The organism is Acidovorax sp. (assembly GCF_046314175.1).
Lineage (GTDB): Bacteria > Pseudomonadota > Gammaproteobacteria > Burkholderiales > Burkholderiaceae_C > Acidovorax.
In genome coordinates, this window is the sequence record NZ_JBKBXG010000021.1 from 1 (window position 1) to 55,429 (window position 55,429).

The window sequence follows — 55,429 nt, forward strand, 5'->3', positions numbered from 1 at the left end:
GCGCGAAAGGGATTGGTTAAATTGAGGCTTAGAAGTAAGTGAGAACTATGAAGAGCATTTCCAACAAGCTGGCTTCTCTGCTGCTGATTGCCGGTGCATGGGTGGGCTCCGCAGCCCATGCTGTCCAGGACCTGCCTGGAGGCCCTGCAGTCAACCAGCTGAACCTGCATCCCCCGGTCACCAAAATCGCAGAAGAACAGCATTTTCTGCACTGGATGATGCTGATCATCTGCACGGTGATCTTTGTTGCAGTGTTCTCCGTGATGTTCTATTCCATCTGGAAGCATCGCCGCTCCAAGGGCGCCAAGTCGGCCAATTTTCATGAGTCCGTGACGGTCGAGGTAGTGTGGACCATCGTTCCGTTCATCATCGTGATCCTGATGGCACTGCCTGCCACCAAGGTGCTAGTGGCCCAGAAGGACACCACCAACGCTGACGTGACCATCAAGACCACCGGCTACCAGTGGAAGTGGGGTTACGACTACATCACCGGCGAAGGCGAAGGCATCGGCTTCATCTCCACGCTGGACAGCAGCCACCGTGTCATGTCCGACAGTGGCAACGTCAAAGATGCACCGGTCAACTATCTGCTGAAGGTTGACAACCCCATGGTTGTGCCAGTGGGCAAGAAGATCCGCATCATCACGACGGCCAATGACGTGATCCATGCCTTCATGGTGCCCGCCTTTGGTATCAAGCAAGATGCTATTCCCGGTTTTGTCCGCGACACCTGGTTCCGTGCCGAGAAGATCGGTGACTATTACGGCCAGTGTGCCGAGTTGTGCGGCAAAGAACACGCCTACATGCCCATCCACGTGAAGGTGGTGTCTGCAGAGGATTACACCGCCTGGGTCGGCGAGCAAAAGAAGATCGCCGCAGCCAAGCTGGACGACCCCAGCAAGGTTTGGGCTTTGGGTGACTTGGTGCAGCGTGGCGAAAAGGTCTACGCCGCCAATTGCGCCGCTTGTCACCAGGCCAATGGCAAGGGCGCGGGTCCTATCAAGGCACTGGACGGCTCGGCCGTGGTGGTTGACGCTGACCATGTCAAGCAGATCCAGATTCTGCTCAAGGGTGCGGCCAATGGTGCCATGCCTGCGTGGGCCCAGCTGAGCGATACCGACATCGCCGCCGTGGCAACCTATACCAAGAATTCGTGGTCTAACAAGACCGGTCAGCTGGTGCAGCCCGCTGAGATCGTGGCCCAGCGTGGCAAGTAATCATCGCCCCATCGTATTGAGGAATTCACAATGAGCGCAGTTCTCGACAATCACGGGCACGCTGGCGACCACGCGCACGACGACCATGGCCACCATGGTCCCACCGGCTGGCGCCGCTGGGTGTACGCCACCAACCATAAGGACATCGGTACGCTGTACCTGTTGTTCTCATTCACCATGTTGATGATTGGTGGCGTGCTTGCGCTGCTGATTCGCGCCGAGCTGTTCCAGCCCGGTCTGCAATTGGTGAACCCCGAGCTGTTCAACCAGCTCACCACCATGCACGGCCTGATCATGGTGTTCGGCGCCATCATGCCGGCCTTCGTGGGCTTCGCAAACTGGATGATCCCGCTGCAGATCGGCGCATCCGACATGGCCTTTGCGCGCATGAATAATTTCAGCTTCTGGCTGATGATTCCTGCTGCATTGATGCTGGTGGGTTCGTTCTTTATGCCCGGTGGCGCACCCGCTGCTGGATGGACGCTGTACGCGCCGCTCACACTGCAAATGGGCCCCTCCATGGACGCGGGCATTTTTGCCATGCACATCCTGGGTGCGAGCTCCATCATGGGCTCGATCAACATCATCGTGACCATCTTGAACATGCGCGCACCTGGCATGACGCTGATGAAGATGCCGATGTTTGCCTGGACATGGTTGATCACCGCATATCTGCTGATCGCCGTGATGCCTGTGCTGGCTGGCGCCATCACCATGACGCTGACAGACCGTCACTTCGGCACCAGTTTCTTCAATCCCGCAGGTGGCGGTGACCCGGTGATGTACCAGCACATCTTCTGGTTCTTCGGTCACCCCGAGGTGTATATCATGATCTTGCCGGCCTTCGGCATCATCAGCCAGATCGTGCCTGCCTTTGCACGTAAGAAGTTGTTCGGCTACGCCTCCATGGTGTACGCCACTTCGTCCATCGCCATCCTGTCGTTCATCGTGTGGGCTCACCACATGTTCACGACAGGCATGCCTGTGACCGGCCAATTGTTCTTCATGTACGCCACGATGCTGATCTCGGTGCCCACAGCAGTTAAGATCTTCAACTGGATCGCCACCATGTGGCGTGGCTCCATGACGTTTGAGACCCCCATGCTGTTTGCGGTGGGCTTCATCTTCGTGTTCACCATGGGCGGCTTCACAGGTCTGATCCTGGCCATGGCGCCTATCGATATCCAGCTGCAGGACACCTACTACGTGGTGGCCCACTTCCACTATGTGCTTGTGGCCGGCTCGTTGTTCTCCATGTTTGCTGGTGTGTACTATTGGCTGCCCAAGTGGACGGGTGTGATGTACTCTGAAACGCGTGGTCAGATTCACTTCTGGTCGTCGCTGATCTTCTTCAACATCACCTTCTTCCCGATGCACTTCCTGGGCCTGGCAGGCATGCCTCGCCGCTACGCCGATTACCCCATGCAGTTCGCCGACTTCAACGCCATCGCGTCGGTGGGCGCTTTCGGATTTGGTCTGGCCCAGGTGTATTTCTTTGTGGCCGTCATCATCCCCGCGATGCGCGGCAAGGGCGAAAAGGCCGCGGCCAAGCCTTGGGATGGCGCCGAAGGCCTGGAGTGGGAAGTCCCCTCCCCAGCACCTTTCCACACGTTTGAAACCCCCCCCAAGCTGGACGCTACTGCGACCCGTGTGATTGGTTGAACACCATGTCTATGACACCCGAGCAAAAAAAGAGCAACCTGCGGATGGCGCTGATCCTGGCGTCTGTGGCTGTGGTGTTCTTTGTCGGGTTCATGGTCAAGGTACTTGTGCTGTCCCGCTGAGCCACGCCTGCCATGAGCCTACACCGCGAAAACGTCAAGATGGTCGGCAAGCTGGTCGTGATTGCGGCTGGCATGTTTGCCTTTGGCTATGTGTTGATCCCTATCTACAAGCATATTTGTGAAATGACGGGCATCAACATTCTGTCGCTGTCCGAGCGTCAGGTGCCCGGCAATGGCGTGGCAGGCAAGGATGTGAAGGTGCCAGCGAACACGCAGGTGGACAGGTCTCGGACCATCACGGTAGAGTTTGACGCCAATGCGCGTGGGCCTTGGGACTTCAAGCCCGCGCAGCGTTCGGTGCAGGTCCACCCGGGTGAGTTGACGACGGTGATGTATGAGTTTCAGAACATCCAGAACCGTCGCATGGCAGCCCAGGCCATTCCCAGTTACGCACCTCGTCAGGCTGCAGCGCACTTCAACAAGCTGGAGTGCTTCTGCTTTAACCAGTATGTGCTGGAGCCGGGCGAGAAGAAGGAATGGCCCGTCGCGTTTGTGATCGACCCACGCCTTTCAAAGGACGTGACCACCATCACGCTGTCGTACACGTTTTTTGAGGTGGGTGGCAAGACGCCTCCGGCACCGGAGTCCACCGCTGCGGTTGATCTCAAGTTGCCTACCTCCCTGCCCCAAGCAGGGTCTGGTTCGTGAGCATGCCTCTGAATCGTCCTTTGGGCGACAAGCCCCACATGCGCAAGGGTTCGTTGTTGCGCACCGTGAGGGCGGTGGCTTGGTCGCTGATTGGCTTGCGTAAGGGCAGCGAATACGAGCAGGACGTTGAAAAACTCAACCCTCTGCATATCATCGTCGTAGGGCTGATTGCTGTGTTCTTGTTGGTGATCGGCCTCATCGGGCTGGTCAACTGGATAGTGTGAGTTGGTGGTACACGTACCGAATTAGTAGGACTTACGCAAATAGTGATCCTCAACGGCATGTTCCGTGTGGCAGGCGAATGGCCTGGGTCTGTTTTGCGTGAGTCATGACAAAGCTGAAAACAAAGATTTTGAGAGTCAGGAGCTGAAATGAGTGCATCAACCCACGGCGGAACCCCCTACTATTACGTGCCGGCCGAGTCACGTCATCCGGTCATGGCAGCGGCTGGCCTGTTCTTCGTCATTCTGGGCGCAGGCCAGTGGATCAATGGCCACGACTGGGGCATGTACTCGCTGGCCCTGGGGCTTGTCTGGTGGTTGTTCACGCTGTACCAGTGGTTCGGCGATGCGGTTCGCGAAAGCGAAGGCGGCTTGTACGGTCACAAGATCGACCTGTCGTACCGCTGGAGCATGAGCTGGTTCATCTTCTCCGAAGTGATGTTCTTCGGCGCGTTCTTCACGGCGTTGTGGTGGGCACGTTCGCACTCGGTGCCCGCTCTGGGAAGTCTGGACAACGCCCTGCTGTGGCCTGACTTCAAAGCCGTGTGGCCTAGCTTGGCAGCGGGCGTTACCGCCTCGCCTGCAGGCATTGTGGAGCCCTTCCAGACGGTTGGTCCCTTCTGGCTGCCCACCATCAATACGGCACTGCTGCTGACCTCGGGCGTAACGCTGACCATTGCACACCACGCGCTGCGCGAAAACCACCGTGGCAAAACCATTGCCTTCATGTGGGCGACCGTGTTGCTGGGCTTTGTCTTTTTGCTAGTGCAGGGCTACGAGTACTACCACCTGTACACCGACCTCAACCTGAAGCTCAACTCCGGCGTTTTCGGTTCTACATTCTTCATGCTGACTGGTTTCCACGGCTTTCACGTGTTCCTGGGCATGTTGATGCTGCTGGTGATTACCCTGCGATTGCAAAAGGGTCACTTCACTGCCGATAAGCACTTTGGATTTGAAGGCGCAGCCTGGTACTGGCACTTTGTAGACGTTGTGTGGCTGGGTCTGTACGTGTTGGTTTACTGGATGTAAGCCACCCTCAGGACACGCGTCAGCATTGCGCTGAAACAAAAAAAGCGCCTCGCGGCGCTTTTTTTGTTGGGTTTTGCGAGGTCGTAGCGGTTGGTGGAGAACTCAGTGCCTGGCAATCAATGTGTCGGTAGATTCAGCGGGTTGCTGGCAGGCCGGTAGGCTGTATGTAGCCAAGCTGCCAGGCAATCAAAATGCACAAAAACAGCACCACGGACAGCCCTACACGCACTGCAAGCGCCTTGGCCATGTGGATGCCTTTGGCCTTGTCGTTTTTGCCATTGCGCATCATGAAGAACAAGGCCGATGCCAGGCTGGCCAAAATGGCGATGAACGCCATCACAACGAGATATTTCATGGAGCGCATTATCCCGTGACACGCCGTCAACGCCCGGTTGGACTCCTTTTTTGGCTGATTGCGCTCGCTGCAGTGGTGGGGATGCTGGTGACCGCGTCGCTCGGGCGGTGGCAGCTCTCGCGGGCCGCCGAGAAAGAGGCGCTGCAAGCCACGCTGGACGCGCGCGGCAGTCTGCCTCCTGTCGATGGCAAGGCGCTGCTTGCCGCCTCTGCCGATGAGGGGGGCGACCCCACCAAGGCGCTGGTTCACCGCGCTGTGGTTTTGGAAGGGCGGTGGCTACCCACCCACACTATCTATCTGGACAACCGCCAGATGCAGGGCCGTCCGGGCTTTTTTGTGGTCACACCGTTGCAACTGGAAAGTCAAGACGGCGTAGTGCTGGTGCAGCGGGGTTGGGTGCCTCGCAATTTTCAGGACCGCACACAACTGCCGCAGGTGCAAACTCCCGAGGGCGTGGTGCGGGTGCAGGGCCGCGTGGCGTTGGCGCCGTCGCGTCTGTACGAGTTCCAGGGAGGCGATAGCGCGCAGGGGTCTTCCCGCATCCGGCAAAATCTCGACCTGGCAGCGTTTCGCACCGAAACCGGCCTGGCGTTTGCCGATCTCACGGTGCTGCAAACGGGCAAAACCGACGCCATGGGCGAAGGCCTGCAGCGGGACTGGCCCGTGGTAGGCGCAGGCGTCGACAAACACTACGGTTACGCATTTCAATGGTTCGGGCTTAGCGGCCTGATTGCAATTCTCTATGTCTGGTTCCAAATCGTCCGACGGTTCATTCGCCCGCGCAGCCAGTCTGCCCCCTGAGTCTGGCGGCGAGCACCCCCTTGGCCTTACGGTGCACACGCTGCCCGCGGCGGGTGATGCTGTGGCCACGGCGCAGCGGGCGCGCCACGGCCGCTGGAAGATGCTGGGCGTGCTGCTCATTTGCGCAGCGCCTGTGATCGCGTCGTACTTCACGTACTACGTAGTGCGCCCAGATGGGCGGCGCAACTACGGTGAGCTGATCCAGCCGCAGCGCATCATGCCCGACGTGACAGCGACCGCGCTCGACGGTACGCCGGTTCCGTTGGCCTCGCTCAAAGGCCAATGGTTGCTGGTCAGCGTGGCGGGCGGCGGTTGTGATGCGATGTGCCAAAAGCACCTGTACCTGCAGCGCCAGCTGCGCGAAAGCGTGGGCAAGGAGAAGGACCGGGTCGACTGGATCTGGCTGGTGACCGACGCAGCCAGTCCACCGCCCGAATTGGCCCCCGCGCTGCAAAAAGCCACCGTGCTGCGGATCGACGCTGCGGCACTCGCAGTCTGGCTGGCGCCAGACGCAGGTCATCAGCTGGCGGAGCACTTGTATGTGATTGACCCGATGGGCAACTGGATGATGCGGTTTCCGGCCGCCATGGACACGGCAGGCGCTGCCAAAGCCAAACGCGACCTGGAGCGCCTGTTGCGCGCATCCTCTTCCTGGGACGACGCGGGCCGCCCCGCCAAACCATGATGGACACCACACAACCTCTCTACGACTTGGCCCCGCTCGCTCGGCTCATGTTGCTGGGCGTGGTGATTGCGCTCGGGCCCCTGGCCTGGGTGTGGTTGCGTAATCGCCGCAGTTCGCCCGTGCGGCGGCTGCAGGCGTTGACGGTGCTGACGCTGTTCCTGACCTTTGACCTGGTGTTGTTCGGTGCCTTCACCCGCCTGACCGACTCTGGCCTTGGATGCCCCGATTGGCCAGGTTGTTACGGCAGCGCGAGCCCGGTGGGCGCGCACGCAGAAATTTCCGCTGCCCAGGAGGCCATGCCCACTGGCCCCGTGACCCATGGCAAAGCCTGGGTAGAGATGATTCACCGCTACCTTGCCACTGGTGTGGGGGTGCTCATCATCGTGCTCACCGTGTCATCGTGGGTGCAGCAGCGCCGGGCCCGCCGCGGTCTGGGTGAGGGGCCCCCCATCAGCCCGTGGTGGCCCACTTTCACCCTGTTCTGGGTGTGCCTGCAGGGCGCGTTTGGCGCGCTCACGGTGACCATGAAGCTCTTCCCCGCTATCGTTACCTTGCACCTTGTTGGCGGGCTGGTGTTGCTGGCCCTGCTGTGCGTGCAGGCCGTACGGCACGCCCATTGGGCGCAGGGTAAACCACCTGTGCGCATCTCGCCCGGGTTGCGCAGTGGCCTCATCTGGACCGGCGTACTGGTGGCCTTGCAAGTGGTTCTGGGTGGCTGGGTCAGTACCAACTACGCGGTGCTGGCGTGCACCACGTTTCCCACCTGCCAGGGCAGCTGGTGGCCAGCTATGGACTTCGCGCAGGGCTTCCAGGTTTGGCGCAAGCTGGGGATGCTCCAGGACGGCAGTCACATCAGTTTTGCAGGCCTTACCGCTATTCATTACGTGCACCGGCTGATGGCGTATGTGGTCCTTGCCGCTTTGTTGGCGCTGGTGTGGCGTCTGCGCAAGGCGGCTGTGCTGGCGGCGCCGGCATGGTGGCTGCTGGTGCTGGCGTTGGCACAGCTGGTCACCGGCTTGTCCAACGTGGTGCTGGGCTGGCCCCTGGTGGCCGCTGTGCTGCACACCGGCGGCGCTGCCGCACTGGTGGTGGTGTTGACCTGGGCCCTGGTGTCCAGCCGCTCGGCGTCCGCGCCCCAAGCGTTTTCCGCGCCATCCCGCGCATCGAGAGTGTCCGCATGAGTGTTGCCCCCGCCCTAGTTTTGCCACCCTCGCGCCTGATGCAGTTCTATGCGCTGACCAAGCCGCGGGTGGTGCAGCTCATTGTTTTCTGCGCGCTGATAGGAATGGTGCTGGCGGTACCGGGCCTGCCTTCGGGGCCGCAATTAGGTCTGATGGCCGTGGCCTGTGCAGGCGTGTGGCTCGTGGCCGGTGCCGCCGCTGCGTTCAACTGCATTGTGGAGCAGGGCATTGACGCCAAGATGAAGCGCACCGCGTGGCGCGCTACTGCCAAGGGTGAGCTGTCCAACGTGCAGACGCTGCTGTTCTCGGCGGTGCTTGGCGTGGCGGGGTCGGTGCTGCTGTACTTCTGGGTCAACCCACTCACGATGTGGCTCACGTTTGCCACATTTGTAGGCTATGCAGTGGTGTACACGGTCATCCTCAAGCCCCTCACTCCGCAGAACATCGTGATCGGCGGCGCGTCGGGCGCCATGCCGCCCGTACTGGGCTGGGCTGCCATGACGAACGACGTGGGCCCTGAGGCGCTGATACTGTTCCTCATCATTTTTCTGTGGACGCCGCCGCACTTCTGGGCCCTGGCGCTGTACCGGGTAGAGGACTACCGCAAGTCTGGCTTGCCCATGCTGCCGGTCACTCACGGCAATGAGTTCACCCGCCTTCAGGTGTTCCTCTACACCCTCATCCTCTTTGCGGGCTGCCTGATGCCTTTCATCTATGGCATGAGCTCATGGATCTATCTGGCCGCTGCAGTGGTGCTGAGCGCAGGCTTCTGTGGCTACGGCTTTGCGCTGTGGCGCAACTACTCTGATGCGCTGGCGCGCAAGACTTTTCGCTTCTCCCTCATCCACCTGAGCGTGTTGTTTGCCGCGCTGCTGGTGGATCACTACGTGCTGTAAAAACCATGCTTAAAAGAAACGCTCTTAAAACGATAGCTGTCAGCGCTTTATCTATAAGCGCTGCGGGCATATTTAGCGCATGTTCCGAGAAAAGGGCAGAGTTTCGCGGCGTGGATATCACGGGCGCCGAGTACGCGCGTGACCTGCCGCTGACCGACCACAACGGGCAGGAACGCCACATCAAGGACTTTGCGGGCAAGGTGGTGGTGGTGTTCTTCGGCTTCACGCAGTGCCCCGACGTGTGCCCCACCTCCATGCAGGAGCTGGCCGAGGTCAAAACCATGCTGGGCAAGGACGGCGACCGCCTGCAAGGTATTTTCGTCACCGTAGACCCCGAGCGCGATACGCCCGAAGTGCTCAAGGCCTACATGGCCAATTTCGACCCGAGCTTCCTGGCGTTGCGTGGTTCGCCCGAGCAGCTCGCCGCCGTCGCCAAAGACTTCAAGATCTACTACAAAAAGGTCGATGGCAAAACGCCCACCAGCTACACCATGGACCACTCCGCAGGCAGCTATGTGTACGACCCCGCAGGCCGCCTGCGCGTTTACAACCGGTATGGAAGCGGTGCGCAGGCGCTGGCGTCGGACGTGAAGGCTTTGCTCGCCGAGGCTGGCTGAGCGCCGTTTGATTCGAACAGATTGCCCGCCCCAGCACTGGGGCGGGTGAAGTAGGCCGCTGCTTACTCTGCCTTGATGCCGCGCATGGCGATCACGCCACCCAGCAGGTTGGTGTCGGCCTTGATGCGGTTGGCCAGTCCTTCAGGGGATGTTCCTGCCACTTGCCAGCCCTGCTGGAACAACTTGCCCCGCACGTCCTGGCTGCGGGCGATTTCACTGATCAGCGCGGCCAGCTTGGCCTGAATGGGCTTGGGCATGGTGGCCGGGGCTGCAAACGCGTTCCAGATTTCCAGATCGAACCCACGGATGCCTGCTTCGCTCAGGCTGGGGATGTCCGGCGCAAGCGGGCTGCGCCCGGCAGATGTCACGCCAATGGCGCGCAGCTTGCCCGCACGCACCTGAGCCTGGGCCAGCGCTGGCGGCATCAGTGCCATCTGCAACTGGCCACCCAGGATTGCATTGGCCACGGCTGGATACCCGGGGTAGGGCACATGCACAGGGTTGATGTTGCTGCGCGACTTGAGCAGTTCGGTACCGATATGGCCCACGGTGCCCACGCCCGGCGTGCCATAGCTCCACTTGTCGCCACCGTTGCGGGCAGCCACAAAAAACTCGCGCGCATCACTGTTCGCGGGCACGCCAGGCTGGCTGAGCGGGGCCGTGAGCACCAGCGGCGATGTGCCGATCAGGCTCAGCGGGGCCAGGTCCTTGAGCGGGTCGTAAGGCACGGCCGGGTTCAGCAGCTTGGCAATGGTCATGTTGCCGTTGATCATCAGACCGATGGTGTGGTCGTCACGTGCCTTGGCTACGGCGTCAGCACCGATGTTGCCGCCCGCGCCCACCTTGTTTTCCACGATGACAGGCTGGCCCAGCGCTTTCGACAGCGGCTCGGCAAAAGTGCGAGCCGTCAGGTCTGGCGAAGTGCCGGCAGGAAAGCCCACGATGATCTTGATCGGCTTGGTGGGCCAGGCCATAGGAGCCGCGGTGGCTGCGGGTTTGGCCGTCTGGGCCAGAGCCCACGGAGAGGCGGCGGCCAGGGCAATCAGCAAAGACGCACGGCGGGACAGGTTGCGAGGCATGGAACAGATCTCCTTGGGAATAGTTGGTTGGGGCCGTGAAAACGGTCCAAAACAAAATGGGGCCCCAGAACTGGGGCCCCATGGGGCAACTTCTGCAGAAGAGGGATATTAACGCGCCCCGTGTAAGCTCAAGCGCGTCCCCTGGCTCAGGCGTATTCGGCCAGCGCCTTCTTCATCTTCTTCATGGCCGCCACCTCGATCTGGCGGATGCGCTCTGCACTGACGCCGTAGACAGCAGCCAAGTCATGCAGCGTCATGCCGCCCGATCCGTCATCGTTGACCTTCAGCCAGCGCTCTTCCACGATGCGGCGGCTGCGGTCGTCCAGGCTGTCCAGAGCGGTAGCGATGCCATCGCTGGCCAACGCATCGCGCTGGCGCGATTCGATCATGGCTGTGGGTTCGTGCGACGCGTCTGCAAGATAGGCGATAGGGCCAAAGGCCTGTTCGCCGTCGTCTGATGGAGCCGGATCCAGCAGCACATCGCCGCCCGACATGCGGGTTTCCATCTCGATGACTTCCTCGCGCTTGACGTTGAGCTGCGCAGCCACGGCGTCGATCTCACGGTCCGAAAGCGTATCGCGGTGCGTGGCCGCGTCAGCCGCTGCGGCATCGGCCTTGAAGCCTTGTTTCATGGACCGCAGGTTGAAGAACAGCTTGCGTTGTGCCTTGGTGGTGGCCACCTTCACCATGCGCCAGTTCTTCAGGATGTATTCGTGGATTTCAGCCTTGATCCAGTGCATGGCGTAGCTCACCAGACGCACGCCCTGGTCGGGGTCAAAGCGCTTGACCGCCTTCATCAGGCCCACGTTGCCTTCCTGGATCAGGTCACCATGCGGAAGACCGTAGCCCAGGTACTGGCGTGCAATGGACACCACAAGGCGCAGGTGCGACATCACCAGCCGACCGGCGGCGTCCAGATCGTTCGAGTCCTTGAGCTGGCGTGCATAGGTCTGCTCCTCTTCGTGCGTGAGCAGGGGCAGGCGATTGACGGCCGAGATGTAGGCGTCCAGATTGCCCAAGGGGGGCACCAACGCCCATGGATTGGCGGGTGCCAAAGTCGTCGTAGCGGTTCCAGATTGAATGTTCATTCCGGGAATCCTTTCCTCTAAGCCGTGGATATTAGCACTCTCTGTGATTGAGTGCTAAGGCCGGAGTTCCCGTTGGGTTGTAGGACTTTGTAGACATATGAATCTAATGAAATCGGCGCTTGGCGCTTATCCATAAAGCGCCACCAGCTATCAAAATAATACTGTCGATGGGTGGCTTTTGGAGGCCGTTGCAATCCCAGCTTCGGCTGTCCGCGCAGTTGGCGGTAGGTGTCCACGCGCGCCGGCCGTGCCCGCACCCGAGCACTGGGGGCGTTCGGGTTCTTCGATCAGCTCACGCTGTCAGTAAAACAGACCAAAGCCCGACCTCGTAGTGCTGGTGCCCCTGGCGGTGTTGGCCGCTGTCTTTGGGGTTGGCCGTCAGACAGACGCAGACCGATGTCCGTCGGGAGCCTGCAGAGCCCTGCGTTCAAAGTCCTCCAGCGGCAAGGGCCGCCCAAACAGATAGCCTTGGAATGACCGGCAGCCATGTGCCAGCAAGAACTGCAGGTGCGCGCTGGTTTCCACGCCTTCTGCGATCACGTCCAGCCCCAGGCTCCCGGCCAGCGCGATGATGGACTGCGCAATGGCCGCATCGCTGGGGTCCAGCAGCACGTCCCGTACAAATCCCTGGTCAATCTTGATCTGGTCCAGCGGCAGGCGCTTGAGGTAGCTGAGGGACGAGTACCCGGTGCCAAAGTCGTCTAGCGAAAAGCCCAGGCCATGGCTCTTCAAGGCGAGCATGGTGGTGATGACGCTGTCCACATTGTCCAGCAGCAGGCTCTCGGTCAGCTCCAGCTTGATTCTGGCCGGGTCTGCCCCGGTGCGTTCCAGCAGCGCCAGCACCTGTGCCACGAAGTTGTCCTGCAGAAACTGCCGCGCACTAACGTTGATCGCCAGGCTCAGCTGCGCCAGTGCCGGGTCGAGCCGCCACCGGGCTTGCTGGCGCAGCGCAGTTTCCATCACCCATTGGCCCAGGGGCAGGATCAGCCCCGATTCTTCTGCCAGCGGGATGAACTCCGATGGCGGCACCATGCCTTGCTCAGGGTGCTGCCATCGCACCAACGCCTCAGCCCCAATAACGATGCCCTGGGCGTCGACTTGCGGCTGGTACAGCAACAAAAACTGCGACTGACGCAGACCGTTGTGCAACTGGGCCTCCAGCATTGCGCGGCGGTTTACCGCCTGCTGCATGTCGGGGTCAAAAAAGCGCAGGGTGTTGCGCCCTGCGTCCTTGGCGCGGTACATGGCCATGTCCGCCTGTTTGAGCACTTCATCCACCGTGTCGCTGTGGTCGCGCAGCAGGGTCACACCAATGCTGGCCGTGAGATGGTGCTCATGTCCGGCCAGGTCATAGGACTGGCGCAACTGGGCCAGGATCAGTTCGCCCAAGGTGCGCGCCTGTGCCGCGGCTTCGGGGGCGTCGCTGCTCAGGTTCTGCAGCACCAGCACAAACTCGTCGCCGCCCAGGCGTGCCACGGTGTCCTGCTCGCGCACACAGCCGCGCAGGCGCCCGGCCACTTCCTTAAGCAGCAGGTCGCCCACTTCATGGCCGCGGGTGTCGTTCAATGTCTTGAAATTGTCCAGGTCCACAAAAAGCACCGCGGTGGTCAGACCAGACCGTGCGCTGGCGGCCAGCACCTGCTGCAGCCGGTCGACCAGCAGGCGGCGGTTGGGCAGCTGCGTGAGCGCGTCATAAAAGGCCAGGTAGCGCGCTTCGTCCTCGGCCGCCTTGCGCCCCGAAATGTCGATGTCGATGCAGAACATCTCCGGCGGGTGGCCCGGCACCTGGATGTAGGCGTGGCTGGAGAATACATCCACGGGCGTGCCGTCCTTGCGCCGCAGCTGCAGCTCTCCGGCCGGCACCACCTCGCCCGTGGCGAACATGTGATTCACATGGGTGCGCACGGCGTCGCGCATGGTGGGCGGGATGATCAGATCCAGCAGATTGCTGCCCAGCGCCTCCTCTGCGGTGTAGCCATACAGTTGTTCGGACGCCTGGTTCCAGTAGCTCGTAGTGCCGTCTGCCAGATAGCCCTGGACCGAGATGGACGGGATGTTGCGCAGCAGCGACCGAAAACGCAGCTCGGACTCGCGCAACGCGCTTTCGGCCTGTTTGCGGTGGGTGGTGTCGCGGGCCAGAAAAACCACGGCGGGCTGGCCGCCCACCTTGACGCCCAGCGGTTGGGCGCGGCCTTCAAAGTAACTTAAGCCAGACCGTGTCTGAATTTCGTACTCGACGGTTTGCGTGTGGCCTGACTGCAGGGTGTCACGGATCAGCTCTATGAACTGGTCTGCCTGCGCGGGGGGCAGCACGTCATGCAGTCGTTTGCCAATCAGGTCTGACGCACTGCTGACCAACGCAGCGTCGTTCAGCGACAGCACTTCGACATAGCGACCGTTGGCGTCCAGCACCAGCAGCACATCCGGGATGGCGCGGGTGATGGCATGCAGCCGCGCGGCCGTGTCTTTGAGCGCGTGTTCGGTGGCCAGCCGCGCCTCCACATCGTGCAGCAGCACGCCCAACACCACGGTGGCGGGGGTAAAGGTAAGCAAAAACGGCAGGGCCAGCGTCTGGTTGATGCGCGCCGTCACCTCGGCAGGCAGTAGCTGGAACAAACCTATCACTGCGGTGTGCAGCAGCAGCCCAAACAGTGCCAGCGTGACTGGCTCTACACCAAGCCACCCGCGCGCCCGGCCTTCGCGGTAGACCAGGCCCATTGCCGTGCACAGCACGATCACCAGCAGACCGACCTCTGCCCCGGCGCCGCCCAGCCACAGCCGACCTGTCATCGCCATGGCCGCCGCAATGCAGGCCACCAGGGGCCCCCCAAACAAGCCGGCCATGCTGAGCACCACCGAGCGTGCGTCAAAGATCACGCCTGGCATCAGCACCAGCGGGGTGAGCATGCCCACGACGCAGATGCTGCCAAAAATCAGCCCCGAAAAAGCCTGCCCGACCCGTGGGCGCTGGCGCCACACACGAATATTGAACCCGTGCAGAAAACACAGCGCCAGCAGCAGCGCAACACCTTTGACCAGCTCAATGAACATGGATCTTCCGTGCCTTTGGAAAGGGGGAACACCCATCATGGATGAATTGTTGCGATCCGTAAATGCGCGAATGGCCCCTGAATGGGGCCATCGGATTGAACCTTGTACGGGACTCTGGCAACGGACGTCAGCACCTGTCGGCGCACCTCTCAGCTGAACTCAGCTGAACTCAGATCAGCTCAGATCAGCTCAGCTCAGCTCAGCTCAGCAGGGCCTGGGCAAACTCACGCGCGTTGAAGGTTTCCAGGTCTTCCAGCTTTTCGCCCACGCCGATGAAATACACCGGAATCGGGCGCTCCTGCGCAATGGCGGCCAACACGCCGCCCTTGGCGGTGCCGTCGAGCTTGGTCACGATCAGTCCGGTCAGCTGCAGCGCGTCGTCAAACGACCGCACCTGCGCCAGCGCGTTCTGGCCCGTGTTGCCGTCAATCACCAGCAGTACCTCGTGGGGTGCCGTGGCGTCGGCCTTGGTCACCACACGGCGGATTTTTCGCAGCTCTTCCATCAGGTGCAGCTGCGTGGGCAGGCGCCCGGCGGTGTCTACCAGCACCACGTCCTTGCCGCGCGCCTTGCCAGCGGTCACCGCATCAAAGCTCACTGCGGCGGGGTCGCCGCCTTCCTGGCTCACGATTTCGACCGTGTTGCGGTCTGCCCATACGCCCAGTTGCTCGCGCGCCGCTGCGCGGAAGGTGTCCGCAGCGGCCAGCAGCACGGCGGCGCCTTCGTCGGCAAGGTGCTTGGTCAGCTTGCCGATGGACGTGGTCTTGCCCGCGCCATTGACGCCCGCCACCATGATCACGGTGGGCGTGTGTTCGCCAATGACCAGGGCCTTTTCGAGCGGGCGCAGCAGGTCGGTCAGCGCGTCTGCCAGCAGGCCCTTGACGGCCGCCGGGTCGGTGGTTTTTGTGTCTTTCACCCGGCGTTTGAGGTCGGCCAGCAAGTGGTTGGTGGCCTTGACGCCGGTGTCCGCCATCAAAAGGGCTTCTTCCAGTTCTTCATACAGCGCATCGTCAATCTGTGTGCCGGTGAAGACGGTGGTGATGGAACTACCGGTTTTGCGCAGGCCGTTCTTGAGCCGGTCAAGCCAGCCCTTGCGTTCGACGGGCGCTGCGGGCGCGGCAGGTGCTACTGGTACGGCAACGGGCGCGGGCTGCACCACCACAGGAGCTTGGGGCGCAGGCGCAACAGCCGGTGCGGGCGGTGCTGCCTCCACCTCGGCTGTCTTGGGCGCAAACGGATTGCGCAGCCAGCCAAACGCGGCGGGAGCCGGGGCGGGCGCTGCGGCTGCGGGGGGCAGGGCCGGGACAGACGCCGGTGGTTGCTGCTCCGGTTGCACGACCTCCGGCGGCATTGGAGGCGGTGGGGCAGCGGGCAAAAGCACAGGTGTTGGCGCTGTAGCGTCTATCGACGGAACCTGTGGGGGCTCATCGGCAGGGGAGGGCTTTTTCTTGAAAAAACTGAACATTGGCGGGTTCTTAGAATCAGCCATTCTATGAAACGCGCTTTCACCCTACTGGGCCTGCTGGCCTGCCTCTCTGCTGGGGCTGCCTTTTCGGCAACGCCTCCGGCTTCTCAAACCCCTGCTACGCCTGCTAACGCAACGCCGTCCGCCACGGCCTCGGGTGCGCAGCAGTTCACGCTCAAGAACGGCATGCAGCTCATCGTGCAGCCCGACCGGCGTGCGCCCACGGCGGTGCACATGGTCTGGGTGCGGGTGGGTTCCATGGACGAGGTGGACGGCACCACGGGCGTGGCCCACGTGCTGGAGCACATGCTGTTCAAGGGCACCAAGACGCTGCCGCCGGGCGAGTTCTCGCGCCGCGTGGCGGCCCTCGGCGGGCGCGAAAACGCCTTCACCAGCCGCGACTACACCGGCTACTACCAGCAGATCCCGTCTAACCGGCTCGAAGACGTGATGAAGCTCGAATCCGACCGGTTTGCCAACAACCAATGGCCGGACGAAGAGTTCAAGAAAGAGCTGGAAGTCGTCAAGGAAGAACGCCGCCTGCGCACCGAAGACCAGCCGCGTGCCATGCTGGCCGAGCAGTTGTTTGCCGCCACCTTTACCGCGTCGCCCTACCGCCGCCCCATCGTGGGCTGGATGAGCGACCTGGACGCCATGACGCCCAACGACGCGCGGGATTTTTACCGCCTGTGGTACACGCCCACCAACGCCGCCGTGGTGGTGGCGGGTGATGTGGACGTGGCCAAGGTCCGCGCCCTGGCCGAGAAGTATTACGGCAGCCTGCCCACCCACGCGCTGCCCGCCCGCAAGCCCCGCACCGAGCCCGCGCAACAGGGCCTGCGGCGCATCGCCGTTAAGGCCCCGGCCGAGCAGGCCTATGTGGCGCTGGCTTTCCGCACCCCCAGCCTGGACCGCGTAGAGAACCTGACCGACACCGACCGTGATGCCCTGGCGCTTATGGTGCTGTCCGCCGTGTTCAGCGGCTACGACGGTGCCCGTCTGGACCGCGCACTGACGCAGGGCGAAAACCGCGTGGCCGACAGCGCCAGCAGCTCCGCCATGGTCACGGGCCGGGGCCCCAGCCTGTTCATGCTGACGGGCGTGCCCGCCGACGGCAAAACCGCTGCCCAGGTGGAGCAAGCGCTGCGCGCTGAGGTCACCCGCCTGGCCAAGGAGGGCGTGAGCGAGGCCGAGCTCACGCGCGTCAAGACGCAGTGGATCGCGTCCACCGTGTACGAGCGCGATTCGGTGATGAGCCAGGCACAAGAATTGGGCGGCAACTGGGTGCAGGGCTTTCCCCTGGACGCCAACGAGCGCCTGCTGGCACTGCTGCGCACCGTGACACCCGCCCAGGTGCAGGCCGTGGCTGCCAAGTACTTTGGCGACGACCAGCTCACTGTGGCCACCTTGTTGCCCCAGCCCCTCGATGCTCCCCGCGCCCGCCCCACGCTGCCGCCTGGCGTTGTGATCCGTTGAACCCGCACCGGGGCCTTTGCACATGATTACTATCAAAAATATAGCTGCTCGCGCTTTTCTGATAAGCGCTGGAGCCGTTTTTTATTCAAATTCTGCCTGGGCGCTGCTGCCCATCCAGCACTGGACCGAGCCCAGCGGCGCCAAGATCTATCTGGTCGAAAGCCCGGTCATCCCCATGGTGGACGTGCAGATCGACTTTGACGCGGGCAGCCGTCGCGACCCGGCAGGCCAATCGGGCCTGGCCAGTGCGGTGGCCGCCATGGCCAGCAAAGGCGTGAAGGCCATTGGCAACGAGCCCGCGCTGGACGAAAACGCGCTGGGCGAAGCCTGGGCCGACCTGGGCGCCAGCTTTGAGGCAGGCGCCGACAACGACGCGCTGCACTACTCGCTGCGTTCCTTGACCGACCCGCCGCTGCTTAACAAAGCCGCCCGCCTGGCCGCCCGCCAGATCGGCGAGCCCAGCTGGCCTGCCGACGTGTGGCCCCGCGACCGTGCCCGCTGGAGCGCCAGCATCAAGGAATCGCTCACACGTCCCTCCACCGTGGCGGCCCACGCCTTTGGCACCGCCGTGTACGGCAGCCACCCCTATGGCGTGCGCACGACGGCAGAGACCTTGGCCCGCATCAACATCGCCGACATGCAGGCGTTCCACACCCAGCACATTGGCGCCTGCCGCGCCAAGGTCAGCCTTGTGGGCGCCCTGTCACGCGCGCAGGCACAGACGCTGGTGGCCACGCTGCTGTCGCGCCTGCCTGCGGCGTCGGGCTGCGCACCGCTGCCGCCCGTGGGTGAGATCAGCGCGCTGACCGCCCCGGCCGAACAGAACATTCCGTTTGCATCGGCCCAGGCCCATGTGCTCATCGGCCAGCCCGGTTTCCAACGGCGCGACCCGGACTTTCTGGCGCTGCTGGTGGGCAACCATATCCTGGGCGGCGGCGGTTTTGTATCGCGCCTGACCAACGAGGTGCGCGAAAAGCGGGGCCTCAGCTACAGCGTTTACAGCTACTTTGCGGCGGGCCTGCACGCAGGCGCCTTCACCGTGGGCCTGCAGACGCGGCCCGATCAGGCGGCCCAGGCCGTGCAGGTGTCGCGTGACGTGATCGCCCGCTTCGTGGCAGATGGCCCCACCGAGGCTGAGCTGCGCGCTGCCAAGGACAACCTGATCGGCGGTTTTGCGCTGCGCATCGACAGCAACAAGAAGCTCTTGGGCAACGTGGCCAACATTGCCTGGAACGAGCTGCCGCTGGACTACCTGGACCAGTGGACGAAAAAAGTGGAAGCCCTGACCATCGCCGATGTACGCACCGCCATGGCCAAGAAGCTCCAACCCGACCGCATGGTGACCGTAGTGGTAGGGGGCAAGCAGTGAGCGTTGTGGCCGGCTTCATCTGCATCGGCTCCGGGGTCGGCGCCCGCATCGGGTACGCTGGCGCCACAACCACCCTCCATAACAAGAAAGTCAATCCATGAGCCGATCCACCCTGCGCCCCGAATCCTTGCCTGGCGGCCGCCTGGCCCGCGCTGCCTCGGCGGCGGTTGCGGCACCCGCGGCCAAACCCGCCAAAAAAACAGCGGCCCCCGCCGCTCCCAAAGGCTCGGGCGAAATCCGCATCATTGGCGGTCAATGGAAGCGCACCCGCCTGCCCGTGGCCCAGCGCCCCGGCCTTCGCCCCACGCCCGACCGCGTGCGCGAAACGCTCTTCAACTGGCTGGGTCAGGACCTGACCGGCTGGCGCTGTCTGGATGCGTTTGCGGGCACGGGCGCGCTGGGGCTGGAGGCGGCATCGCGCGGCGCAGCGGCCGTGCAACTGGTCGAAAGCGACCCTGCGCTGGTGGTGCAGCTGCACACCTTGCAGCAGCGGCTCAAGGCCACTGCGGTGCGTGTGCAGCGTGGCGACGGCATTGCAGCCCTGAAGCAGGCGGCCCCCGCCAGTGTGGACTTGGTGCTGATCGACCCGCCGTTTGACAGCGAGCTGTTCGCCCCCGCCCTGCAAGCCGCCGCCCGCGCGGTGTCGACCATCGGCTTCATCTATCTGGAGGCCCCGCGCCTGTGGACCGAAGAGGAGCTGGCCCCCAACGGCCTGGCGCTGTACCGGCACCTCAAGGCGGGCGCGGTACACGCGCATCTGTTGCGACTCATCGCCTGACCCGCGCTGGTAGGCACAACCGGCGCAAGTCGGGAGCGTAGGGCGTTCAGCGCAGCGAGCGTAGCTGGCTACAAGTTATGGATGAAATTGGCCTCTAGCGCTTGTCAGATAAGCGCTGGTAGCTATTATTTTTATATGCCGCAATAGCCCGGTGCCAGCAATGCCTGATCGCGCTGGTGGCCCGCCTGGTGCCGCTGGTGCCGCTGGTGCCGTGCAATGGCGTGTTGCGATGTTGCTGCGGTGGAGTGATCGCCCTTCGCGCAGCGGAACATGCGGGCGCTTTGCCCTCCAGGCTGCCACGGGCAGAACGACGCAAGGTCAACGCTCAATACAATCTTCTGGTGAGCAGTAAGCACCGAGCCCTTTACCTTTTGATTGCTGTGGTCTGGCAGGCATTGGCATGGCTGTCGCCGGTGTACTTTGATCACCAAAAGGAGGTGATCGCTCACATGGTTGTGCATGCACAGGAAGTTGACCACCACCATCACGCCGACCAGACCTTGCCCATGGAAGAGGATGGCAGTGAGCCGCCCCATCAGCATGCGCACCAGGCGGTGCAGTTGCCGGGCTTGCCGCCCGTGATGGCGCTGTTCGCTGGCGACCCCGTCCCCTCGGTGCTGGTGCCCCATGCGATTGCCGGGCACGCATCGGTCTTTCTTGACAGCCCCTTGCGCCCTCCACGGCGCAGCGCCGCTCTGGTCTGACTGGGCTGCACGACGGTCGCCTTGAGTCGTCGCTGTGCTGGTGCCTCATCAGCGTTTTCTGCAATTTTTGTTTCCTTGCCGTTTGCCCTGGCTACGTCGGCGACGACGCAGCCGCGCCCTGGATGCACGTCCGAGCGTGCTTGTTTACTACGGCGCCACAGCAGGCAAGGCTGTCCCCAACTCCCCCCACACACAGGGCTCTTGATCTATGAATCGAATCACTTTCCATCGCCTGGCGGCATTGCTGCTGCTGGGCTGCGTCCCATTGCTGGGCTTCGCGCACGGTATTTCTGAAGAGGACCGCCAACGCATGCTGGATGGTGGCTACCTGCAGTACATCGGCCTGGGCGCCAGCCACATGCTGACGGGCTACGACCACCTGCTGTTTCTGCTGGGGGTGGTGTTTTTCTTGACCACGTTCAAGCAGGTGGCCAAGTTTGTGACGGTCTTCACCGTGGGCCACTGCATCACCCTGGTGTTTGCAACGTACTTTCAGATCACCTGGAACTACTACCTGGTGGTCGCCATCATTGCCGCGAGCGTGATCTACAAGGGCTTTGACAACAACGGCGGATTTCAACGGGTATTCGACATGAAGTCGCCCAACCTTCTGGGTGCTGTGTTCATTTTCGGATTGCTGCATGGCTTTGGCCTGTCCACCCGGCTGCAGCAATTGCCGCTGGGTGACGATCCGGTGGCCATGCTTGGACGCATCCTGAGCTTTAACGTGGGGGTGGAGCTGGGCCAGATTGCGGCGTTGGCCGTCATGGTGGCGCTGCTGGCCGCCTGGCGGCATCGGCCCTCGTTCAAACGCTTCAGTTATGCAGCCAACCTGGCCCTGATCTATGCCGGTGTCTATCTGCTCTTCACCCAGCTGCACGGCTACCAGCACGATACGGCGCCGGACAGTTTTCGCTTCCCCACCGAAGAACACCGCCATGTGCACGACGACATGAACATCGAAAGCACCCAGGATGACAGCCGCAACACGCTGCGGTGAATGTGCCTTTTTGCCCTTTCCCCTTTTCCCTACTTCTCCCCATTCAACGCTTCAAGGATCGCACCATGAAAAACGCTCTCATCGCCACCATCGTTCTGTCTGCCGCTGCCTGGGCGCCTGCCGCCTACGCTGACAAGGGCGGCAGCTGCCACTTTCACGGCTCCAAGGCTGCCACCGAGTCTGTGGTGGCGGGCTGTGCCGACCAACGCAAGCAGGCGCTGGTCAAGGCGGGCAAACTCGATGCCACCTGGGCTGCGGTCGCGCCCGAGAAAGTGGAAACCGTCGATGGAAAGAAGGGCAAGGAATGGAAGTTGACCTTCAAGAACCCGGCGGTTGCGGATGCCAGCAAGCAGACGCTGTACATGTTTTACAGCCTGCCGGGTAATTTCATCGCTGCCAATTTCACGGGCCAGTAAGCCGTGTGGCGCTGGGCGTGATGCCCACGGGTTTACACCTCCGTGGTTACCCACACACTCTGGTAAAGCGCAACCCGTCCTCGCTTGCCTGGTGCGCAACATGGGCAATCGCACCCACGCCAATGAAAGGTGCCATGTTGCACTGCACGCATAATGCGCGCACGCGGCCTGGCGCCCCTGTGAAGAGCGTGAACCCGCTCTGCGGGCCTAGGCCAACGACCATTCAGCCAGACAGGAGACAACCAGCCATGGCCCAGAACGTGCTCGCCGTTTACCCCGGAACCTTTGACCCCATCACACTAGGCCATGAAGACGTGGTTCGCCGGGCCACCCAGCTGTTCGAACGTGTGATCGTAGCCGTGGCGGCGGGCCACCACAAGAAGACCCTGTTCTCGCTGGAAGAGCGCATCGAGATGGTGCGCGAGGCCGTCAAGAACTACCCGCAGGTGCAGGTCGAAAGTTTCTCGGGCCTGCTGCGGGACTTTGTGGTGTCGCGCGGTGGCAAGGCCATGGTGCGCGGCCTGCGCGCCGTGACCGACTTTGACTACGAGTTCCAGCTGGCGGGCATGAACCGCAGCCTGATGCCCCAGGTGGAAACCGTCTTCCTTACCCCCAGCGACAAGTACCAGTTCATCAGCAGCACCTTTGTGCGCGAGATCGCGGTGCTGGGCGGCGAGGTGACCAAGTTTGTGTCGCCGTCGGTCGAAGAGCGGCTAGCGGTCAAGGTGCGCAGCCTGACCCCTCCCTGAGCGGCTGTTATTTAAGCCAAATTGGCATCTAGGAGCCTGTCGGACTTGGAAATCGTCGGCTGCAAATTGGCCGCAGCGGTCCATTTTTCACCGTCTTCTTGCCCCATAGCTCGGCTATGGGGCTGCGAATCCGGCAAAAATTGTCCTCGCTGGGGCCAATTTTCGATTTCGACGCTCCAAGCTCGACAGGCTCCTAGCGCTTGATGGTAAAGCGCTAGCAGCTATTGATTTGATAGTTGCCGTGGCGATGGCTGCGCACGCACGCCTGCCGCTTCCAGCTCTGAAGTCACCTGTGCCGCTTGTTCCCGCAGCGCCTGCAGCATGGGCGCCACCTCGGGCAGCGGCGGGCGGTACAAGGGCAGCAGCGCCGTCACGCTGAACGGAATCGAAAACGCCAGGCGCCGCAGTACCAGCCGGTCGTTGGCGGCGGCCAGCGCCGTTACCGGGTTGACGATGGCCACACCCAGGCCCTGCTGCACCATGGCGCACACGGCGGCGGCGCTGTGGGTTTCCACCCGCAGGGTGCGCGCCACGCCCGCCTCGGCAAAGCGGGCGTCGATCAGGCGGCGGTAGGGGTCGTCGGCCGACAGGCTTACAAAAAACTCGCCCGCAAAATCGGTCAGATCCAGCACGGTCTTGTGCGTCAGCGGGTGGCCCGCAGGCAGCACCGCCACTTCATCCAGCGTCAGCAGCACCTCGGCGCGTGTTCCCGGTGGCGCAGCGGTCTGCTCGCACAGGCCCAGGTCAAAGCGCTGGGCGCTCATCCATTCCTCCAGCAGGGGCGATTCCTGCGGCGTGACCGACAGGCGCGCGTGCGGGCTGGCCTGCATCACCCGCGCCGCTGCGCCCGGCAGCAGCGCGTGCGCCAGGGCGGGCAGGCACAGCACCGACAGCTGCACCGCGTCCGACCTGCCCAGCGCCACGGCGCGGTCCACCACGCGCTCCAGCCCCTGCCACGACCGCTGCACCTCGTCCCACAGCGCCAGCGCCCGCGCGTTGGGGCGCAGGCGGCCTTGCACACGTTCAAACAGCGCATAGCCCAGCAGCGACTCCAGCCGCGCCAGTTCGCGGCTGACGGTGGGCTGCGAGCTGTGCAGCAGGTCGGCCGCACCGGTGGCGCTGCTGGTGGTCATCACGGCGCGGAACACCTCGATGTGCCGGTGGGTGATGCGGTGGGCCAGGGGGGTGTCGGTCGTTCCGGTCATGTGCAGAGCATATCCGTAGTGAATGGATGGCGTAAATCAAAGCATTCGACCAAATACATATGCCGGGGCATCATCTGGGCTGCCTTTCAGTCTTCTGCACCTTCGGAGCCCCCATGTCCAACCCCTTTTCGCCCGCCCAGTTGTGGTCCCTGGCCGACCAGTTCGGTACCCCTCTGTGGGTGTACGACGCCGCTACCATCCGCCAGCGCATCGCGCAGGTGTCCAACTTCGAGACCATCCGGTTTGCGCAAAAGGCCTGCTCCAACATCCACATCCTGAAGCTCATGCGCGAGCAGGGCGTGAAGGTGGATGCGGTTTCGCGCGGCGAGATCCTGCGGGCGCTGGCGGCCGGCTACACGGCCGGCGGAGAGCCGTCGGAGATCGTGTTCACCGCCGACCTGTTCGACGCCGCCACGCTCGACTGCGTGGTGGAACACAGCGTGCCCGTCAACGCAGGCTCCATCGACATGCTGCACCAGCTGGGCGCGCGCTCGCCCGGCCACGCCGTGTGGTTGCGCATCAACCCCGGCTTTGGCCATGGCCACAGCAACAAGACCAACACCGGCGGCGAGCACAGCAAGCACGGCATCTGGCACACCGACCTGCCTGCGGCACTGGCCGCGATCCAGCAGCATGGTCTGAAGCTGGTGGGCCTGCACATGCACATTGGCTCAGGCGTCGATTACAGCCACTTGCAAGAGGTTTGCGGCGCCATGGTCAACCTGGTGCGTACCGCCCACGCGGCGGGGCATGACCTCCACGCCATCTCGGCCGGTGGTGGCCTGTCCATCCCGTATCGCAGTGGCGACCCCGTGGTCGATACGCAGCACTACCACGGCCTGTGGGACGCCGCGCGCCAGCAGGCCGAGGCGGTGGTGGGCCACAAGCTCGGCCTGGAGATCGAGCCCGGCCGCTTCCTAGTGGCCGAATCCGGCGTGCTGCTGGGCCAGGTGCGTGCCACCAAGAACGCGGGCAACAACCACTTTGTGCTGGTCGATACGGGCTTTAACGAACTCATGCGCCCGTCGATGTACGGCAGCTACCACGCCATGAGCGTGCTGCGCCGCGATGGCACTACGGCAGCAGAACGCCCCACGGTGGTGGCAGGCCCGTTGTGCGAGTCGGGCGACGTGTTTACGCAGGGCGACGGCGGTGTGGTGCTGCCGCGTGATTTGCCTGCCGCCGAGGTGGGCGATCTGCTCGTGATCCACGACACCGGGGCGTATGGCGCGTCGATGTCGTCCAACTACAACTCGCGCCCGCTGATTGCCGAGGTGCTGGTCGATGGGGGTCAGTCCCGGTTGATTCGCCGCCGCCAAACGGTGGAGGAGCTGCTGGCGCTGGAACTGGGGCTTTGATGGGGGCCGGGCGCGGGCCCTGCGCCGACACCCGGTAGGTACGCGCCTACGGTCAGGCGCAGCACTGGCGCACACGGGCGTGAAAAGGGGGGCAATACAGTGGAATCACTTATCCCCTTCAACCTTTTTTCTGGAGATCACTATGCCCATCATTGCCTGGCTTCTCGGCGTCCCACTGTCTGTTGTTCTGCTGCTGATGCTGTTTGGTGTGTTTTAAACCCAGCTGCTGTCACAACTCAATGCAAAAAGCCGCGCAGGCCCTTCGGGGCGTGCGCGGCTTTTTCTTTTGGCAGGATGCGTTTTTGAAGAACCGTTGTCAGGCCAGTTCCTGTGCAGGCCCGCGGCCCATCAGCATTGCGACAGCAGTGTCGGGTTGAATCTCGCCGTCGAGCAGCGCCACGGCAGCACGGGTGATGGGCATGTCCACGCCCAGCAGCGCTGCACGCTGCGCCACAGTGCGGGCGCTGTACACGCCCTCTGCCACATGGCCCAGAGACTCCACCGCCTGCTGCAGGCTTTTGCCCTGCGCCAGCAACATGCCCACACGGCGGTTGCGTGACAGATCGCCCGTGGCGGTCAACACCAGGTCGCCCAGGCCTGAAAGCCCCATGAAGGTATCTGGCCGCGCACCCAGCGCCAGGCCCAGCCGCGTCATCTCGGCGAGGCCCCGGGTGATGAGCGCCGCCCGGGCATTGAGCCCCAGCGCCAAGCCATCACACAGCCCCGTGGCAATGGCCAGCACGTTCTTCACGGCACCGCCCACCTCCACACCCACGATGTCTTCGTTGGCGTACACCCGCACGCTGGGGCTGTGAAAGGCGCTCACCAGCGCATCACGCACCTGTGCATGGGGGCTGGCCGCCACCAGCGCCGTGGGTTGGCCGAGGGCTACCTCCTGCGCAAAGCTGGGTCCGCTGAAGACGCCTGCTATCAGTTCAGGAGCTACCTGTGTTTGTACCTCGTGCGCCAGCAGCCCGTACGCCCCTGATTGGTCGGCGGGCACCGCCTCAAACCCCTTGCAAAGCCAGGCCACGGGCGCCGTGCACCCGCGCAGTGCCTGCAGCATGTTGCGCAACGCTGCCATGGGAGTGGCCACGATGACCAGGTCTGCGCCACGCAGCAGCGCTGCAAAGTCGCCATCGGCCACGGTGAGGGAAGGAGGGAAGGCAATACCGGGCAGATAGCGCCGGTTTTGGCGTTCAGCGCGCATGTCGCTCGCCTGGGCAGCGTCACGCGCCCAGACCGTGACCGCATGGCCGGCAGGGTGCTGGGCTGCGCTCATGGCGAGCGCCGAACCCCAGGCACCTGCACCTAATACTATGATTTTCATAGCTATTAGCGCTTATCTATCAAGCGCTAGAGGCCAAAATGACCTCAAACTTCAAATGAATTATTGCGTCAGGATGGACGATGGCGCGCCAGCGGCCTGGGCCTGCTGCTGCTCGTACATCGCCTGGAAGTTGATTTCCGCCAGGTGTACCGGCGGAAAGCCAGCACGGTTGATCAGGTCGGCCACGTTGCCACGCAGGTAGGGGTACACGATCTGTGGGCAGGCAATGCTCATGATGGGACCCATCTGGTCTTCGGGCACATTGCGGATTTCAAAAATGCCAGCTTGCTTGACTTCGACCAGGAACACCGTCTTGTCCTGGATCTTGGTCTGCACCGTGGCAGTCACTGCCACTTCGAAAATGCCTTCGGCCACGGGCGTGGCTTCCACACCCAGCTGGATGTCCACGCTGGGCTGCTCTTGTTCCAGCAGGATGGCGGGCGAGTTGGGTTGCTCCAGCGACATGTCCTTGAGGTAGACACGTTGGATCTGGAACACGGGGTTTTCTTGGTCGGCCATGGTTGAAAAGTCTCTCTGCAAACTGGGTTTCAGCAAAACGAAACCCGCCGGGGAGCAGCTCCCGCAGCGGGCACATGGGGCTGCATTATGCAGCGCCCGGTGACGGGGTCAGGCCGCGCCCAGCAGGGGCATCAGCTCGCCGCGGCTGTCCAGGGCGACCAGGTCATCGTGCCCGCCCACATGGGTGTCGCCGATGTAGATCTGCGGCACGGTGCGGCGGCCGGTGGTCTCCATCATGTGGGTGCGTGCGACCGGGTCGGTGTCGATGCGGATCTCTTCGATCTGCTCCACGCCCTTGGACTTGAGGATCTGCTTGGCCCGGATGCAGTAGGGGCAGACGGCGGTGGTGTACATCTTCACGGGTTGCATGGCGATCCTCCTGGAAGCAACGGGGTCAAAAAAGGGCAAATTACCGGGTAGCCAAGGTATGTGGGGACGCTTTACGCTTTTTCCACTGGCAGGCTGGCTTCGCGCCAAGCCTTCAGGCCACCGGCCATGGCCTGGGCGTTGTCGTAGCCCAGCTTTTTGGCAATGCCCACGGCCCGGTTGGCACGGGCGCCACTGGCGCAGACCAGCACCAGCGGCAGGGCCTTGTTCTTGACCACGGACGGCAGGCGCTCTTCCAGCTGGCCCAGGGGTACGTTCTTGGCGCCACCCACGTGGCCGGCGGCGAATTCTTCGGTCTCGCAGACGTCGATGACCACGGCTTTTTCACGGTTGATGAGCTGCACGGCCCGTGCGGGGGTCAGCGATCCGCCACTGGCGCTCTTGAGGACCGGCCACAGCAACATGCTGCCCGAGGCCAGTGCAACGATGAACAGATACCAGTTGTCGATAATGAATTTCACAAAGATTCCTTGGGTTGGCGAACGGCGTAATTTTAGAATGGTGGATTTTGACCCGCCTTTCCTAGGGAAACCATGTACAAGCTCGTTTTGATTCGCCACGGCGAATCCACCTGGAACCTCGAAAACCGCTTCACCGGCTGGACCGATGTGGACCTTACGCCGACCGGAGTGTCCCAGGCCATGTCGGCGGGCAAGCTGCTCAAGGCCGAGGGCTACGAGTTTGACCTGGCATTCACCAGTGTGCTCAAGCGCGCCATCCATACCCTGTGGTACACCCTGGACGAAATGGATTCCACTTGGCTGCCCGTGGTCAAGGACTGGCGCCTGAACGAACGTCACTACGGCGCTTTGCAGGGCCTGAACAAGGCCGACATGGCCAAACAATATGGTGACGAGCAGGTGCTGGTATGGCGCCGCAGCTATGACACCCCGCCGCCCGCATTGGAAGCCACCGACGCCCGCAGCGAGCGCAGCGACCGCCGCTACGCCAGCCTGGCGGCCAGCGATGTGCCTCTGACCGAATGCCTCAAGGACACGGTCGCCCGTGTGCTGCCGTTCTGGAACGAGGCGATGGCCCCGGCCATCCGTTCGGGCAAGCGCGTGGTGGTGGCAGCCCATGGCAATTCGATCCGCGCGCTGGTCAAGTACCTCGACGGCATTTCCGAGGCGGACATCGTGGGTCTGAACATTCCCAACGGGATTCCACTGGTATACGAACTGGACGCAGACCTCAAGCCCATCCGCCACTACTATTTGGGCGATGCTGAAGCGGCTGCGAAAGCGGCAGCAGCCGTGGCATCGCAGGGCAAGGCGTAGTAAATAACGCGTAAAGACGGGTGAAAACCCGCCATATCCGCCCCCAAAATGAGAGCCCGCGCGGAACTGCGGCGGGTTCGGCCCTTCTAAGAGCCTGTCTGCCTCATTTCCTCGGGAAGAGTGCAGGCAGGCTCTCGGTGTATATTGATTCGAAGCGGTAAAGGTGTTGTATGGGCCACAAACTCAAAATTGCAGGGTGGGTATCGATTGGCGTGGTGGCCGGAGCGCTCACCACGGTTTCACTGCAAACGGTGGCGCGCGGCGCCATGACGCCCCTGCCGCTGGAAGAAATCCAGCAGCTGTCGGCGGTGTTTGGCTTGGTGAAGACAGACTATGTCGAACCGGTTGACGACAAAAAGCTCATCACTGATGCCATCACCGGCATGGTGGCCAGCCTCGATCCACATTCCCAGTATTTCGACAAGAAGTCCTTCAAAGAATTTCGTGAAGGAACATCGGGGCGTTTTGTGGGCGTGGGCATCGAGATCACGCAGGAAGATGGCCTCATCAAGGTCGTCTCCCCCATTGAAGGCTCGCCTGCGTTCCGTGCTGGCCTCAAGACCAACGATCTGATCACCAAGATCGACGAGACGGTGGTGAAGGGCCTCTCGCTCAACGACGCTGTCAAGCGCATGCGCGGCGAGCCCAACACCAAGGTCACGCTCACCATCTTCCGCAAGGACGAGAGCCGCACCTTCCCCGTCACCATCACGCGCGAAGAGATCAAGACCCAGTCCGTCAAGGGCAAGGTGATCGAACCCGGTTACGCCTGGATCCGCCTGTCGCAGTTCCAGGAGCGCACGGTCGATGACTTTGTGCGCAAGGTGGAAGAGGTGTACAAGCAGGAGCCCAATCTCAAAGGGTTGGTGCTGGACCTGCGCAACGACCCGGGTGGTTTGCTCGACGCCGCAGTGGCCGTTTCGGCAGCGTTTCTGCCAGCGAACGTGACCGTGGTGTCGACCAACGGCCAGTTGGCCGACAGCAAGGCAACCTACAAGGCCGCGCCCGATTACTACCAGCGCCGCGGCGGTGGTGACCCGCTGCGCCGCCTGCCTGCAGCCCTCAAGTCGGTACCTTTGGTGGTGCTGGTGAACGAAGGCTCGGCCTCCGCCAGCGAAATCGTCGCAGGTGCCTTGCAAGACCATAAGCGTGCCACAGTCATGGGCAGCCAGACATTTGGTAAGGGCTCGGTGCAGACTGTTCGCCCCCTGGGGCCAGACACGGGCATCAAGCTGACCACCGCGCGCTACTACACCCCCAGTGGCAAGTCGATCCAGGCCAAGGGCATCGTGCCTGATGTGATGATCGACGAGTCGGAAGAGGGCAACATCTTTGCCGCCCTGCGCATGCGAGAGGCCGATCTGGACAAGCACCTGGGCAGTGGCCAGGGCGAAGAAAAGAAGGACGAAGCTCGTGAAAAGGCCCGCGAAGAAGCCCGCAAGCGCATGGAAGAAGAAGCCAAGAAGCCCGCTGCCGACCGCAAGATGCCAGAGTTTGGTACGGACAAGGACTTCCAGCTGGCGCAGGCCCTGAACCAGCTCAAGGGCCGGCCGGTGCTGATCAGCAAGACGTTGACGGAACGCAAGGACGAAAAGAAAGAGAATTGAGCTTTCGCGCTCCCTGCTCATGAGGCCGGATTTCTCGCGAAGTCCGGCCTTTTTCATGCCTGCCGTGCGACCCCATTCGCCGCCCAATCCATCTCGCCACCACACCCCATGACCGACGACCAGCTCTTGCGTTATTCCCGCCACATCCTGCTTGATGAGATGGGCATTGAGGGGCAGGAGAAGGTGCTGGCCTCGCACGCGCTGATCATCGGTGCGGGCGGGTTGGGCTCGCCCGCCGCACTGTACCTCGCCTCGGCGGGGGTCGGGCATATCACGCTGGTGGACGACGATGTGGTGGACCTGACCAACCTGCAGCGTCAGATCGCCCACACCACCGCACGGGTAGGGGTGCCCAAGGTGGATTCAGCCGCAGAGGCCATGGCGGCCATCAACCCCGAGGTGCAGGTCACTGCGCTGAAAACGCGTGTGGATGCGGCGCAGCTGGATGCACTGGTGCAGTTTGCCACCGTGGTACTGGACTGCAGCGACAACTACGCAACGCGGCATGCGGTCAATGCAGCCTGCGTAAAACACGGTAGGCCGCTGGTGGCGGGTGCGGTGATCCGGTTTGACGCGCAGATCACGGTGGTGGACCCGCGCAACGCGCAGTCGCCTTGTTATGCGTGCATCTTTCCGCCAGATGCAGAGTTTGAGGAAGTGCGCTGCTCCACGATGGGCGTGTTTGCGCCTCTGGTCGGGGTGGTGGGTGCGATGCAGGCCGCCGAGGCGCTCAAGCTGATGGCGGGCATTGGATCATCGCTGGCGGGGCGGCTTTTGATGCTGGACGGAAGGTCCATGGAATGGAGCACGATGCAGGTGCAGCGAGCCCCCGAGTGTGCCGTGTGCGCACAGTGTTGTTAGGTAGGAATACTCCTACAGTCCCAGCGTGCAGCCGCTGGCAGAATTCAAACCTCTCAACGTCTAAATTTGAGGTTCGAACAGCGCACCCCTGCGACGTTCGCAAAAGTGGACCCGTCTGTGAAACTGCGCACCTACATTGTTGAAGACAACGCGACCATCCGTGAGAACCTGATCGGAACTCTGGAAGAGCTGGCGTCTGTGGAAGCGGTGGGTATGGCAGAGACCGAAGACGAAGGCAAGGCCTGGCTGTCTGCACACAGTGAGCATTGGGATTTGGCCATAGTCGATCTGTTCCTGCGCCAGGGCAGTGGCCTCGGCGTTCTGGCCGCTTGCCGTACACGCCGGCCCGGCCAGAAAATGGTGGTCCTCAGCAACTACGCGACACCGGATGTACGCATGCGCTGCGCGCAGCTCGGTGTGGATGCTGTCTTCGACAAATCCAACGAAATCGACGCGCTGGTGGATTACTGCATTCAACACAGCAGCAGCCCGGGTGCCATTGAGTCTGTCACTCAACCCGTATCAGCTCCCGGCCCTTTGTTGTGACGCGTCTCTCCGCGTGCGTGCGCAGCGGATGGGGCCCTTCAATTCCGTATACAGCCTGTTGTCCAACCTGCCCCAGCCTGGCACAACAGCCAGACTGAGGCAGCATCTGAATGTCAGTCAATCAGTCGGTTCTTGAGCGCGTAGTAGGTCAGATCGCTGTTGGACGACAGGCTCATCTTTTCCATCAGTCGCGTGCGGTACGTGCTCACGGTCTTGACGCTAAGCGACAGCGCCTTGGCAATGTCACCCGCCGTTTCGCCCTTGGCAAGTTTCAGGAACACCTGGAACTCGCGCTCCGACAACTGCTCATGCGGTGGCGCGTCGTCCTTGCGGTTCAGCTGCTGTGCCAGCAGCTCTGCGACCGCAGGGGTCAGGTAGCGTCGGCCCAGCGCAATGGTGCGAATGGCCTCCACAATTTCCGATGGCTCGCACTCCTTGTTCAGGTAGCCACTCGCGCCCTGGCGAATCAGGTTGATCGCATAGTGCTCTTCGGGGTAGCCGCTCAAAATGAGAATCCCCATGTCGGGGGCCTTGGCGCGCAGCATCGCAAGGGCGTCCAGGCCACTCTGGCCGGGCATCGACAGGTCCATCAGCAGGACATCGATTTCTTTGTTGCGCACCAGGTCAATGGCTTCGCGGCCATTGCCAGCTTCACCTTCGACTCGCAGGTCCACGTGCTCCGACAGGAACTGTCGCAGCCCGGAACGAACAATCGCGTGGTCATCCACAATGCCAATCTTGATCATTGATCTCTCTTTCAAGGGAGCGGCGTTGCCACTCCCGGTGCATGTTGATTTCAAAGTGGTCCTGCATGGCAATCCATGGTCGGTGCCACTTCCAGGTGATCGGCCATTATCCAGAATAAGCGTATGAACCTCAAAGAAAACACCCGTCGCTGGTTACCAAAAGTCCGCAAGATGGCGTTGAGCCTCCCCATGGCGCTGCTTGCAGCCATGATTTTGGTGGGGATCAATGAGACAGGTCACATGCGCTCGCAAGATGCCGTAGAGCGGATGACGCATGGGCAGAACACGCGCAGTGCGGTCAACACGCTGCTGCAGAGCATGCTCGATGCGGAGACCGGACAGCGGGGCTACCTGCTGACTGGTAACGAGACCTATCTTGAGCCCTACGACAATGCCGTGGCCACGGTGCAGACCAACCTAGACCGGTTGCGCAACCATTTCATGGACTCGCCGGACGACATGCAGGAGTTCGCACTGCTGTCGCGGCAGATATCCCGCAAGCTTGCTGAAATGGAGCTCAGCCTGCGCCTGCGCCGACAGGGCAACGAAGATGCCTGGAAGTTCATCCTGCACACGGACGTGGGCAAGGAACACATGCAAGCCATCCGCAAACACGCGCTGGAGCTGATTGCCCGCAGCGACCAGCGGGTAGAACTGGGTAAGCAGCAGATCGAGCAGTCGCTCATGCTGTCGCGGATCGGCATTGCCACGGTCACGGCCATTGGCTTGCTGGCCTTTTACATGTACCTTCGCCAAGCGCAGGCACTGCAGACTGTCAGCCAGCGTGAACAGGCGTTGCTCGAACGGGAGCGTGATCGCCTGGAAGGCCTGGTGCGAGAGCGCACCGCCACGCTGTCTGAACTGGCCAACCATCTGCAAGAGGTGCGAGAGGAGGAGCGTGGACACCTTGCCCGTGAGTTGCACGACGAACTGGGTGCCTTGCTCACGGCTGCAAAACTTGATGTGGCGCGGCTCAAGTCCAAGATTGACGCCACCGCGCCGGATATTGCAGAGCGCCTGAAGCACCTGACCGAAACGCTCAACAGCGGCATTGCACTCAAGCGCCGCATCATTGAGGACCTGCGCCCATCGTCGCTTTCCAACTTGGGCCTCACTGCCGCCATTGAAATCCTTACGCGCGAGTACGCCGAGCGCGCAGGTATCGAGGTAGAGACGAGCCTTGAAGCCGTGAAGCTGCCTGACGCAGCACAACTGACGGTGTACCGCATGGTGCAAGAGGCGCTCACCAACATTGGAAAGTACGCCAAGGCGCACAAGGTGCTGGTGTCCGTGCACTCTTATCCCACGCACGTGACGGTGCAGGTGCGTGACGATGGCGTAGGGTTTGATCCGACGGCTGTACGCTCCACATCGCACGGCTTGGCGGGCATGCGCCACCGGGTGGAGGCGGCAGGCGGGCGTCTTTCGCTGACGTCTAGCCCGGGCGACGGCACCTTGTTGTCAGCAGTGCTGCCAGTGCGACGCATGCCTGGTGAAGTGCCCGAGATCTCCGCGTAACGTGTTGGGCAGGGTCGGGGCAGTCGGCACCCTACCTGCAGATCACGCAGCAGCATGGGTCTGTTTTCAAGCTCGTGCCACGACGTCAACGACGCGCCATGTGTCGGGTCCTTTGCATGATTTTTGAAGGCTGTTGCAACGATGGCCTTGCTCCACCCTCGGGTGCGCCAGCGTGGCCCCTGGCCGAAGCTAAACACTGCAGCCCCTGAAGGCGGGCGCACATCTCTGCCTGGGCGAAAGCGCGCGACGGGAGCGTCCTGTCCTACATGCCCACCGCAGAGCCGCCGACACGGTAGCGCGCAAGCTACCGGCATCTCTGGCGAGGCTTGCTGCATACAGTAAACCCCAGGCGCAGAGATTTTCTCGCCACCCAATCAGCCGACACACCGGCCCCGACAAAAGGAGATGGAAATGTTGCATTACGCAGTGGTTTTTCTGGTTATCGCGCTGATCGCAGCCCTCTTCGGCTTCGGCGGCATTGCTGCCGGTGCCGTGGGCATCGCCAAGATCCTGTTCTTTGTGTTTGTGATCATGGCAGTGGTGACCTTTGTACTGGGTCTGCTCAAGCGGCGCTAATTACAAATACAAGCAGCGCTGATCCATCCGCATCACACATTCGCCGCACCGGCACTTGAATCCCACCTTCCCAGGAGTTACCCCATGAGCATCCAGACCGCCACCGACAAAGTTGCCAACAGCGCCCGCACCCTCGCTGACGATGTGCTGCAAAGCGCACAGGACGCCGTGCAGTCCACCCGCAGCGCTGCCAACAACACGCTGGAGCGCGCAGAAGAAGGCGTTCGCACCCTGCGCAGCCACACTGACCCAGCCATTGATGATTTGGCTGCACGTGCCCAAGAGCTGGCTGCACGCAGCATCGACTACTGCGCAGAGACCAGTGCACGCGCCCGCCGCCAGGTCATGCACGCAGCCGAAGCCACCGGTAAGTACGTGGCTGAGCAGCCCGGCAAGTCGATGGTGATCGCCGCAGCATCTGGCGCTGCGCTGGCCACGTTGGTTTTCTGGATGTCCCGTCGTCGCGGCACCTATTGATACACAACAAATTTTGGTGAGGCGCTAGCACGCTGGCGTCACCAGAGTTTGAACCCCACAGTCAGCCGGTCGCGGAGGGTGCAACAGATCGGCAGATTGAAGTTCTCCAGCACCCGCGTTCCCAACCATTTTCGACAAGGACAACACCATGAAATACGCACGCGCCCTCGCTTTTGCCGCTGTCGCCGGCATGACTATCGTTACGGCCACCGGATGTTCGGTGGCTCGAAACCAGCAAACCGCTGGTTCCTATATTGATGACGCTGGCATCACCACTGCGGTGAAGGCCAAGATGGCAGAAGACAAGACCGTGGCCGCGACGTCGATCAGCGTGGAAACGCTGAACGGCACGGTGCAACTGTCGGGCTTTGCCAAGTCACAAGCCGAAAAGAACCAGGCTGAGTCCATCGCGCGCAACACCAACAATGTGCGCGAAGTGCGCAACAGCATTGTTGTGCGTCCCTGATCGGATCACTTGATGCTTCGGTGTGGTGGGGCTTGCCCCGCTGCGCTGAGGCAGTTCAACGCAAGAGCAGACTCGGGGCGTGTCCTTGGGTCTGCTCTTTTGCGTTGGGCGCAGATGCACTGTGGCTACAGATGCCACGCGCCCACGTGGAGGTCCGCATTGGAGCGGACCGACGCTGAACTTTGGATATGACCCGCCTTTCGATCTTCGCCACCCTCCGCTGGGTATAAGCTCAACCATGCGCGTATTCAATTGCGACCATTGCGGTCACCTGGTTTTTTTCGATAGCGTGCAGTGTGTGCACTGTGGCAGCGCCCTGGCATTTTTGCCCGATGCATTGACCATGGCTGCCCTGGCACCTGCCCCGCAGGATGGCGCGGGCCTTTGGCGCCGGATGGGTGGCCGTGGTACCGCCCAGTACAGCGGCCGCTTGTACCGGCTATGCCACAACCACACCGAGCACCAAGCGTGCAATTTTGCAGTGCCGGCCAATGACTACGCCGAGTACTGCGTGTCCTGCCGGCAGACCAGGGTGCTGCCCGATCTGTCCGAAGTGGCCAACCGTGGGCGCTGGATGCAGATCGAGGCTGCCAAGCGGCGCCTTTTCTACACCCTGGCGCGGCTGGGGCTGGAGCCCGCACCAGGCCGCCCCGGCCCGGTGTTCGAGTTTCTGGCAGACCTTCCGGGTGGCCCTTCCATCATGACGGGGCACATGAGCGGCACCATCACCCTCAACGTGGCCGAAGCCGATGACGACGAGCGCGCGCGCAGGCGCATTGCCCTGGGTGAGCCCTATCGCACACTCATCGGCCATCTGCGGCACGAATCCGGTCACTTCTATTGGGACCAGCTGGTGCGAGACGGCGGGCGCCTGGAGGCGTTTCGCAGTGTGTTTGGGGACGAGCGCCAAGACTACGCAGCGGCGCTGGATGCGCACTACGCCAAGGGCGGCGACCTGGGCGACTGGGCGGAGCACCACGTCAGCGCCTATGCCGCGGCCCACCCGTGGGAGGACTGGGCCGAAACCTGGGCGCATTACCTGCACATGATCGATCTCTTGGAAACCTCCGCCAGCTACGCCACCGAGATTACGGTGCCCGGCATCTACGGCCCCCAGCGCAGCAGCGCAAAAGATCCCTTCAACAAACCAGCGCCGGACTTCAACACCATGCTGCTGCAGCTGGTGCCACTGACTTTGCTGCTCAACAGCCTGACCCGAAGCCTCGGCCAGCCGGACGCCTATCCCTTTGCTCTGGCCGGCGAGGCGCTGGAGAAGCTGCGATTTGTGCACGACATGGTGCGTGATGTGGCCAATCGGCCGGTGGCGCCGGTGGTGACCGCACCTGCGCCAGCGCCAGTTCCTAAATTGGTTGCTAAAAAGAATAGCAAACAATCGTTTAAGGACGTGCGCTAGCGCCTGTTTTAATCAAATTTCTGGTCTGTAGGGCATTCTCCAGTCGGGAGGCTGAGGGCGGCCTGAAACTTGCTTTGTGTCTGCCAGGACATCGGCCCTCACAGACCGAATCCCGAACCGATAGAGGGAAAGACCATGTTGAGCCGCACTGCCGATCATCTGTTCTGGATGGCCAGATATACCGAGCGGGCAGAGAACACCGCCCGCATGCTTGACGTCAACTACCAGAGCGCGCTGTTGCCGCAGTCGCCCGAGGTCGCGCTGCTGGGGTGGCAGGGGCTGCTGTCCATCAGCGAACTGCTGCCCGCCTACACCGCATTGCATGGCGAAGTGGTTCCGGCCAAGGTACTCCATTTCATGGTCAAAGACCCGGCCAACCCCTCGTCCATCGTGGCCTGCCTGCAGGCTGCGCGAGAAAACGCGCGGGCCGTGCGGGGTGCTCTGAACACCGAGGCGTGGGAGATTCAGAACCAGACTTGGCTGGAGGTGAACCGGCTCATCCAGGACGGCGCGCTGGAGAATGACCCTGCGCGGTTTTTTGAATGGGTGAAGTTCCGCTCCCACCTCACACGGGGTGTCACGGTTGGCACCATGCTGCAGGACGAGGCATTGCACTTTATGCGGCTTGGCACGTTTCTGGAGCTGGCAGACAACACCGCGCGGCTGCTGGACGTGAAGTTCCATGCGGTGCAGAGCGACTTCTTTGGCGCCGCTGCAGCCCAAGACCAGGACTACGATTTCTACCACTGGAGCGCCGTCTTGCTGAGCGTTTCGGGCTTCGAGACCTATCGCAAGGTGTACCGCGACGTGATCACCCCGGAGCGGGTGGCCGAGCTGCTGATCCTGCGTGCGGACATGCCGCGCTCATTGCATGCCTGCATGAAGGAGGTGATGGGCAACCTGGACATGCTGGGCAGCACGCAGTCTGCAGAAACACAGCGCCACGCCGGGCGGCTGCTGGCGCACCTGAAGTTTTCCCACATCGACGAAATTTTGACCAACGGCCTGCACGCCTACCTCACGCAATTTCTCGAACGCGTGAACGACCTGGGCGCACGCATCAGCCGGGACTTTCTGGTGCCTTCGACGGCGTAGCAGGGGCTGCTTCCGTTTTTGCCTCCACCACCCGCTCGGCCACTGGAGTCGGTGCTGGTTCCACGGTGACCGCGACCTGCAGCACATGGTGGTCGCCGCCATGGATCACGCCCCGCACCGGCGAGACATCCGAGTAGTCACGCCCAATGGCCAGGGTCACATAGTCTTCACCCGCAGCCCGATCATTGGTCGGGTCCAGATCAAACCATTCCGTGCTCTTGGTGTTTGCGCCATCCTCTCCATTGCTCTGCGCGGCACTGGGTGACCACACCGAAACCCAGGCGTGCGACGCGTCGGCCCCGACTAGCCGCGGCTGTCCTGGTGGTGGCTCCGTCAGCAAATAGCCGCTGACATACCGCGCGGCCAGGCCCATGCCGCGCAGGCAGCCAATCATTACGTGCGCGAAATCCTGGCACACGCCCCGGCGCAGCCGCAGGGATTCGAGTGCGGGCGTGCCCGCATCCGTGGCTTGGGCGGCGTATTCAAAATCGGCGTGGATACGCGACATCAGGTCGCTGGCCGCCTCCAGAACGGGGCGGTCTGGCGTAAAACTTTCAAGGGCATAGGCCACAAACTCGGCGTGCCGCGGAATGTAAGGCGAGGCAAAACCGAACTCGGCCGCAGGCTGGTAGGGCAAACCGCGGCGGTAGCACAGGCGCTCGCGCACCCGCTCCCAAGGCTCTCCCGGCGGCGCGGCGGGCGGTGGCGTGGTCTCCAGCAGCGTTTCGGCGCGCACGCGCAGCGTTTCGTGGGTAAACGGCAGGCTGAAGAAGGCGCGCGTATTGCCAAACACGTCCTCGGTGGTTTCACACTGCGCGGGCGCAGGCTCCACCTGCAGCGCATGGGTCAGCACGCGCTGCACCAAGCCGGTGCGTGGACGCAAGTGCGCCATGTGCTGGGCATTCTGCACCGCCGGGGTGTAGTGGTACACCGTTTCGTGGATGACGCGCAGTCTCATGGCAATCCAGGCATTGAAATTGGAGGCTGTGTTTGAAACCGGCGCGCTCGAGACGAGGGCAGCCGAGCAAGGGCCGCCCCGCAGTGATGGCTGCGTCCCCCTGCCCGCAACGCGCAGCGGTGCGAGAGCGGGGGGGTGGCGCGCAGCGCCTCAAAGGGGTGTTCCATCTCAAACCCCCACACTGTGCCGCAGTGCATCGGCCGAGTGCGTGAAATAGCGCGTGGCCAGCACATCTGACAGGCTTGAGACACCGTCCACACAACCGCTCAGGTATTGCTCCAGCGTCGCATACCGGCCCGCAGCATCCTGCTCGCACAGGGCTGCCAGCGACACGTCAGACGCTTCAGGGATCCCCGCGCCCGCAGACTCGCCGGGCGTGCCCGCCGCCGCTTCAATTTTGGCAATGCGGCCCCGCAGGGTCTGCGCTACCCAGGCGAGCGAGCGGGGGTTGTCGCGGTCGATCACCAGCAGGTCGAGCAGGGCCGGCATGTCGCGCCGCTGCTGGTACTGGGCGTGAAAGGTGATGGTGCTGTCGAACAGTCCCAGCATGGCCTCAAAGCCACTTTCATCCGCCACCGCACCGGTCTGCAGGCCGCTGTGCAGCGCTGCCGCCAGAAACCCCAGGCGCTCCAGGTGCCGGCCGATAGACAGCAGGCGCCAGCCGTCATCGCGCGTCATGCGGTCGGTCTGCTGTCCGGTCATGGCTGCAGTGCGTCCGCTCAGGGTCTCCAGCTGGCGCAGGGCCTCCAGCGGCAGATAGTCGCCATCTTCGGCAGCTCCCGGGCGCTGCGCAAAAAACTCCGCATCGGCGCTGACGATCAGGTTCCAGTGCTCTTGCGAAAGCCGGTCGCGCACGGCCGATGCCGCCCCCATGATGCCGCGCAGGTTGTATCCCACGCTGGTCACCTGGGCCGCGTTGGTCAGCCCGGCGATGAGCGAGCGCTCAAACACGCGCCGCGCCTGCGTTGCCGGTGGCACGGTAGGCAATACCAGGCCCTGGCTCACGGCCATGGTGTTCAACCAGGCCAGTAGAGGCTGCGACGACTGGTCCTCGCCATTGAGACACTGGATGGCGATGCGTGCGAGCCGGGTCACGTTCTCGGTGCGTTCGGTGTAGCGGCCCAGCCAGAAGAGGTTCTCGGCCGAGCGGCTGGTCACCCGGCGGCTACGGTGCACCACGGCCGGTGCGCTCTGGTTGTGCGCCAGCAGGGTGGTCTTGTCCACATGGCCGTCGGTCAGCACCCACACATCGGCACTGCTGCCGCCACGCTGCATCGACGTGATTTCGCGCTCGTCGTTGGCGATGCGTGCCAGCCCGCCGGGCAGCACGCGCCATGAATCCGGGCCGTCGCACACGGCAAACACCCGCAGCATCACCGACCGCGGCGAGATGTGGCTTCCCCGGTGGTCCGTGCGCCAGGTGGGCATCTGCGAAAGCGGCAGGTAGGCCTGCACGGTGTGTTCGTCGCCCTGCGCCTGGATGCGCTCGGACCACTCATTCAGTTCTTGCGGCGACAGTGCGCCCCCCAGCACCGGGCCCCTCTGCGCCATGGGCCAGGTGGGGCGAATGACGCTTTGGGCCAGCTCAGGCAACACCTCCTGCATGGCAGCCTGCTCGCCGCACCACCAGGTGGGTAGCGCGGGCAGAACCAGCTCTTCGCCCAGCAGGTGGCGCGACAGCGCCGGCATGAAGCCCAGCAGCGCTGAAGACTCCAGGAACGCCGAGCCCGGCGCGTTGGACACCAGCACGTTGCCTGCGCGGATGGCCTGCAGCAGGCCGGGCACGCCCAGGCGCGAGTCGCTGCGCAGTTCCAGCGGGTCCAGAAACTCGTCGTCCAGCCGTTTGAGGATGCCGTGCACGGGCTGCAGGCCGTGCAAGGTTTTCAGGTACAGGTGATCGTCGCGCACGGTGAGGTCGTTCCCCTCCACCAGCGTGAGGCCCAGGTAACGGGCCAGGTAGGCGTGCTCAAAATAGGTTTCGTTGTAGGGGCCCGGCGTCAGCAGCACGATGCGCGCATCCTGACCCGCCGGGCTCATCTGCCGCAGGCCGTCCAGCAGTGCGCGGTATGTGGCCGCCAGGCGCTGCACATGCATCTGGCTGAACGCTTCAGGAAACAGCCGCGAAATCAGCAGGCGGTTTTCCAGCAGATACCCCAGGCCCGACGGTGCCTGCGTGCGCTGCGTGACCACCCACCAGTCACCTTTGGCGTCGCGGGCCATGTCGAACGCTGCGATGTGCAGGTGTGTGCCGCCTACAGGCTTAACCCCGTGCATGGCGCGCAGATAGCCCGGGTGGCCCTGCACCAGCGCGCTGGGGATCAGCCCCTGGCGCAGCAGCGCTTGCGGGCCATAGACATCGGCCATCACACGGTCAAGCAGACGCGCGCGTTGCTGCACGCCGTGTTCGATGTGCGCCCAGTCCTGTTGCGAGAGGATGAGCGGGAACAGGTCCACCGACCAGGGGCGTTGCGGCCCGCCCGCATCGGCGTACACGTTGTACGTGATGCCGTTGTCGCGCACCTGCCGTTGCAGGCTTTGGGTGCGCCGGTCCAGGTCTTCAAACCCAGCGCTCCCCAGGTGTTCGAAAAAGTCGCTCCAAGTGCTGGAGATGCCAGGTTCGATGGATGCTGATGCCCGGGCCGCGTCTACTGAGGCTTCGCTGCCCTGTGCCTTTTCGCCGTCTTCATCTTTGGCTTCGTCGTCATCGTTGTCATTGGTGTGCGGTGTCAGGTCGCAGCCACGCAGCTCGTCAAAATGCCCGGCCGCGGCGGCTGGCGCCAGAGCCGCGGCCATACCGGCGGCGGTGTCCTGTGCATCCAGGGGAAAAAGGGTGTCGTTCAATGGTTCCACTGCGCTGGATTCTCGGGCATTTGGTCTCCAGGACTCTGCGGGTTACCCACAACCGGCGAAACTGGCGCGCCCCAGGCCAGGGACGCCAAGCAAGGGCCGCCCCGCCGCGAGGGCGTCGTCCCCCTTCAGGGGAAGGCGCCGCAGGCGACTCAGGGGGAGTCAACTCACGGCCGCATCTTGCGCCGCAAATCCAGCGTGAACGGAAACTCGCGGCTGCCCGGTAACTCGATGGTGGCCGGCGGCACCGCCAGCTTGCCCGGCGTGTGTCCCATGCGAAAGAAGCGCGCCATGCGGCGGCTTTCTGCCTCGTAGGCGTTGACCGGAAACGTGTTGTAGTTGCGCCCGCCGGGGTGCGCCACATGGTACTGGCAGCCACCAAGCGACCGGTTCATCCAGGTGTCCACAATGTCAAACGTCAGTGGTGCATGGGCGCCGATGGTGGGGTGCAGGGCCGATGGCGGGTTCCAGGCCTTGTAGCGCACACCTGCCACAAACTCGCCGGTGGTGCCGGTGGTTTGCAGCGGCAGCGGCTGGCCATTGACGGTGACCACATGGCGGCTTTCGTTCAGCCCCGTCACGCGCACCTCGATGCGCTCCAGCGATGAGTCCACATACCGCACGGTGCCCGCTGCAGACCCTTCCTCTCCCATCACATGCCAGGGCTCCAGCGCGTTGCGCAGCGTGAGCTCCACACCCATCGACTGCACCATGCCGACCAGCGGAAAGCGAAACTCAAACTGCGGCGCGAACCATGCGGGGTCGAACGCATAGCCCGCCTCCGCCATCTCGGCCACCACATCGTGCATGTCCTGCTGGATGAAGGTGGGCAGCATCCAGCGGTCGTGCAACTCGGTGCCCCAGCGTGCGGCGGGGGCGCGGTACGGTGCCTTCCAGAACCGCGCAATCAGGGCGCGCAGCAGCAACTGCTGAACCACGCTCATGTGGGCGTGGGGGGGCATCTCGAAGGCGCGCAACTCCAGAAGTCCCAGGCGGCCGGTGCTGCTGTCGGGCGAATACATCTTGTCGATGGAGAACTCGCTGCGGTGCGTGTTGCCGGTGACGTCCACCAGGATGTTGCGCAGCGTGCGGTCTACCACCCACGGCGGCATGTCTTGTCCGTAGGTCGCGCGGTTGGTCTCGATCTCGCGCAGCGCGATCTCCAGCTCGTACAACTGGTCGTTGCGCGCTTCGTCCACGCGCGGCGCCTGGCTGGTCGGGCCAATAAAGAGGCCGCTGAACAGGTAGCTCAGCGAGGGGTGGTTGTGCCAGTACAGCAACAGGCTGGCCAGCAGCTCGGGCTTGCGCAAGAACGGTGAGTCAGCCGGCGTGGCGCCGCCCATCACAAAGTGATTGCCGCCCCCGGTGCCGGTGTGGCGGCCGTCGGTCATGAACTTCTCTGCCGACAGGCGCGTCTCCCAGGCGGCCTGGTACAAAAACTCGGTGTGCTCGACCAGCTCGCGCCAGTGGGTGGCGGGGTGGATGTTCACCTCGATCACCCCCGGGTCGGGCGTGACCGCCAGCACCTTCAGGCGCGCATCGCGCGGCGGTGGGTAGCCTTCCAGCACGATCTTCATGCCCAGATCGGTCGCTGTGGCCTCCACGGCGGCGAGCAGGTCCAGGTAGTCACTGAGGCGCGCCAGCGGCGGCATGAAGACATAGAGCACGCCGTATTTCTCGCCCACCAGCTCGGCCTTGGGGCCGCTGGCGCGGCGTGGGTCACGCACCTCCACACACATCGCCGTGCGCGACAAACCGGCAGCCGATACGAAGCGCGCTGGTGGCTGCACACCCGCCTGCGGATCGGGCTGGCCGGCCTGGCGCGCGTGGTCGCCGCCTGCGGCGCCTTGCTGCGCCATGCGGCGTGCTTCGCCAGGGGCGGTGGCGCCTGCCAGGTAGGGCAGGTCGCGGTCGCCGGTGATGGGGCCGGTTGCCGTGTAGCGTGCGCGCAGTGTGGTGGCCGCGGCCAGCGGGCCTTGGGGCACGCTCGGGTCTTGCGGGATGAGATGGTCCGTGTCGGCCGCGCTCACCCAGGGCAGGGCGTCCAGCGGCAGGCGGTATCCCATGGGCGAATCGCCGGGGATGAGCAGCATGCGCTCGTCGCGGAAGAACCAGGGGCTGGTGCTCCACGGGTTGCCTGTCAGCGGCCCCGCATCTTCCGGGTCACGGGCCTGCAGGGGCAGCACATAGCCGATCACGCTGTCGAGCTTTTGCTCGAACACGCGGCGCAGGCGGTTGCGCTCCAGCTCGTCGTCCAGGCGGGCGTCAAACGGGTCCACATTGACCGGCAGGCGCCGCTCGCGCCACAGGTAATAGAACGTGTCCTCGTAGCCCGGCAGGATGGTGCGGTCCGTGATGCCCAGCTTGCGCGTGAGGTGGCGCACAAAGCGGTGGGCGTCTTCGCTGGTGTAGTGCGACGGGTCGCGCTCATCGGCAAACAGCGTGGGGTTGGTCCAGGCGGGCTGACCGTCGGTACGCCAGCAGATCGACAAGGCCCAGCGTGGCAACTGCTCGCCCGGGTACCACTTGCCCTGGCCAAAGTGCAGAAAACCGCCCTGGCCGTATTCGGCGCGCAGCTTGTGTACCAGCTCGGTCGCAAAACCGCGTTTGGTGGGCCCCAGGGCGTCGGTGTTCCACTCGGCAGCGTCGCGGTCGCCCACAGCCACAAAGGTGGGCTCGCCGCCCATGGTCAGACGCACGTCGCCCGCCACCAGGTCAGCGTCCACTTTGTCGCCCAGGGCCAGCACCGCCTGCCACTGGTCTGCGGTGTAGGGCTTGGTCACGCGCGGCGATTCGTAAATGCGCGTCACGCGCATCTCGTGGCTGAACTCCACTTCGGCCTCGTCCACGCCGCCTTCAATGGGTGCGGCGCCCGAAGGTTGTGGCGTGCAGGCCAGCGGGATATGCCCCTCGCCCGCCATCAGGCCGCTGGTGGCATCCAGGCCAATCCAGCCCGCGCCGGGCAGGTAGACCTCGCACCAGGCATGCAGGTCGGTAAAGTCGACTTCGGTGCCACTGGGGCCATCCAGCGCCTTCACGTCGGGCGTGAGCTGGATCAGGTAGCCCGACACAAACCGCGCCGCCAGCCCCAGGTGGCGCAGCAGCTGCACCAGCAGCCAGCCCGAGTCGCGGCATGAGCCGCTGGCTTTTTGCAGCGTCTCCTCGGGGCCCTGCACGCCGGGTTCCATGCGGATCAGGTAGCGGATGTCCTGCGACACCTGCTGGTTGAGCTTGACCAGAAAATCAATGGTGCGCTGCTCGCTGCGGTCGATCTTGTCGAGATAGGCCTGGACCAGCGGGGTGATCGGGTCGGCCGCCAGATAGGGGGCCAGCTCTTGCTGGATCTCGGTGCTGTAGTTGAACGGCACCTGCTCGGCCTCGGGCTCCAGAAAGAAGTCGAAGGGGTTGTACACCGCCATCTCGACCACCAGGTCCACCGTGATCTTGAAGCTGCGCGTTTTTTCAGGGAACACCAGGCGCGCCTGGTAGTTGGCAAACGGGTCCTGCTGCCAGTTGATGAAGTGCTGCTCGGGCTCGACCCGGAGCGAGTACGACACCACGGTGCTGCGGCAGTGGGGCGCAGGACGCAGGCGCACGGTTTGCGGCCCAAGGCCAACGAGCCGGTCATACTGGTAGTGCGTGACGTGGTGGAGTGCGGCGTGGATGGGCATATGCAGGGCATGCTAGCAAGTCCCGAGCCATCGTGGGCAACAATTCCCCGGCGCGATGCCTTTTGTTCACCGCCTGTTCACAATCTGACTGCGGGTTTGGAGGCGTCGCTCACCCCCTCGTCAGACCTTGCGTTCACACCGCCCATTCACAGCACCATCTTGGTGATAACTCCGCTGTTCTGCCATGTCCCAGTCACCCCAACTCCTGCTTTTGCCTGGCCTTGCAGCCGATGAACGCATGTGGCGCGGTGTCTTGCCGCGCATGCCCCAGGCCCTGCGCCCCGTGGTGGCCACGGCCCACCAGGACGCATCGCTGCACGCCATCGAGGACTTCGCCGCTCGCTTGCTGGCGCAACATGCCGGGCCGCTGGTGTTGGCCGGCGCCTCCATGGGCGGGATGATCGCGATGGAAGCCGCACGCCAAGCGCCCGAGCGCATCGCGGGGCTGGCCTTGCTGGGCACCACGGCGCGGCCCGAAACGCCCGACATGCGGGCGCTGCGCGAGGCGGCGATCGAACTGTTTGAGCAAGGCCGCCTGCGCGAAGTGATCGAGCCCAACGTGGCGCTGGCGTTTCACCCCCGCAACACTGCCGACCCTGCGCTGGTGCAGGCCTATCTTGACTTGGTGCTGGACGCAGGTGCAGCGCACCTGGTGCGCCAGAACCGCGCCGTCATCCACCGGCCCGATGCGCGCCTGCACCTGCCCCACATCACCTGCCCCGTGCTGGTGGTGTGTGGCGCCGCCGACCAACTCACCCCGCCCGAATGCTCGGCCGAGATCGCGGCGCTGGTCCCCCATGCCGACCACACCGTGCTGGCCGACAGCGGCCACATGCTGACCATGGAGCAGCCCGATGCCGTGAACCACCTGCTGGTGCAATGGCTGGCCCGCAGCGGGTGGATTTGATTGAGAGTTTTTGAGTGTTTTTGGTCTCTATCGCTTATCCAATAAGCGATAGTAGCTATTAAATTGGTAGTAAATTAAAACTCCAGGTTGTCAATTAACCGCGTGCTGCCCAGCCGCGCAGCGCCCAGCGCCACCAGCGTTCCCTCTGCGTCTTGGGCCGTCGCGGGCAGCAGGTCCGCGCGGCGGCGCACGGTGATGTAGTCGGGTGCCCAGCCGCGGGCGCGCAGGGCGTCCAGGGCCTGGGGCTCAAGGCTTGCGCGCGGCGCGGGGTCGGCCAAAAACCACTGCTGCGCCAGTCGCTTCAGCGCTTGCGATAGCGCCACGGCTTCTTGCCGCTCTTCCAGACCCAGATACCCGTTGCGTGAACTCAGCGCCAGCCCATCGGCCGCGCGGCAGGTTTCGCCCGCCACGATATCGATGGGCAGCGCAAACTGCTGCACCATGTGGCGTATCACCATGAGCTGCTGGTAGTCCTTCTTGCCAAATACGGCGGTGCCGCCAGTCTGGCCCAGCACGCAGGCAAACAGCTTCATCACCACCGTGCTCACGCCCACAAAGAAGCCGGGGCGGAAATGGCCTTCCAGCATGTCAGCCAGCGCCGGGTCGGGGTGCACCTTGAAGGTCTGTGGCTGGGGGTACAGGTCGCCCTCGCGCGGCGCAAACAGCACATCGCAGCCGGCGGCCTGCAGCTGCGCGCAGTCGGCCTCCCAGGTGCGGGGGTAGCTGTCAAAGTCTTCATGCGGCAAGAACTGCAAGCGGTTCACAAAAATGCTGGCCACCGTCACGTCGCCCAGGGGCTTGACCTGGCGCACTAGGGCGATGTGCCCTTCGTGCAGGTTGCCCATGGTGGGTACGAAAGCGGGGTGGCGATAGGGTGCAAGGGCCTGGCGCAGGTCGGCGATGGAGCGGGCAATCAGCATGGAATGGGACAGAGCAAAGAAAAATTCGGTGAGGGCTTACCAGGCGTGCTGCGTGTTGTCGGGAAAACGCCCCTGTTTGACGGCCTGTACATAGGCCTCCATGGCGCCGCGTACGCTGCCCGCGTCCTGCATGAAGTTGTGCACGAACTTCGGCATCTTCCCCAGGTTCATGCCCAGCATGTCGTGCAACACCAGCACCTGGCCTGCCGTGCCGTTGTCCGCACCGATGCCGATGGTGTGGCAGTGCGTTAGCTCGGCCGTCAGGTCGGCGGCCAGCGCTGCGGGCACCATCTCCAGCACCAGCATGGCGGCGCCTGCGTCCTGCAGTTCGTGCGCCTCCTTGCGCAGGGTGAGGGCTGCGTCGTCGGTTTTGGCCTGCACGCGGTAGCCACCCAGGGCATGCACCGTCTGTGGTGTCAGGCCCAGGTGCGCGCACACCGGCACTCCGCGCTGCACTAAAAAATCCACCGTGGGCGCCGTCCAGCCCCCACCTTCGAGCTTGACCATGTGCGCCCCCGCCTGCATTAGCACGCAGGCGCTGCGCAGGGCTTGTTCGCGGCTTTCGGCATAGGTGCCATAGGGCAGGTCGGCCACCAGCCAGGCGGTGGCCTGCACGCGGTGCAGGCCCCGCGCCACGCTGGCCGTGTGGTAGGCCACGGTGTCCAGCGTCACGCCCACCGTGCTGGCCAGGCCCTGGCACACCATGCCCAGCGAGTCGCCCACCAGGATGCACTCCACCCCCGCCGCATCGGCCACGGCTGCAAAGGTGGCGTCGTAGGCGGTGAGCATGGTGATTTTTTCACCCGCTTCGCGCATCTGCGCCAGGCGCGGCAGGCTGACCGGGCGGCGCTGGGGCAGGGGTGATGCGGGCGGCAGGGTGCCGTAGGGCGTGGCTGTGGCGCTGCTGGCGGCGGTCATAGGGCGGGAGTAGGCAAAAATTGCCGCGAGTCTATGCGACCAATAATCGGTGTACTTATCGGTTTCAGGCACGCACGAACGCGGTCTGCACTGACGCCTGTGGGCATCGAGTTCCCGTTATGCTCGCGGCCCATGACGCTTTTGAAACCACCGTTCAGAGACAACGAAGTGATGGCCTTGGCCGAGGCCGATGTGGCCCGCGCCCTGGCCGAAGACGTGGGCACCGGCGACCTCACGGCCAGCCTGGTCGACCCCACCCGCCGCGCCCGCGCGCGCATCCTGGCGCGCGAGTCTGCCGTTATCTGCGGTGCCCCCTGGGCTGAAGCCGCCCTGCGCGCGCTCGACCCCACTGTGCAGATCACATGGCATGTGGCCGAGGGCCAGCGCTGCGCCGCCGACCAGGTGGTGCTGGAGCTGGAGGGCAACGCCCGGGCGCTGCTGAGCGCCGAGCGCACCGCGCTTAACTTCTTGCAGCTCTTGTCCGCCGTGGCCACCAAAACCCGCACTTATGTGGATGTGGTCGCAGGCACGCGTGCCCACATCGTTGATACCCGCAAGACGCTGCCCGGCCTGCGCCTGGCCCAAAAGTACGCCGTGCGCGTGGGCGGCGGCACCAACCACCGTATCGGTCTGCACGACGCGGTGCTCATTAAAGAGAACCACATTGCGGCCGCTGGTGGCGTGACCGCCGTGCTGCGTGCAGCCCAGAAGGTAGCCGCGCAGGCAGCGTTCATCGAGATCGAAGTGGAAACGCTGGAGCAGCTGGCCGAGGCGCTGGATGCCGGGGCCAAGATGGTGCTGCTCGACAACATGCCCCTGCCCACGCTGCGCGAAGCCGTGCGCATCAATGCAGGCCGGGCCATTCTGGAAATCTCGGGCGGTGTCACGCTCGAAGGCCTGCGCGAACTGGCCGAGACCGGCGTGGACCGCATCTCCATCGGCACGCTGACCAAAGACGTGAAGGCCACCGATTTCTCCATGCGCCTGCAGGAGCTGGCATGAGCACGGCAACCCTGAACCGCATCGACGTCGAGTACGAGCAGCCTGATGAAACGGCATCGGGCGCGGTCTGCGCCACCAAACATGCCTGGGCCCGCGTGCCGCCCGAGCCATCGCAGACGGAGCGTGCTGCGCTCAAGGACAAGACCCGCCGCCTGCTCAAAGAGAAAAACGCAGTGATGGTGTCGCACTACTACGTGCACCCGGACTTGCAGGACCTGGCCGAAGAAACCGGCGGCTTGGTGAGCGATTCGCTGGAGATGGCCCGCTTTGGCCGCGACCACGCCGCGCAAACGCTGGTGGTGAGCGGCGTTCGCTTCATGGGCGAGACGGCCAAGATCCTCAGCCCCGAGAAGACGGTGCTCATGCCCGACCTGGACGCCACCTGCTCGCTCGACCTGGGCTGTCCCATCGACGAGTTCAGCGCCTTCTGTGATGCCCACCCCGACCGCACCGTGGTGGTGTACGCCAACACCAGTGCGGCGGTGAAGGCGCGGGCTGACTGGCTGGTCACCTCCAGCTGCGCGCTCGACATCGTGGGCGCACTGAAGGCTGCAGGGCAAAAAATCCTGTGGGCGCCCGACCGCCACCTGGGCACCTACATCCAGCGCGAAACGGGCGCAGACATGGTGTTCTGGAACGGCGCCTGCATCGTGCACGACGAGTTCAAGGCGCTGGAGCTGGATCTGCTGAAAAAGCAGCACCCCGGCGCCAAGGTGCTGGTGCACCCCGAAAGCCCCGCCGATGTGGTGGCCCTGGCCGATGCCGTGGGCTCCACCAGCGCCATCCTCAAGGCCGCGCGCGACATGGATGCCACCGAATTCATCGTGGCCACCGACAACGGCATGATGCACAAGCTGCGCACGCTCAACCCCGGCAAGACCTTCTACGAAGCCCCCACCGCAGGCAACAGTGCCACTTGCAAAAGCTGCGCGCACTGCCCCTGGATGGCGATGAACGGCCTGGCTGACGTGGCGCGGGTGCTGGAAACGGGCGCCAACGCGGTCCATGTGGACGCCGCGTTGATCCCGCGCGCACGGCAGCCCATTGACCGCATGCTGGCTTTCACCGCCGCGCTCAAGAACGGACAACCCACCGGCGCGTTGGTGCCACACCTCGGCGCTGCCTGACGGATGTTGGCGTGCTGAATGCTTTGTTTTTGATAGCTACTGGCGCTTATAAATAAAGCGCTAGCGCCTGTTTTGACTCATATTTCTTGCATTGACTTCACCCAGCCGCTGGACCCGGGCGCTCCGCGGCTTCGGCACCGCTTTGCCGCTCCACGCGAGGTGCTGGCAGCCCACACCCTGGCCGACGTGCGGGGTGTGCTCGACGCCGTGCATGCCGCTGCCCAGCGCGGCCGCTGGTGTGTGGGCCATGTGCAATACGAGGCGGCTGCCGCGTTTGATGCCGCCCTGCAGACGCACCCGGCCGATGGCCCGCTGGCCTGGTTTGCTGTGTACGACGCGCCCCAGCCGTGGCCGGACGATGTGGCAGGCCACGCCCCGGCAGACGCTGCGCAGGTCACGTGGGCAGATAGCCTCAGCCGCGCCGACTTTGATGCGGCCATGACAAAAATCCAGCAGGCGATCAGTGCGGGCGAGCTGTACCAGGTCAACTTCACGGCCCCCATCAGCGGCGCATTGCAAGGCAGTGCCGACGCCCTGTTTGCGGCCCTGCAGCGCGCGCAGCCCGGCGGGTACGCGGCGCACATTGACGCGGGCGAAGAGCAGGTGCTGTCGGTGTCGCCAGAATTGTTTTTTGACTGGAAGGACGCGCCCGGCGGCGGCAGCATTCTGGCCCGCCCCATGAAAGGCACGGCCCCGCGCGGCGCCACGCCCGAGCAGGACGCCGACAACGCCGCCCACCTGCGCACGGCGCCCAAGGAGCGCGCCGAGAACGTGATGATCGTGGACCTGCTGCGCAACGACCTCTCGCGCATTGCGCTGCCGCACAGCGTGCAGGTGCCCGCCCTGTTTGCCACGCAGGCCCTGCCCACGGTATGGCAAATGACGTCGGACGTGACGGCCCGCACGCGGCCGGGCACCATGCTGACCGATGTGTTTGCGGCACTGTTCCCGTGTGGCTCGGTCACCGGTGCACCCAAGGTGCGCGCCATGCAGATGATCCGCGCGTTGGAGAAAGCCCCGCGCGGTGTGTACTGCGGCGCAGTGGGTGTGGTGCGGCCGGTGGAGGGCAGTGCGGGCCCTGGTGGCCAGCATCGTGTGGCCGCCACGTTCAATGTGCCGATTCGCACCGTGGTGCTGCACGCTGCGGATGGCAAGCCTGCGGCTTCGGTAGCCACGTGCGGCATCGGCAGCGGTATCACATCGGGTGCCGAGCCTGCCGCCGAATGGGCCGAATGGCGACACAAGCGTGCGTTTGTCGAACGCGCCAGCATGCCGTTCCAGATTCTGGAAACCCTGGGCCTGCACCACGGCAAGTTTCAGCACGCCGACCTGCATGTGCGCCGCATGGTCGAGGCCGCTGCGCACTTTGGCTTTGTGTGCAACGTGCACGCCGTGCGGCAAGAGCTGCAGATTGCCGCGTTGCAGCACCGTGACGGAGCCTGGCGCGTGCGCCTACTGCTGTCGGCAGATGGCAGATCGCACACCGAAGCCTTTGCCTTGCAACCCACTCCCGAGCCCGTGCGCCTGCAACTGGCCACCCGCCCGTTTGAGGCGGCCCACAGCGAGTTCGTGCGCTACAAAACCACCCGCCGCGCACACTACGCCGCCTTCGCCCCCACCACGCCCGGCGTGTTCGACACGGTGTTGTGGAACGAAGCGGGCGAGGTTACCGAAAGCACCTTCGGCAACATCGCAGCGTTCATCGACGACCAGTGGATCACCCCGCCGTTGTCGTGCGGTTTGCTGCCCGGCGTTGGCCGCGCGGTGGCCCTCCGCGACGGGTGGATGACCGAAGCCGTGCTGCGCGTAGAGGACGTACCCAGGGTGCAAAAATGGGCGTTCATTAACAGCCTGCGCGGCTGGCTTGTGGCAACGCTAGACGTTTGAGAGGCCCACAGCGGCATGTGCGGCGGGAGCCGCTCAACGCATGGGTACAACACGCCAGACGCGCCCGGTCAAGGCAGGCGTCGCCGGGCTCGGTTTCCAGTGAACAGATTGCCGGTTGCGTAGCCTTTAGAGACCCTTTGCGGTGAGAGCCGCAGCCCCCGCTTGGCCTTGGCGGTGTGCGCTATTTCGACGCTGTCTGGCGGGCTTTGCTGCGTGTTGCGAACCGCGCAGCCCACTCTGACACGGGCATGAAGCTGGGGTCTGTGCGGACCACGCGCTCGGTTTGCGCCCAGATGGCTTCGTCCTCCTGGTCCAGGTCCAGGGGGTCGCCATGGGGCTGGCTGACGTACCAGGGCGTGTCCAGGTACACCTCCACCGTGTTGTCTTCGGGGTCCATGCAGTAGATGGAGATCGCGTTGCCGTGGTTGAGGCCGCGCATCTTGGTAGCGCCCAGGGCCAGGGCGCGTCGGCGGGCCTCGCGCAGATGGTCAATGGTCTTGACCTTGAAGGACAGCTGCATCACCGTGCTCGGTGCGTCTGCCGCCCTCCCGCCAGCCAGCACCAGCTGGTGGTGTTGGTCCTCGCGCCCGCTGAGGAACACGATTTCGAAGCGGAACGTGACGCCTTCGCCCCGGTCGGTCTCCTGCATGTCGAAGACGCCGGTGTAGAAGTTTTTCATTACCTCCAGGTCGCGGCAAAAGATGCCGCAGTGCGAGAGGTTGGCGGTGTAGGGTGGGTTCATGGTGGCGGGTTCCATGTGTCAGGACTTTAGGGGGTCAGGACTTCAGGGGTCAGGGGATCAGGACCAGCTTGCCCAGCGTACCGCCGCTGTCCAGCAGTTCGTGGGCTTGACGAGCCTGTGCCAGCGGCATACGCATGGCACGCGGCGCACGCACCTGGCCTGTGGCCATCAGTGCAATGGCCTGCTCCATCAGGCCGCGGCGCTGCGTGATGTCGGCATCCACCGCGTGGATGGAAAAAGTGCGGATGGCCAGGCTCTTGGCCAGCAGCTTGCGCAACTCGTCGAACACATCACTGGACGGTGGGCCGGCGAGGATGTTGTACGACACCGCCATGCCCGAGGGCGCCAGCGAGCGCAGGCAGGCGATAAAGAGCGCCGCGCCCACGTGGTCAAAGGCCAGGTCCACGCCCCGGCCACCCGTAAGATCTATCACCCGCTGCGGCAGTGCCTGTGTGTCGCCATCGACGAGGTCAGTGACTCCGTTCTCCAAGGCGAAGGCGCGCTTTTCGGGTGTAGAGGCCGTGCCGATCACGCGCAACCCGCGCGACCGCGCCACCTGCGCGAGCGCCGTGGCCACGCCACCTGCCGCACCGGGCACCAGGATGGACTGTGCGGGCAGGTTGCCGTTGCTGGCCAGCAGCGCCAGAGCGAGCTGAAAGTTGCCCAGGCTCACGGCGTCATCGAAGGGAATACTGCCGGGCAACACGAAGGGAACGGCTTCGGCAACGCAGATCGCCTGCACGTAGCAGCCACCGCGTTGCGGCAGCTCGCGCGCACTCACCAGCACGCGGTCGCCCACGGCCAGGCGGCTTGCGCCGGGCCCCACTGCGTCGACCACGCCTGCCAGCTCATTGCCGGGCACGGCGGGCAGCGGGGGCATCCATTTGTAGGTGCCATTTCGTATCAGCACATCTGGCCCGCCCGCGCCGATGGCGTGGGCCCGCACGCGCACTTCACCCGGGCCGGGCAGGGGCAGGGGCAGATCGACCAGTGACAGGACCTCTGGTCCGCCCGTCACTTGCAGTTGTACGGCCTTCATCGTCGTGGTGTTTGCCGCCATGTTCAGCGCTGCCCATCGTGCACGGAGACCTGCTCGCGCGTCAGTCCGCCCAACCGCGAGTGAATGCGTCCTCCATCGGCCATCACCAGCGCGAACAGGATCTCGTCCGGGCGCGGGGCGTCCTGGATGCCTACCTCAGCGCTGTTGAAGTGGCTGCGTACGTAAGCGGCATGGATGTAGTGCAACGGGACCATCAGCCGGTAGCCAGTGGCCGCCACTGCCTTGGCAGCTGGCACGATCGCCTTGGGTTCACCCAACACTTGGCGCATGGCCCAGCCACCTGCCTCGTGCCAGACTGCACCGTGCTCCAGCTCACCGTTGACGCCCACGATGGCTGCTTTGCTGTAGGCCTGCACATTCTCTTTGCCCAGTGCGTCCGTCAGCTCTTGGGCAAGCAGGGTGCCCAGGCTGCGCAGCTCGGCCATGAAGGGGAGCAGGTCGGGCTCGTAGCGCCCGGCATAGGGGTTGCGCACCACCGCGCAGGCCGACGCGACGCGCAGCGGCGTATCTGCCGGCGGGCCACCTTCGTGGAAGATGGTTTCCATGGTGAAACTGCGTTTGCGTATGGCGATCAAAGTCATGTACAAAATCTTTCAGTGAATGCAATGGTTCATTGTTTGGTGATCTTGGCGTCCGCCACGACCTGCTGCCATTTTTCTATCTCTTTGCTGACCATGGCCTTCATCTCCTCCGGCGTGCTGCCGCGCGCCTCGCCACCCATGTCCTCCAGCCGCTGGCGCACGGCCGGTGCCTGCAGAGCACGCAAGGTTTCGGCATTGAGTCGGTCTACCACTGGGCGTGGAGTTCCTGCAGGCGCCAGCAATCCGGCCCATGAGCGCACGTCGTAGCCTGCAACGCCTTGCTCTGCCACGGTGGGCACGTTCGGCAGGCCCGACCAGCGTTGTGGGCCAGTGGTGGCGATGGCGCGCAGCTTGCCCGCCTGAATATTGGTCAGCACCGCCGTGGGTGGGGCAATGATGAAGGGCACGTCCCCCGCCAGCAACGCGGTGATTGATGCAGCGTCGCCCCGGTACGGTACGTGCAGTAGATTCACGTTGGCCATCTTGGCCAGTAGCTCGCCCGCCAGGTGGTGGGTGGAACCCACCCCGGCCGTGCCGTACCCGACCGTGCCCGGTGCCGCCTGCGCGGTGGCCATGACTTCGCGCAGGGTCTGGACTTTGGAGTTGGCGTTGACCACCACCAGGAACGGGAAAAAGGTGATCGTGGAGATCATCTCGAAATCTGCCACCGACTTGTAGGGCAGCGTGTTGTACAGCGCGCCTGCCACCGCATGCCCGCCGGTGGCCAGCAGCAGCGTGTAGCCGTCGGGCTTGGCACGCGCCACCGTGGTGGCCGCAATGGTGCCGCCGGCGCCCGACTGCGCTTCGACCACCAT

53 protein-coding genes (1 of these 53 cut by a window edge) are annotated in these 55,429 nt (G+C 63.6%); 33 read left to right on the top strand and 20 right to left on the bottom strand.

What is annotated here, in order from left to right; genetic code table 11:
• The first annotated feature begins 47 nt into the window (after positions 1–47).
• From coxB to ACK4OE_RS08000, 6 genes are all read left to right on the top strand, one after another.
• Complete coding sequence (gene coxB, locus ACK4OE_RS07975; RefSeq protein ID WP_409884176.1) at positions 48–1,217, top strand: cytochrome c oxidase subunit II; 1,170 nt, start codon at positions 48–50, stop codon at positions 1,215–1,217.
• Between the two features lie 30 nt (positions 1,218–1,247).
• Positions 1,248–2,879, top strand: a complete 1,632-nt coding sequence (ctaD, locus tag ACK4OE_RS07980; RefSeq protein WP_409884178.1) for a cytochrome c oxidase subunit I — start codon at positions 1,248–1,250, stop codon at positions 2,877–2,879.
• A gap of 11 nt (positions 2,880–2,890) precedes the next feature.
• Positions 2,891–3,001, top strand: coding sequence for a cytochrome oxidase small assembly protein (locus ACK4OE_RS07985; RefSeq protein ID WP_409884246.1), 111 nt, complete (start codon positions 2,891–2,893; stop codon positions 2,999–3,001).
• A gap of 12 nt (positions 3,002–3,013) precedes the next feature.
• Positions 3,014–3,649, top strand: a complete 636-nt coding sequence (locus tag ACK4OE_RS07990) for a cytochrome c oxidase assembly protein (protein ID WP_409884179.1) — start codon at positions 3,014–3,016, stop codon at positions 3,647–3,649.
• Between the two features lie 2 nt (positions 3,650–3,651).
• Positions 3,652–3,873, top strand: a complete 222-nt coding sequence (locus ACK4OE_RS07995) for a DUF2970 domain-containing protein (protein ID WP_409884247.1) — start codon at positions 3,652–3,654, stop codon at positions 3,871–3,873.
• A 147-nt stretch (positions 3,874–4,020) separates the two neighbouring features.
• Positions 4,021–4,902: a cytochrome c oxidase subunit 3 gene (locus ACK4OE_RS08000; protein WP_409884180.1), complete on the top strand. Its 882-nt coding sequence runs from the start codon at positions 4,021–4,023 to the stop codon at positions 4,900–4,902.
• Between the two features lie 133 nt (positions 4,903–5,035).
• On the opposite strand, the gene ACK4OE_RS08005 is transcribed toward ACK4OE_RS08000, so the two are convergent.
• Complete coding sequence (locus ACK4OE_RS08005) at positions 5,036–5,257, bottom strand: twin transmembrane helix small protein (protein WP_409884181.1); 222 nt, start codon at positions 5,255–5,257, stop codon at positions 5,036–5,038.
• A gap of 15 nt (positions 5,258–5,272) precedes the next feature.
• Here ACK4OE_RS08005 and ACK4OE_RS08010 point away from each other — a divergent pair, with 15 nt between their 5' ends.
• From ACK4OE_RS08010 to ACK4OE_RS08030, 5 genes are read left to right on the top strand one after another with little or no spacing between them, the layout of a single operon-like run.
• On the top strand, positions 5,273–6,058 hold the full coding sequence (locus tag ACK4OE_RS08010; protein WP_409884182.1) for an SURF1 family protein: 786 nt from the start codon (positions 5,273–5,275) through the stop codon (positions 6,056–6,058).
• Positions 6,000–6,743 carry a hypothetical protein gene (locus ACK4OE_RS08015; RefSeq protein ID WP_409884183.1) on the top strand — a complete coding sequence of 248 codons (744 nt, stop codon included), beginning with the start codon at positions 6,000–6,002 and terminating at the stop codon, positions 6,741–6,743. Before ACK4OE_RS08010 ends, ACK4OE_RS08015 begins: the two co-directional genes overlap by 59 nt.
• The gene (locus tag ACK4OE_RS08020) at positions 6,743–7,924 is read left to right on the top strand and encodes a COX15/CtaA family protein (protein WP_409884185.1); all 1,182 of its coding nucleotides are present in this window, start codon (positions 6,743–6,745) and stop codon (positions 7,922–7,924) included. The genes ACK4OE_RS08015 and ACK4OE_RS08020 overlap by 1 nt, the downstream gene beginning before the upstream one ends.
• Positions 7,921–8,820: a heme o synthase gene (gene cyoE / locus ACK4OE_RS08025; RefSeq protein ID WP_409884187.1), complete on the top strand. Its 900-nt coding sequence runs from the start codon at positions 7,921–7,923 to the stop codon at positions 8,818–8,820. Before ACK4OE_RS08020 ends, cyoE begins: the two co-directional genes overlap by 4 nt.
• A gap of 5 nt (positions 8,821–8,825) precedes the next feature.
• Positions 8,826–9,437, top strand: coding sequence for an SCO family protein (locus tag ACK4OE_RS08030; RefSeq protein ID WP_409884188.1), 612 nt, complete (start codon positions 8,826–8,828; stop codon positions 9,435–9,437).
• 62 nt (positions 9,438–9,499) lie between these two features.
• Here the strand turns inward: ACK4OE_RS08030 and ACK4OE_RS08035 are convergent, their stop codons facing one another.
• The 4 genes from ACK4OE_RS08035 to ftsY form a co-directional block, all read right to left on the bottom strand.
• Positions 9,500–10,516, bottom strand: coding sequence for a Bug family tripartite tricarboxylate transporter substrate binding protein (locus tag ACK4OE_RS08035; protein WP_409884189.1), 1,017 nt, complete (start codon positions 10,514–10,516; stop codon positions 9,500–9,502).
• A gap of 146 nt (positions 10,517–10,662) precedes the next feature.
• Positions 10,663–11,604 carry an RNA polymerase sigma factor RpoH gene (gene rpoH / locus ACK4OE_RS08040; RefSeq protein ID WP_409884190.1) on the bottom strand — a complete coding sequence of 314 codons (942 nt, stop codon included), beginning with the start codon at positions 11,602–11,604 and terminating at the stop codon, positions 10,663–10,665.
• A 378-nt stretch (positions 11,605–11,982) separates the two neighbouring features.
• Positions 11,983–14,655: an EAL domain-containing protein gene (locus ACK4OE_RS08045; protein WP_409884191.1), complete on the bottom strand. Its 2,673-nt coding sequence runs from the start codon at positions 14,653–14,655 to the stop codon at positions 11,983–11,985.
• Between the two features lie 199 nt (positions 14,656–14,854).
• Positions 14,855–16,120 carry a signal recognition particle-docking protein FtsY gene (gene ftsY, locus ACK4OE_RS08050; RefSeq protein WP_409884192.1) on the bottom strand — a complete coding sequence of 422 codons (1,266 nt, stop codon included), beginning with the start codon at positions 16,118–16,120 and terminating at the stop codon, positions 14,855–14,857.
• Between the two features lie 27 nt (positions 16,121–16,147).
• Between ftsY and ACK4OE_RS08055 the strand changes: the two genes are divergently transcribed.
• The 7 genes from ACK4OE_RS08055 (at position 16,148) to coaD (ending at position 22,612) form a co-directional block, all read left to right on the top strand.
• Positions 16,148–17,596, top strand: coding sequence for a M16 family metallopeptidase (locus tag ACK4OE_RS08055; RefSeq protein ID WP_409884193.1), 1,449 nt, complete (start codon positions 16,148–16,150; stop codon positions 17,594–17,596).
• A 22-nt stretch (positions 17,597–17,618) separates the two neighbouring features.
• The gene (locus ACK4OE_RS08060) at positions 17,619–18,965 is read left to right on the top strand and encodes a M16 family metallopeptidase (RefSeq protein ID WP_409884195.1); all 1,347 of its coding nucleotides are present in this window, start codon (positions 17,619–17,621) and stop codon (positions 18,963–18,965) included.
• Positions 18,966–19,062: 97 nt separating this feature from the next.
• Positions 19,063–19,743: a 16S rRNA (guanine(966)-N(2))-methyltransferase RsmD gene (gene rsmD / locus ACK4OE_RS08065; RefSeq protein WP_409884196.1), complete on the top strand. Its 681-nt coding sequence runs from the start codon at positions 19,063–19,065 to the stop codon at positions 19,741–19,743.
• Between the two features lie 176 nt (positions 19,744–19,919).
• Positions 19,920–20,447: a hypothetical protein gene (locus tag ACK4OE_RS08070; protein WP_409884198.1), complete on the top strand. Its 528-nt coding sequence runs from the start codon at positions 19,920–19,922 to the stop codon at positions 20,445–20,447.
• 208 nt (positions 20,448–20,655) lie between these two features.
• On the top strand, positions 20,656–21,447 hold the full coding sequence (locus tag ACK4OE_RS08075) for a HupE/UreJ family protein (protein ID WP_409884201.1): 792 nt from the start codon (positions 20,656–20,658) through the stop codon (positions 21,445–21,447).
• Between the two features lie 65 nt (positions 21,448–21,512).
• Complete coding sequence (locus ACK4OE_RS08080; protein ID WP_409884202.1) at positions 21,513–21,863, top strand: DUF6488 family protein; 351 nt, start codon at positions 21,513–21,515, stop codon at positions 21,861–21,863.
• 248 nt (positions 21,864–22,111) lie between these two features.
• Positions 22,112–22,612 carry a pantetheine-phosphate adenylyltransferase gene (gene coaD, locus ACK4OE_RS08085; RefSeq protein ID WP_409884203.1) on the top strand — a complete coding sequence of 167 codons (501 nt, stop codon included), beginning with the start codon at positions 22,112–22,114 and terminating at the stop codon, positions 22,610–22,612.
• A gap of 221 nt (positions 22,613–22,833) precedes the next feature.
• Here the strand turns inward: coaD and ACK4OE_RS08090 are convergent, their stop codons facing one another.
• Positions 22,834–23,817: a LysR family transcriptional regulator gene (locus ACK4OE_RS08090; RefSeq protein ID WP_409884204.1), complete on the bottom strand. Its 984-nt coding sequence runs from the start codon at positions 23,815–23,817 to the stop codon at positions 22,834–22,836.
• A gap of 113 nt (positions 23,818–23,930) precedes the next feature.
• Between ACK4OE_RS08090 and lysA the strand changes: the two genes are divergently transcribed.
• Positions 23,931–25,175, top strand: a complete 1,245-nt coding sequence (gene lysA, locus ACK4OE_RS08095) for a diaminopimelate decarboxylase (RefSeq protein WP_409884205.1) — start codon at positions 23,931–23,933, stop codon at positions 25,173–25,175.
• A gap of 316 nt (positions 25,176–25,491) precedes the next feature.
• On the opposite strand, the gene ACK4OE_RS08100 is transcribed toward lysA, so the two are convergent.
• The 4 genes from ACK4OE_RS08100 to ACK4OE_RS08115 all read right to left on the bottom strand — a co-directional run bounded on the left by ACK4OE_RS08100 (position 25,492) and on the right by ACK4OE_RS08115 (position 27,872).
• Positions 25,492–26,505 carry an NAD(P)H-dependent glycerol-3-phosphate dehydrogenase gene (locus tag ACK4OE_RS08100; RefSeq protein ID WP_409884206.1) on the bottom strand — a complete coding sequence of 338 codons (1,014 nt, stop codon included), beginning with the start codon at positions 26,503–26,505 and terminating at the stop codon, positions 25,492–25,494.
• A 60-nt stretch (positions 26,506–26,565) separates the two neighbouring features.
• A complete protein-coding gene (secB, locus tag ACK4OE_RS08105) occupies positions 26,566–27,024 on the bottom strand; it encodes a protein-export chaperone SecB (protein ID WP_409884207.1) in 459 nt (152 codons plus the stop codon).
• Between the two features lie 108 nt (positions 27,025–27,132).
• Positions 27,133–27,393: a glutaredoxin 3 gene (gene grxC, locus ACK4OE_RS08110; protein WP_409784917.1), complete on the bottom strand. Its 261-nt coding sequence runs from the start codon at positions 27,391–27,393 to the stop codon at positions 27,133–27,135.
• Positions 27,394–27,464: 71 nt separating this feature from the next.
• The gene (locus ACK4OE_RS08115) at positions 27,465–27,872 is read right to left on the bottom strand and encodes a rhodanese-like domain-containing protein (RefSeq protein ID WP_409884209.1); all 408 of its coding nucleotides are present in this window, start codon (positions 27,870–27,872) and stop codon (positions 27,465–27,467) included.
• A 72-nt stretch (positions 27,873–27,944) separates the two neighbouring features.
• On the opposite strand from ACK4OE_RS08115, the gene gpmA reads away from it, so the two are divergent.
• The 4 genes from gpmA to ACK4OE_RS08135 all read left to right on the top strand — a co-directional run bounded on the left by gpmA (position 27,945) and on the right by ACK4OE_RS08135 (position 31,702).
• Positions 27,945–28,688, top strand: coding sequence for a 2,3-diphosphoglycerate-dependent phosphoglycerate mutase (gpmA, locus tag ACK4OE_RS08120; protein WP_409884210.1), 744 nt, complete (start codon positions 27,945–27,947; stop codon positions 28,686–28,688).
• Positions 28,689–28,858: 170 nt separating this feature from the next.
• On the top strand, positions 28,859–30,295 hold the full coding sequence (locus ACK4OE_RS08125) for a S41 family peptidase (RefSeq protein ID WP_409884211.1): 1,437 nt from the start codon (positions 28,859–28,861) through the stop codon (positions 30,293–30,295).
• Between the two features lie 108 nt (positions 30,296–30,403).
• Complete coding sequence (locus ACK4OE_RS08130) at positions 30,404–31,156, top strand: HesA/MoeB/ThiF family protein (protein ID WP_409884212.1); 753 nt, start codon at positions 30,404–30,406, stop codon at positions 31,154–31,156.
• Positions 31,157–31,273: 117 nt separating this feature from the next.
• Positions 31,274–31,702, top strand: coding sequence for a response regulator (locus ACK4OE_RS08135; protein ID WP_409884213.1), 429 nt, complete (start codon positions 31,274–31,276; stop codon positions 31,700–31,702).
• Positions 31,703–31,815: 113 nt separating this feature from the next.
• Here ACK4OE_RS08135 and ACK4OE_RS08140 read toward each other — a convergent pair whose 3' ends face one another.
• Positions 31,816–32,448: a response regulator transcription factor gene (locus ACK4OE_RS08140; protein WP_008903433.1), complete on the bottom strand. Its 633-nt coding sequence runs from the start codon at positions 32,446–32,448 to the stop codon at positions 31,816–31,818.
• A gap of 123 nt (positions 32,449–32,571) precedes the next feature.
• Between ACK4OE_RS08140 and ACK4OE_RS08145 the strand changes: the two genes are divergently transcribed.
• The 6 genes from ACK4OE_RS08145 to ACK4OE_RS08170 all read left to right on the top strand — a co-directional run bounded on the left by ACK4OE_RS08145 (position 32,572) and on the right by ACK4OE_RS08170 (position 37,994).
• Positions 32,572–33,966, top strand: coding sequence for a CHASE3 domain-containing protein (locus tag ACK4OE_RS08145; protein WP_409884214.1), 1,395 nt, complete (start codon positions 32,572–32,574; stop codon positions 33,964–33,966).
• A 411-nt stretch (positions 33,967–34,377) separates the two neighbouring features.
• The gene (locus ACK4OE_RS08150; RefSeq protein WP_409784907.1) at positions 34,378–34,542 is read left to right on the top strand and encodes a DUF1328 domain-containing protein; all 165 of its coding nucleotides are present in this window, start codon (positions 34,378–34,380) and stop codon (positions 34,540–34,542) included.
• A gap of 84 nt (positions 34,543–34,626) precedes the next feature.
• Positions 34,627–35,019, top strand: a complete 393-nt coding sequence (locus ACK4OE_RS08155; protein WP_409884217.1) for a hypothetical protein — start codon at positions 34,627–34,629, stop codon at positions 35,017–35,019.
• A gap of 148 nt (positions 35,020–35,167) precedes the next feature.
• Positions 35,168–35,485, top strand: a complete 318-nt coding sequence (locus tag ACK4OE_RS08160) for a BON domain-containing protein (RefSeq protein WP_409884218.1) — start codon at positions 35,168–35,170, stop codon at positions 35,483–35,485.
• A gap of 238 nt (positions 35,486–35,723) precedes the next feature.
• Positions 35,724–36,899, top strand: coding sequence for a putative zinc-binding metallopeptidase (locus ACK4OE_RS08165; RefSeq protein ID WP_409884219.1), 1,176 nt, complete (start codon positions 35,724–35,726; stop codon positions 36,897–36,899).
• 135 nt (positions 36,900–37,034) lie between these two features.
• Complete coding sequence (locus ACK4OE_RS08170) at positions 37,035–37,994, top strand: alpha-E domain-containing protein (RefSeq protein WP_409884220.1); 960 nt, start codon at positions 37,035–37,037, stop codon at positions 37,992–37,994.
• Here ACK4OE_RS08170 and ACK4OE_RS08175 read toward each other — a convergent pair.
• The 3 genes from ACK4OE_RS08175 to ACK4OE_RS08185 all read right to left on the bottom strand — a co-directional run bounded on the left by ACK4OE_RS08175 (position 37,960) and on the right by ACK4OE_RS08185 (position 45,470).
• Positions 37,960–38,952 (bottom strand): transglutaminase N-terminal domain-containing protein, encoded by a 993-nt coding sequence (locus ACK4OE_RS08175; RefSeq protein ID WP_409884221.1) that lies wholly within the window; start codon positions 38,950–38,952, stop codon positions 37,960–37,962. The two genes, ACK4OE_RS08170 and ACK4OE_RS08175, sit on opposite strands and share 35 nt — an antisense overlap.
• A gap of 168 nt (positions 38,953–39,120) precedes the next feature.
• Positions 39,121–41,745 carry a circularly permuted type 2 ATP-grasp protein gene (locus ACK4OE_RS08180; protein WP_409884248.1) on the bottom strand — a complete coding sequence of 875 codons (2,625 nt, stop codon included), beginning with the start codon at positions 41,743–41,745 and terminating at the stop codon, positions 39,121–39,123.
• Positions 41,746–41,966: 221 nt separating this feature from the next.
• Positions 41,967–45,470: a DUF2126 domain-containing protein gene (locus ACK4OE_RS08185; RefSeq protein ID WP_409884222.1), complete on the bottom strand. Its 3,504-nt coding sequence runs from the start codon at positions 45,468–45,470 to the stop codon at positions 41,967–41,969.
• 184 nt (positions 45,471–45,654) lie between these two features.
• On the opposite strand from ACK4OE_RS08185, the gene ACK4OE_RS08190 reads away from it, so the two are divergent.
• Entirely contained in the window at positions 45,655–46,377 is a 723-nt protein-coding gene (locus tag ACK4OE_RS08190; protein WP_409884223.1) for an alpha/beta fold hydrolase, read from the top strand.
• Between the two features lie 74 nt (positions 46,378–46,451).
• Here the strand turns inward: ACK4OE_RS08190 and panC are convergent, their stop codons facing one another.
• Positions 46,452–47,297 carry a pantoate--beta-alanine ligase gene (gene panC / locus ACK4OE_RS08195; RefSeq protein WP_409884224.1) on the bottom strand — a complete coding sequence of 282 codons (846 nt, stop codon included), beginning with the start codon at positions 47,295–47,297 and terminating at the stop codon, positions 46,452–46,454.
• A gap of 36 nt (positions 47,298–47,333) precedes the next feature.
• On the bottom strand, positions 47,334–48,215 hold the full coding sequence (gene panB / locus ACK4OE_RS08200; RefSeq protein WP_409884225.1) for a 3-methyl-2-oxobutanoate hydroxymethyltransferase: 882 nt from the start codon (positions 48,213–48,215) through the stop codon (positions 47,334–47,336).
• A 132-nt stretch (positions 48,216–48,347) separates the two neighbouring features.
• On the opposite strand from panB, the gene nadC reads away from it, so the two are divergent.
• The 3 genes from nadC (at position 48,348) to ACK4OE_RS08215 (ending at position 52,231) form a co-directional block, all read left to right on the top strand.
• Positions 48,348–49,217 (top strand): carboxylating nicotinate-nucleotide diphosphorylase, encoded by an 870-nt coding sequence (gene nadC, locus ACK4OE_RS08205; protein WP_409884226.1) that lies wholly within the window; start codon positions 48,348–48,350, stop codon positions 49,215–49,217.
• Positions 49,214–50,344, top strand: coding sequence for a quinolinate synthase NadA (nadA, locus tag ACK4OE_RS08210; protein WP_409884228.1), 1,131 nt, complete (start codon positions 49,214–49,216; stop codon positions 50,342–50,344). The genes nadC and nadA overlap by 4 nt, the downstream gene beginning before the upstream one ends.
• Positions 50,345–50,416: 72 nt before the next feature.
• Positions 50,417–52,231: a chorismate-binding protein gene (locus ACK4OE_RS08215; RefSeq protein WP_409884230.1), complete on the top strand. Its 1,815-nt coding sequence runs from the start codon at positions 50,417–50,419 to the stop codon at positions 52,229–52,231.
• 181 nt (positions 52,232–52,412) lie between these two features.
• Here ACK4OE_RS08215 and ACK4OE_RS08220 read toward each other — a convergent pair whose 3' ends face one another.
• The 4 genes in view from ACK4OE_RS08220 to ACK4OE_RS08235 are tightly spaced (at most 49 nt apart) and all read right to left on the bottom strand, a layout consistent with a single transcriptional unit that may run on beyond the window.
• Positions 52,413–52,973 carry a VOC family protein gene (locus ACK4OE_RS08220; RefSeq protein WP_409884249.1) on the bottom strand — a complete coding sequence of 187 codons (561 nt, stop codon included), beginning with the start codon at positions 52,971–52,973 and terminating at the stop codon, positions 52,413–52,415.
• Positions 52,974–53,022: 49 nt separating this feature from the next.
• A complete protein-coding gene (locus ACK4OE_RS08225; protein WP_409884232.1) occupies positions 53,023–54,033 on the bottom strand; it encodes a zinc-dependent alcohol dehydrogenase family protein in 1,011 nt (336 codons plus the stop codon).
• A gap of 2 nt (positions 54,034–54,035) precedes the next feature.
• The gene (locus tag ACK4OE_RS08230) at positions 54,036–54,614 is read right to left on the bottom strand and encodes an amino acid synthesis family protein (protein WP_409884233.1); all 579 of its coding nucleotides are present in this window, start codon (positions 54,612–54,614) and stop codon (positions 54,036–54,038) included.
• 29 nt (positions 54,615–54,643) lie between these two features.
• Positions 54,644–55,429: the 3' portion of a Bug family tripartite tricarboxylate transporter substrate binding protein gene (locus ACK4OE_RS08235; protein ID WP_409884234.1), read on the bottom strand. It continues 186 nt past the right edge of the window; only the last 786 of its 972 coding nucleotides appear in the window; its start codon lies off the right edge, out of view — the gene reads right to left on this strand; its stop codon occupies positions 54,644–54,646.

Bases quoted from the DNA above. Each gene is read 5' to 3' on its own strand.
- coxB (WP_409884176.1), top strand. From the start codon at position 48: ATGAAGAGCATTTCCAACAAGCTGGCTTCTCTGCTGCTGATTGCCGGT.
- ctaD (WP_409884178.1), top strand. From the start codon at position 1,248: ATGAGCGCAGTTCTCGACAATCACGGGCACGCTGGCGACCACGCGCAC.
- ACK4OE_RS07985 (WP_409884246.1), top strand. From the start codon at position 2,891: ATGACACCCGAGCAAAAAAAGAGCAACCTGCGGATGGCGCTGATCCTG.
- ACK4OE_RS07990 (WP_409884179.1), top strand. From the start codon at position 3,014: ATGAGCCTACACCGCGAAAACGTCAAGATGGTCGGCAAGCTGGTCGTG.
- ACK4OE_RS07995 (WP_409884247.1), top strand. From the start codon at position 3,652: ATGCCTCTGAATCGTCCTTTGGGCGACAAGCCCCACATGCGCAAGGGT.
- ACK4OE_RS08000 (WP_409884180.1), top strand. From the start codon at position 4,021: ATGAGTGCATCAACCCACGGCGGAACCCCCTACTATTACGTGCCGGCC.
- ACK4OE_RS08005 (WP_409884181.1), bottom strand. From the start codon at position 5,257: ATGAAATATCTCGTTGTGATGGCGTTCATCGCCATTTTGGCCAGCCTG.
- ACK4OE_RS08015 (WP_409884183.1), top strand. From the start codon at position 6,000: ATGTCTGGTTCCAAATCGTCCGACGGTTCATTCGCCCGCGCAGCCAGT.
- ACK4OE_RS08020 (WP_409884185.1), top strand. From the start codon at position 6,743: ATGGACACCACACAACCTCTCTACGACTTGGCCCCGCTCGCTCGGCTC.
- cyoE (WP_409884187.1), top strand. From the start codon at position 7,921: ATGAGTGTTGCCCCCGCCCTAGTTTTGCCACCCTCGCGCCTGATGCAG.
- ACK4OE_RS08030 (WP_409884188.1), top strand. From the start codon at position 8,826: ATGCTTAAAAGAAACGCTCTTAAAACGATAGCTGTCAGCGCTTTATCT.
- ACK4OE_RS08035 (WP_409884189.1), bottom strand. From the start codon at position 10,516: ATGCCTCGCAACCTGTCCCGCCGTGCGTCTTTGCTGATTGCCCTGGCC.
- rpoH (WP_409884190.1), bottom strand. From the start codon at position 11,604: ATGAACATTCAATCTGGAACCGCTACGACGACTTTGGCACCCGCCAAT.
- ACK4OE_RS08045 (WP_409884191.1), bottom strand. From the start codon at position 14,655: ATGTTCATTGAGCTGGTCAAAGGTGTTGCGCTGCTGCTGGCGCTGTGT.
- ftsY (WP_409884192.1), bottom strand. From the start codon at position 16,120: ATGTTCAGTTTTTTCAAGAAAAAGCCCTCCCCTGCCGATGAGCCCCCA.
- ACK4OE_RS08055 (WP_409884193.1), top strand. From the start codon at position 16,148: ATGAAACGCGCTTTCACCCTACTGGGCCTGCTGGCCTGCCTCTCTGCT.
- ACK4OE_RS08060 (WP_409884195.1), top strand. From the start codon at position 17,619: ATGATTACTATCAAAAATATAGCTGCTCGCGCTTTTCTGATAAGCGCT.
- rsmD (WP_409884196.1), top strand. From the start codon at position 19,063: ATGAGCCGATCCACCCTGCGCCCCGAATCCTTGCCTGGCGGCCGCCTG.
- ACK4OE_RS08075 (WP_409884201.1), top strand. From the start codon at position 20,656: ATGAATCGAATCACTTTCCATCGCCTGGCGGCATTGCTGCTGCTGGGC.
- ACK4OE_RS08080 (WP_409884202.1), top strand. From the start codon at position 21,513: ATGAAAAACGCTCTCATCGCCACCATCGTTCTGTCTGCCGCTGCCTGG.
- coaD (WP_409884203.1), top strand. From the start codon at position 22,112: ATGGCCCAGAACGTGCTCGCCGTTTACCCCGGAACCTTTGACCCCATC.
- ACK4OE_RS08090 (WP_409884204.1), bottom strand. From the start codon at position 23,817: ATGACCGGAACGACCGACACCCCCCTGGCCCACCGCATCACCCACCGG.
- lysA (WP_409884205.1), top strand. From the start codon at position 23,931: ATGTCCAACCCCTTTTCGCCCGCCCAGTTGTGGTCCCTGGCCGACCAG.
- ACK4OE_RS08100 (WP_409884206.1), bottom strand. From the start codon at position 26,505: ATGAAAATCATAGTATTAGGTGCAGGTGCCTGGGGTTCGGCGCTCGCC.
- secB (WP_409884207.1), bottom strand. From the start codon at position 27,024: ATGGCCGACCAAGAAAACCCCGTGTTCCAGATCCAACGTGTCTACCTC.
- grxC (WP_409784917.1), bottom strand. From the start codon at position 27,393: ATGCAACCCGTGAAGATGTACACCACCGCCGTCTGCCCCTACTGCATC.
- gpmA (WP_409884210.1), top strand. From the start codon at position 27,945: ATGTACAAGCTCGTTTTGATTCGCCACGGCGAATCCACCTGGAACCTC.
- ACK4OE_RS08125 (WP_409884211.1), top strand. From the start codon at position 28,859: ATGGGCCACAAACTCAAAATTGCAGGGTGGGTATCGATTGGCGTGGTG.
- ACK4OE_RS08130 (WP_409884212.1), top strand. From the start codon at position 30,404: ATGACCGACGACCAGCTCTTGCGTTATTCCCGCCACATCCTGCTTGAT.
- ACK4OE_RS08140 (WP_008903433.1), bottom strand. From the start codon at position 32,448: ATGATCAAGATTGGCATTGTGGATGACCACGCGATTGTTCGTTCCGGG.
- ACK4OE_RS08145 (WP_409884214.1), top strand. From the start codon at position 32,572: ATGAACCTCAAAGAAAACACCCGTCGCTGGTTACCAAAAGTCCGCAAG.
- ACK4OE_RS08150 (WP_409784907.1), top strand. From the start codon at position 34,378: ATGTTGCATTACGCAGTGGTTTTTCTGGTTATCGCGCTGATCGCAGCC.
- ACK4OE_RS08155 (WP_409884217.1), top strand. From the start codon at position 34,627: ATGAGCATCCAGACCGCCACCGACAAAGTTGCCAACAGCGCCCGCACC.
- ACK4OE_RS08160 (WP_409884218.1), top strand. From the start codon at position 35,168: ATGAAATACGCACGCGCCCTCGCTTTTGCCGCTGTCGCCGGCATGACT.
- ACK4OE_RS08165 (WP_409884219.1), top strand. From the start codon at position 35,724: ATGCGCGTATTCAATTGCGACCATTGCGGTCACCTGGTTTTTTTCGAT.
- ACK4OE_RS08170 (WP_409884220.1), top strand. From the start codon at position 37,035: ATGTTGAGCCGCACTGCCGATCATCTGTTCTGGATGGCCAGATATACC.
- ACK4OE_RS08175 (WP_409884221.1), bottom strand. From the start codon at position 38,952: ATGAGACTGCGCGTCATCCACGAAACGGTGTACCACTACACCCCGGCG.
- ACK4OE_RS08180 (WP_409884248.1), bottom strand. From the start codon at position 41,745: ATGGCCGCGGCTCTGGCGCCAGCCGCCGCGGCCGGGCATTTTGACGAG.
- ACK4OE_RS08185 (WP_409884222.1), bottom strand. From the start codon at position 45,470: ATGCCCATCCACGCCGCACTCCACCACGTCACGCACTACCAGTATGAC.
- ACK4OE_RS08190 (WP_409884223.1), top strand. From the start codon at position 45,655: ATGTCCCAGTCACCCCAACTCCTGCTTTTGCCTGGCCTTGCAGCCGAT.
- panC (WP_409884224.1), bottom strand. From the start codon at position 47,297: ATGCTGATTGCCCGCTCCATCGCCGACCTGCGCCAGGCCCTTGCACCC.
- panB (WP_409884225.1), bottom strand. From the start codon at position 48,215: ATGACCGCCGCCAGCAGCGCCACAGCCACGCCCTACGGCACCCTGCCG.
- nadC (WP_409884226.1), top strand. From the start codon at position 48,348: ATGACGCTTTTGAAACCACCGTTCAGAGACAACGAAGTGATGGCCTTG.
- nadA (WP_409884228.1), top strand. From the start codon at position 49,214: ATGAGCACGGCAACCCTGAACCGCATCGACGTCGAGTACGAGCAGCCT.
- ACK4OE_RS08220 (WP_409884249.1), bottom strand. From the start codon at position 52,973: ATGAACCCACCCTACACCGCCAACCTCTCGCACTGCGGCATCTTTTGC.
- ACK4OE_RS08225 (WP_409884232.1), bottom strand. From the start codon at position 54,033: ATGGCGGCAAACACCACGACGATGAAGGCCGTACAACTGCAAGTGACG.
- ACK4OE_RS08230 (WP_409884233.1), bottom strand. From the start codon at position 54,614: ATGACTTTGATCGCCATACGCAAACGCAGTTTCACCATGGAAACCATC.